Origin of the sequence: Streptomyces sp. AK010 (genome assembly GCF_014207295.1) — a bacterium.
GTDB classification, from domain to species: Bacteria; Actinomycetota; Actinomycetes; order Streptomycetales; family Streptomycetaceae; genus Streptomyces; species Streptomyces massasporeus.
Genome location: NZ_JACHCX010000021.1, coordinates 1 through 57,671, shown reverse-complemented (window position 1 = coordinate 57,671; position 57,671 = coordinate 1). Strand labels below are relative to the sequence as shown.

The 57,671-nt window shown below is 71.7% G+C and carries 47 protein-coding genes, 1 tRNA gene and 2 pseudogenes (1 of these 50 running past the window's edge); 27 read left to right on the top strand and 23 right to left on the bottom strand.

Annotation, left to right across the window (positions count from 1 at the left end):
- A protein-coding gene (gene pepN, locus HDC93_RS31245; protein ID WP_185014195.1) for an aminopeptidase N crosses the window boundary here: on the top strand, positions 1–1,898 show its 3' portion. It extends 685 nt beyond the left edge of the window; 1,898 of the gene's 2,583 nt are visible here — the last part of the coding sequence; its start codon lies off the left edge, out of view; the stop codon is at positions 1,896–1,898.
- Positions 1,899–1,988: 90 nt separating this feature from the next.
- On the opposite strand, the gene HDC93_RS31240 is transcribed toward pepN, so the two are convergent.
- Complete coding sequence (locus HDC93_RS31240) at positions 1,989–2,924, bottom strand: EamA family transporter (RefSeq protein ID WP_185014194.1); 936 nt, start codon at positions 2,922–2,924, stop codon at positions 1,989–1,991.
- Between the two features lie 106 nt (positions 2,925–3,030).
- On the opposite strand from HDC93_RS31240, the gene HDC93_RS31235 reads away from it, so the two are divergent.
- Positions 3,031–3,543, top strand: coding sequence for a MarR family winged helix-turn-helix transcriptional regulator (locus HDC93_RS31235; RefSeq protein ID WP_185014193.1), 513 nt, complete (start codon positions 3,031–3,033; stop codon positions 3,541–3,543).
- 145 nt (positions 3,544–3,688) lie between these two features.
- Here the strand turns inward: HDC93_RS31235 and HDC93_RS31230 are convergent, their stop codons facing one another.
- From HDC93_RS31230 to HDC93_RS31220, 3 genes are all read right to left on the bottom strand, one after another.
- Positions 3,689–3,976 (bottom strand): hypothetical protein, encoded by a 288-nt coding sequence (locus tag HDC93_RS31230; RefSeq protein WP_185014192.1) that lies wholly within the window; start codon positions 3,974–3,976, stop codon positions 3,689–3,691.
- A gap of 63 nt (positions 3,977–4,039) precedes the next feature.
- The gene (gene malQ / locus HDC93_RS31225; RefSeq protein ID WP_185014191.1) at positions 4,040–6,124 is read right to left on the bottom strand and encodes a 4-alpha-glucanotransferase; all 2,085 of its coding nucleotides are present in this window, start codon (positions 6,122–6,124) and stop codon (positions 4,040–4,042) included.
- Complete coding sequence (locus tag HDC93_RS31220) at positions 6,125–6,382, bottom strand: hypothetical protein (protein WP_185014190.1); 258 nt, start codon at positions 6,380–6,382, stop codon at positions 6,125–6,127.
- Between the two features lie 223 nt (positions 6,383–6,605).
- Here HDC93_RS31220 and HDC93_RS31215 point away from each other — a divergent pair, with 223 nt between their 5' ends.
- Positions 6,606–9,470: a beta-N-acetylglucosaminidase domain-containing protein gene (locus HDC93_RS31215; protein ID WP_185014189.1), complete on the top strand. Its 2,865-nt coding sequence runs from the start codon at positions 6,606–6,608 to the stop codon at positions 9,468–9,470.
- A gap of 539 nt (positions 9,471–10,009) precedes the next feature.
- Here the strand turns inward: HDC93_RS31215 and HDC93_RS31210 are convergent.
- Positions 10,010–10,546 carry an HNH endonuclease gene (locus HDC93_RS31210; protein ID WP_031110731.1) on the bottom strand — a complete coding sequence of 179 codons (537 nt, stop codon included), beginning with the start codon at positions 10,544–10,546 and terminating at the stop codon, positions 10,010–10,012.
- Positions 10,547–10,865: 319 nt separating this feature from the next.
- On the opposite strand from HDC93_RS31210, the gene HDC93_RS31205 reads away from it, so the two are divergent.
- The 14 genes from HDC93_RS31205 to HDC93_RS31140 all read left to right on the top strand — a co-directional run bounded on the left by HDC93_RS31205 (position 10,866) and on the right by HDC93_RS31140 (position 30,719).
- Entirely contained in the window at positions 10,866–11,969 is a 1,104-nt protein-coding gene (locus HDC93_RS31205) for a mechanosensitive ion channel family protein (RefSeq protein WP_260419861.1), read from the top strand.
- Positions 11,970–13,024: 1,055 nt separating this feature from the next.
- Positions 13,025–14,236 carry an ROK family transcriptional regulator gene (locus HDC93_RS31200; RefSeq protein ID WP_185014188.1) on the top strand — a complete coding sequence of 404 codons (1,212 nt, stop codon included), beginning with the start codon at positions 13,025–13,027 and terminating at the stop codon, positions 14,234–14,236.
- Positions 14,237–14,355: 119 nt separating this feature from the next.
- Positions 14,356–15,693 carry an ABC transporter substrate-binding protein gene (locus tag HDC93_RS31195; protein ID WP_185014187.1) on the top strand — a complete coding sequence of 446 codons (1,338 nt, stop codon included), beginning with the start codon at positions 14,356–14,358 and terminating at the stop codon, positions 15,691–15,693.
- 3 nt (positions 15,694–15,696) lie between these two features.
- Positions 15,697–16,641, top strand: coding sequence for a carbohydrate ABC transporter permease (locus tag HDC93_RS31190; RefSeq protein ID WP_185014186.1), 945 nt, complete (start codon positions 15,697–15,699; stop codon positions 16,639–16,641).
- Complete coding sequence (locus HDC93_RS31185; RefSeq protein WP_185014185.1) at positions 16,638–17,531, top strand: carbohydrate ABC transporter permease; 894 nt, start codon at positions 16,638–16,640, stop codon at positions 17,529–17,531. The genes HDC93_RS31190 and HDC93_RS31185 overlap by 4 nt, the downstream gene beginning before the upstream one ends.
- A gap of 6 nt (positions 17,532–17,537) precedes the next feature.
- Positions 17,538–18,803, top strand: a complete 1,266-nt coding sequence (locus HDC93_RS31180) for a 6-phospho-beta-glucosidase (protein ID WP_185014184.1) — start codon at positions 17,538–17,540, stop codon at positions 18,801–18,803.
- Entirely contained in the window at positions 18,794–19,765 is a 972-nt protein-coding gene (locus HDC93_RS31175; protein WP_185014183.1) for a BadF/BadG/BcrA/BcrD ATPase family protein, read from the top strand. Before HDC93_RS31180 ends, HDC93_RS31175 begins: the two co-directional genes overlap by 10 nt.
- Before the next feature lie 183 nt (positions 19,766–19,948).
- Positions 19,949–21,403, top strand: a complete 1,455-nt coding sequence (locus HDC93_RS31170; RefSeq protein ID WP_185014182.1) for a hypothetical protein — start codon at positions 19,949–19,951, stop codon at positions 21,401–21,403.
- The gene (locus HDC93_RS31165; protein ID WP_185014181.1) at positions 21,400–22,446 is read left to right on the top strand and encodes a glutamate ABC transporter substrate-binding protein; all 1,047 of its coding nucleotides are present in this window, start codon (positions 21,400–21,402) and stop codon (positions 22,444–22,446) included. The genes HDC93_RS31170 and HDC93_RS31165 overlap by 4 nt, the downstream gene beginning before the upstream one ends.
- Before the next feature lie 79 nt (positions 22,447–22,525).
- Positions 22,526–23,860, top strand: a complete 1,335-nt coding sequence (locus HDC93_RS31160; protein WP_185014180.1) for a hypothetical protein — start codon at positions 22,526–22,528, stop codon at positions 23,858–23,860.
- Positions 23,861–23,877: 17 nt separating this feature from the next.
- Positions 23,878–26,421 (top strand): serine/threonine-protein kinase, encoded by a 2,544-nt coding sequence (locus HDC93_RS31155; protein ID WP_185014179.1) that lies wholly within the window; start codon positions 23,878–23,880, stop codon positions 26,419–26,421.
- Positions 26,422–26,424: 3 nt separating this feature from the next.
- Complete coding sequence (locus tag HDC93_RS31150) at positions 26,425–27,834, top strand: PP2C family serine/threonine-protein phosphatase (RefSeq protein ID WP_185014178.1); 1,410 nt, start codon at positions 26,425–26,427, stop codon at positions 27,832–27,834.
- A gap of 99 nt (positions 27,835–27,933) precedes the next feature.
- Positions 27,934–29,280 (top strand): VWA domain-containing protein, encoded by a 1,347-nt coding sequence (locus tag HDC93_RS31145; protein ID WP_185014177.1) that lies wholly within the window; start codon positions 27,934–27,936, stop codon positions 29,278–29,280.
- Between the two features lie 32 nt (positions 29,281–29,312).
- Positions 29,313–30,719 (top strand): FHA domain-containing protein, encoded by a 1,407-nt coding sequence (locus HDC93_RS31140; protein ID WP_185014176.1) that lies wholly within the window; start codon positions 29,313–29,315, stop codon positions 30,717–30,719.
- 21 nt (positions 30,720–30,740) lie between these two features.
- Here HDC93_RS31140 and HDC93_RS31135 read toward each other — a convergent pair whose 3' ends face one another.
- Positions 30,741–31,724 carry a methyltransferase domain-containing protein gene (locus HDC93_RS31135; protein WP_185014175.1) on the bottom strand — a complete coding sequence of 328 codons (984 nt, stop codon included), beginning with the start codon at positions 31,722–31,724 and terminating at the stop codon, positions 30,741–30,743.
- A gap of 79 nt (positions 31,725–31,803) precedes the next feature.
- Between HDC93_RS31135 and HDC93_RS31130 the strand changes: the two genes are divergently transcribed.
- Positions 31,804–32,217: a globin gene (locus tag HDC93_RS31130; protein WP_031105282.1), complete on the top strand. Its 414-nt coding sequence runs from the start codon at positions 31,804–31,806 to the stop codon at positions 32,215–32,217.
- 18 nt (positions 32,218–32,235) lie between these two features.
- Here the strand turns inward: HDC93_RS31130 and HDC93_RS31125 are convergent, their stop codons facing one another.
- From HDC93_RS31125 to HDC93_RS31090, 8 genes are all read right to left on the bottom strand, one after another.
- On the bottom strand, positions 32,236–32,904 hold the full coding sequence (locus HDC93_RS31125) for a hypothetical protein (protein ID WP_185014174.1): 669 nt from the start codon (positions 32,902–32,904) through the stop codon (positions 32,236–32,238).
- On the bottom strand, positions 32,901–33,314 hold the full coding sequence (locus tag HDC93_RS31120) for a thioesterase family protein (RefSeq protein ID WP_185014173.1): 414 nt from the start codon (positions 33,312–33,314) through the stop codon (positions 32,901–32,903). The genes HDC93_RS31125 and HDC93_RS31120 overlap by 4 nt, the downstream gene beginning before the upstream one ends.
- Before the next feature lie 6 nt (positions 33,315–33,320).
- Positions 33,321–34,985 (bottom strand): energy-dependent translational throttle protein EttA, encoded by a 1,665-nt coding sequence (gene ettA / locus HDC93_RS31115; protein ID WP_185014172.1) that lies wholly within the window; start codon positions 34,983–34,985, stop codon positions 33,321–33,323.
- 173 nt (positions 34,986–35,158) lie between these two features.
- Positions 35,159–35,632, bottom strand: coding sequence for a hypothetical protein (locus tag HDC93_RS31110; RefSeq protein ID WP_185014171.1), 474 nt, complete (start codon positions 35,630–35,632; stop codon positions 35,159–35,161).
- 179 nt (positions 35,633–35,811) lie between these two features.
- The gene (locus tag HDC93_RS31105; protein WP_185014170.1) at positions 35,812–37,212 is read right to left on the bottom strand and encodes a Cys-Gln thioester bond-forming surface protein; all 1,401 of its coding nucleotides are present in this window, start codon (positions 37,210–37,212) and stop codon (positions 35,812–35,814) included.
- A 277-nt stretch (positions 37,213–37,489) separates the two neighbouring features.
- Positions 37,490–37,966 (bottom strand): single-stranded DNA-binding protein, encoded by a 477-nt coding sequence (locus tag HDC93_RS31100; protein ID WP_185014169.1) that lies wholly within the window; start codon positions 37,964–37,966, stop codon positions 37,490–37,492.
- Between the two features lie 265 nt (positions 37,967–38,231).
- Positions 38,232–40,013 (bottom strand): YfjP family GTPase, encoded by a 1,782-nt coding sequence (locus HDC93_RS31095; RefSeq protein ID WP_260419855.1) that lies wholly within the window; start codon positions 40,011–40,013, stop codon positions 38,232–38,234.
- Between the two features lie 228 nt (positions 40,014–40,241).
- On the bottom strand, positions 40,242–41,849 hold the full coding sequence (locus HDC93_RS31090; protein ID WP_185014167.1) for a dynamin family protein: 1,608 nt from the start codon (positions 41,847–41,849) through the stop codon (positions 40,242–40,244).
- 321 nt (positions 41,850–42,170) lie between these two features.
- On the opposite strand from HDC93_RS31090, the gene HDC93_RS31085 reads away from it, so the two are divergent.
- Together HDC93_RS31085 and HDC93_RS31080 are read left to right on the top strand one after the other, a co-directional pair.
- A tRNA-Arg gene (locus tag HDC93_RS31085) sits at positions 42,171–42,243 on the top strand.
- 293 nt (positions 42,244–42,536) lie between these two features.
- Positions 42,537–44,447: a TerD family protein gene (locus HDC93_RS31080; protein WP_185014166.1), complete on the top strand. Its 1,911-nt coding sequence runs from the start codon at positions 42,537–42,539 to the stop codon at positions 44,445–44,447.
- A 45-nt stretch (positions 44,448–44,492) separates the two neighbouring features.
- On the opposite strand, the gene HDC93_RS31075 is transcribed toward HDC93_RS31080, so the two are convergent.
- Together HDC93_RS31075 and HDC93_RS31070 are read right to left on the bottom strand one after the other, a co-directional pair.
- A complete protein-coding gene (locus tag HDC93_RS31075) occupies positions 44,493–45,929 on the bottom strand; it encodes a tyrosine-type recombinase/integrase (RefSeq protein WP_185014165.1) in 1,437 nt (478 codons plus the stop codon).
- Positions 45,926–46,126, bottom strand: a complete 201-nt coding sequence (locus HDC93_RS31070) for an AlpA family transcriptional regulator (protein ID WP_124442202.1) — start codon at positions 46,124–46,126, stop codon at positions 45,926–45,928. The genes HDC93_RS31075 and HDC93_RS31070 overlap by 4 nt, the downstream gene beginning before the upstream one ends.
- Positions 46,127–46,763: 637 nt before the next feature.
- On the opposite strand from HDC93_RS31070, the gene HDC93_RS31065 reads away from it, so the two are divergent.
- The 5 genes from HDC93_RS31065 to HDC93_RS31045 all read left to right on the top strand — a co-directional run bounded on the left by HDC93_RS31065 (position 46,764) and on the right by HDC93_RS31045 (position 52,194).
- Complete coding sequence (locus HDC93_RS31065; protein ID WP_185014164.1) at positions 46,764–47,681, top strand: hypothetical protein; 918 nt, start codon at positions 46,764–46,766, stop codon at positions 47,679–47,681.
- Positions 47,678–48,373: an ATP-binding protein gene (locus HDC93_RS31060; protein ID WP_185014247.1), complete on the top strand. Its 696-nt coding sequence runs from the start codon at positions 47,678–47,680 to the stop codon at positions 48,371–48,373. Before HDC93_RS31065 ends, HDC93_RS31060 begins: the two co-directional genes overlap by 4 nt.
- Before the next feature lie 94 nt (positions 48,374–48,467).
- Positions 48,468–49,799 (top strand): hypothetical protein, encoded by a 1,332-nt coding sequence (locus HDC93_RS31055; RefSeq protein WP_260419854.1) that lies wholly within the window; start codon positions 48,468–48,470, stop codon positions 49,797–49,799.
- 308 nt (positions 49,800–50,107) lie between these two features.
- On the top strand, positions 50,108–50,449 hold the full coding sequence (locus HDC93_RS31050) for a plasmid mobilization relaxosome protein MobC (RefSeq protein WP_185014163.1): 342 nt from the start codon (positions 50,108–50,110) through the stop codon (positions 50,447–50,449).
- Positions 50,446–52,194 carry a relaxase/mobilization nuclease domain-containing protein gene (locus tag HDC93_RS31045; protein WP_185014162.1) on the top strand — a complete coding sequence of 583 codons (1,749 nt, stop codon included), beginning with the start codon at positions 50,446–50,448 and terminating at the stop codon, positions 52,192–52,194. Before HDC93_RS31050 ends, HDC93_RS31045 begins: the two co-directional genes overlap by 4 nt.
- Positions 52,195–52,426: 232 nt before the next feature.
- Here the strand turns inward: HDC93_RS31045 and HDC93_RS31040 are convergent, their stop codons facing one another.
- From HDC93_RS31040 to HDC93_RS31010, 7 genes and pseudogenes are all read right to left on the bottom strand, one after another.
- Complete coding sequence (locus HDC93_RS31040; protein WP_185014161.1) at positions 52,427–52,867, bottom strand: hypothetical protein; 441 nt, start codon at positions 52,865–52,867, stop codon at positions 52,427–52,429.
- A gap of 101 nt (positions 52,868–52,968) precedes the next feature.
- Positions 52,969–53,238: pseudogene (locus HDC93_RS31035) on the bottom strand (group II intron maturase-specific domain-containing protein); the annotation flags it as partial.
- Positions 53,239–53,287: 49 nt separating this feature from the next.
- A pseudogene (locus tag HDC93_RS31030) lies at positions 53,288–53,973 on the bottom strand (DUF317 domain-containing protein).
- 323 nt (positions 53,974–54,296) lie between these two features.
- The gene (locus HDC93_RS31025; protein ID WP_185014159.1) at positions 54,297–54,479 is read right to left on the bottom strand and encodes a DUF397 domain-containing protein; all 183 of its coding nucleotides are present in this window, start codon (positions 54,477–54,479) and stop codon (positions 54,297–54,299) included.
- Positions 54,480–54,490: 11 nt separating this feature from the next.
- On the bottom strand, positions 54,491–55,345 hold the full coding sequence (locus HDC93_RS31020) for a helix-turn-helix transcriptional regulator (protein ID WP_185014158.1): 855 nt from the start codon (positions 55,343–55,345) through the stop codon (positions 54,491–54,493).
- A 7-nt stretch (positions 55,346–55,352) separates the two neighbouring features.
- On the bottom strand, positions 55,353–55,877 hold the full coding sequence (locus tag HDC93_RS31015; protein WP_185014157.1) for a DUF6879 family protein: 525 nt from the start codon (positions 55,875–55,877) through the stop codon (positions 55,353–55,355).
- Positions 55,837–56,256 carry a hypothetical protein gene (locus HDC93_RS31010; protein ID WP_185014156.1) on the bottom strand — a complete coding sequence of 140 codons (420 nt, stop codon included), beginning with the start codon at positions 56,254–56,256 and terminating at the stop codon, positions 55,837–55,839. The genes HDC93_RS31015 and HDC93_RS31010 overlap by 41 nt, the downstream gene beginning before the upstream one ends.
- 197 nt (positions 56,257–56,453) lie before the next feature.
- Here HDC93_RS31010 and HDC93_RS31005 point away from each other — a divergent pair, with 197 nt between their 5' ends.
- Together HDC93_RS31005 and HDC93_RS31000 are read left to right on the top strand one after the other, a co-directional pair.
- Positions 56,454–56,822, top strand: coding sequence for a hypothetical protein (locus HDC93_RS31005; protein ID WP_185014155.1), 369 nt, complete (start codon positions 56,454–56,456; stop codon positions 56,820–56,822).
- Positions 56,812–57,207, top strand: a complete 396-nt coding sequence (locus HDC93_RS31000) for a hypothetical protein (protein WP_185014154.1) — start codon at positions 56,812–56,814, stop codon at positions 57,205–57,207. Before HDC93_RS31005 ends, HDC93_RS31000 begins: the two co-directional genes overlap by 11 nt.
- The last annotated feature ends 464 nt before the right edge of the window (positions 57,208–57,671 follow it).

The window sequence follows — 57,671 nt, the reverse complement described above, 5'->3', positions numbered from 1 at the left end:
CCATCTTCGAGGTGACCCGGCAGGGCTTCGAGTGGTTCCAGGAGAAGTTCGACTACGCGTACCCGTTCGAGAAGTACGACCAGCTGTTCGTGCCGGAGTTCAACGCGGGCGCGATGGAGAACGCGGGCGCGGTGACCATCCGCGACCAGTACGTGTTCCGCTCGAAGGTGACGGACGCGGCGTACGAGGTGCGCGCGGAGACCATCCTGCACGAGCTGGCCCACATGTGGTTCGGCGACCTCGTGACCATGGAGTGGTGGAACGACCTGTGGCTGAACGAGTCGTTCGCCACGTACACGTCCATCGCCTGCCAGGCGCACGCGCCGGGGAGCCGGTGGCCGCACGCGTGGACCACCTTCGCCAACTCCATGAAGACCTGGGCGTACCGGCAGGACCAGCTGCCGTCCACCCACCCGATCATGGCCGAGATCCGGGACCTCGACGACGTCCTCGTCAACTTCGACGGCATCACGTACGCCAAGGGCGCCAGCGTCCTGAAGCAGCTCGTGGCGTACGTCGGCATGGACGAGTTCTTCCGGGGCGTGCAGGCGTACTTCAAGCGCCACGCCTTCGGCAACACGCGGCTGTCGGACCTGCTGGGCGCGCTGGAGGAGACCTCCGGCCGCGACCTGAAGACCTGGTCGCAGAAGTGGCTCCAGGCGGCCGGCATCAACGTGCTGCGCCCGGAGATCGAGACGGACTCCGACGGCGTCGTCACGTCCTTCGCCATCCGCCAGGAGGCCCCGGCCCTGCCGGCCGGCGCCAAGGGCGAGCCGACGCTGCGCCCGCACCGGGTCGCCGTCGGCCTGTACGACCTCGACGAGGCGAGCGGCAAGCTGGTCCGCCGGGAGCGCGTCGAGCTGGACGTGGACGGCGAGCTGACGGCCGTGCCGCAGCTCGTGGGGCAGCACCGCCCGGCCGTGATCCTGCTCAACGACGACGACCTGTCGTACGCGAAGGTGCGCCTGGACGAGCAGTCGCTGGCCTTCGTCACGGAGCACCTCGGCGACTTCGAGTCCTCCCTGCCGCGCGCCCTGTGCTGGGCGTCGGCCTGGGACATGACGCGCGACGCCGAGCTCGCGGCCCGCGACTACCTGTCGCTGGTGCTGTCCGGCATCGGCAGGGAGTCGGACATCGGTGTGGTGCAGTCGCTCCAGCGGCAGGTGAAGCTGGCGATCGACCTGTACGCCGACCCGGCCGCCCGCGAGGCGCTGCTGGCCCGCTGGACCGACGCGACGCTGGCGCACCTGCGGGCGGCGGCCCCGGGCAGCGACCACCAGCTGGCGTGGGCGCGCGCCTTCGCGGCGACGGCCCGCACGCCGGAGCAGCTCGATCTGCTGGACGCGCTGCTGGACGGCTCGCAGACGATCGAGGGCCTGGCCGTCGACACGGAGCTGCGGTGGGCGTTCGTGCAGCGGCTCGCCGCGGTCGGCCGGTTCGACGAGGCGGAGATCGCGGGCGAGTACGAGCGTGACCGCACGGCCGCGGGTGAGCGTCACGCGACCACGGCCCGGGCGGCCCGTCCGACGGCGGAGGCCAAGGCGGAGGCGTGGGAGTCGGTCGTCGAGTCCGACAAGCTGCCGAACGCCGTGCAGGAGGCGGTCATCGCCGGCTTCGTCCAGACCGACCAGCGCGAGGTGCTCGCCCCGTACGCGGAGCGGTACTTCGAGGTGGTCAAGGACATCTGGGAGTCCCGCTCCCACGAGATGGCCCAGCAGATCGCCGTCGGCCTCTACCCGACCGTGCAGGTCTCCCAGGAGACCCTGGACCGGACGGACGCCTGGCTGGCCTCCGCCGAGCCGACCGCGGCCCTGCGGCGCCTGGTCTCGGAGTCCCGCGCGGGCGTGGAGCGCGCCCTGCGGGCCCAGCGGGCGGACGCGGCGGCCGCCGGGGAGTAAGCCCGGCGCTCTGCACCACCCCGAAGGGGCGTCCGGTCCGTGCCGGACGCCCCTTCGTCTGCCCCCCGCCCGCCGCGGGCGCAGCCGCGCCTATCGCCGTAGCGCCGCGTCCCGCACGTCCGTCGCCTCGGTGTGGACGTTCCTCCCGGTGACGCCGGCGGTTCGCGACGGCCGGGTGACGAACTGCCCCGCCACCGTCGCCCCGAACGCCAGCCCCATGCCGACCAGTTGCTCCGGCGTCAGCGCCTGCCCGAGCGCCGCCCAGCCGACGACGGCGGCGGTCAGCGGGGAGAGCGGCCCGAGGAAGGTAACCTGGGTGGCGGTCATACGGCCGATGCCGCGGAACCACAGCCAGTACGCGACCGCCGTGTTCGCGACGGCGAGGTAGAGGTAGCCGCCGACCGCCCGGCCGTCCAGCACCGGCGGGGCGCCCTCGATCAGGAAGGCGAGCGGCGCGATGAGCAGGCCGCCCGCGGTGAGCTGCCAGCCGGTCAGCGCCAGCGGCCCGAGCCCCTCGGGGCGGCCCCAGCGCTGGGTGAGCACGGTGCCGGTCGACATCGACGCCGTGGAGGCCACGGCCGCCAGCAGGCCCAGCGTGTCCAGCGCCCCGGCCGCCCGCAGGACGACGAGGCTGACGCCGAACGCGGCCACGGCCCCGGTCACCAGCGTGCGCGCCGACGGCCGCTGCCCGAGCAGCGGCGCCGAGAGTCCGGCCACGAACAGCGGACCGGCGGAGCCGACGACCGCCGCCAGACCGCCGGGCAGCCGGTACGCGGAGAGGAACAGCAGCGGGAAGAAGGCGCCGATGTTCAGCGCGCCGAGCACCGCCGCCTTCCACCACCAGGCGCCGCGCGGCAGCACCCGGGCGAGGGCGAGCAGCAGCAGACCGGCGGGCAGGGCGCGCACCAGGGCGGTGAACAGGGGGCGGTCGGGCGGGAGGAACTCGGTGGTGACCGCGTAGGTCGTGCCCCAGGAGACGGGCGCGAGGGCGGTGAGGGTGATGAGGGCCGGGCGGGAGAGGGCCATGGGAGACACCCTTCGAAATAGGTCAGCAGAAAGTAGCTTACGGCTAAGCAACTTTCAGTCAAGCCACTTTCTTGCGGGTGACCGAGCCTCGGCCGATACTCGTGCCATGAGCGAACGCCCGCAGCAGCGCACGGACCCCGTCGACGCGATCATCGACCAGTGGGCGACGGTCCGGCCCGACCTCGACACCGCCGCCATGGAGGTCTTCGGCCGGATCAACCGGCTCTCCCACGCGATCGGCGAACGGGTGGGGCAGGCGTACGCGAAGTTCGGGATCTCCCGCGGGGAGTTCGACGTCCTGGCGACCCTGCGCCGCTCCGGCGAGCCCTACACGCTCTCCCCCCGGCAGCTCTCCGCGACGCTGATGCTCACCACCGGCGGCATGACGGGGCGCCTGGACAAGCTGGAGCGGGCGGGCCTGCTGCGCCGCTCCCCCGATCCGCACGACCGGCGCGGGCTGCACGTCACGCTCACCGACGAGGGCCGCGCACTGGTCGACGAGGCCGTCGGTGCGGGGCTGGCGGTGCAGACCGAGGCGCTCTCCGCCCTGGGCGCGCAGCGGGCCGGACAGCTCGCCGAGCTGCTACGGGACCTGCTGGCGGGGACGGACAGGCCCTGACACGACCGGCGGGGACGGACAGGCCCTGACACGACCGGCGGGGACAGGACGGGTCCTGACACGACCGGCGGGGACAGGACGGGTCCTGACACGTCGAGGGCGCCGCCGCGGTCATCGCGACGGCGCCCTCGACGAGGAACGCTGGTCAGGCCTTGACTTCGCTCTGCGCCTCGGCCTCGGTGGTGATGTTGGAGCTGGTCGGGTCCTTCTTCTTGTGCGTCTTGTCCGCGATCGTCACCAGACCGTGGATGACCAGGTAGAGCACGAGGGGGGCCGCGACGAAGAGGCCCAGCGTCTCGATGACGCTCAGGCCCTGACCGGGGTCGTCACCGTCGTCGCGGGTGAGCGCGCTCGCGGGGGACGACATGAGCAGCATCATCAGCGTCGTACCGGCTGCCAGGGCGCCGGCGCGCAGGGCGTTCTTCTTGTCCACGGTGTCAAAATATCCAACGCCGACCGGGGGCGCGCGCCCGGGGTGCCGTAAGGGACGCCCGCCTCACGCGCCGCCCTCCCTGAGCACCTCCATCAGGGCGTGCAGTCGCGGTGAGGCCGCGAGGTCCTCCAGGGTCACCGGCCGACCCTGCGCGTCCGCGATCGGCAGGCGCCAGTTCGGGTACTGGTCCCACGTCCCCGGGAGGTTCTGCGGGCGGCGGTCGCCGACGCCGTCCGGCAGCCAGACACCGACCATGCGGGCCGGGGTGCGCAGCAGGAAGCGGTGGACGGCCTGGATCTGGGCCTCCTCCGACGACAGGTCACCGCCGCCGCCCGTGCCGTGCAGCAGACCCAGCCGGGAGAGCAGGGACAGCCACTCCCCCGCGTCGGCGGCGGCCTCGGCGCGCTCCTCCTCCAGGGGCCGGGTCAGCAGGCCCAGGCTGTCGCGGAGCTCGACGTGCTCGCCGGTGAGGCGGGCGGCGGTGGAGGGCAGGTCGTGGGTGGTGGCGGTGGCCAGGCAGTCGGCGCGCCAGCCGTCGGGGGGCAGGGGGCGGCCGTCGCCCTCCCAGTCGCGTTCGAACCACAGCACGGACGTGCCCAGCACCCCGCGCTCGCGCAGCGCCTCGCGCACGCCGGGCTCCACGGTGCCGAGGTCCTCGCCGATGACCAGCGCCCCGGCCCGGGAGGCCTCCAGGACGAGGACGGCGAGCATGGCCTCGGCGTCGTAGCGGACGTAGGTGCCCTCGGTGGGCGGGTGGCCCTGCGGAACCCACCAGAGGCGGAACAGGCCCATGACGTGGTCGATGCGCAGGGCTCCCGCGTAGCGGAACAGGGCGCGCAGCAGGTCGCGGAAGGGGGCGTAGCCGGACTCGGCGAGGCGGTCGGGGCGCCAGGGCGGCAGGCCCCAGTCCTGGCCGCGGGCGTTGAAGGCGTCCGGCGGGGCGCCGACCGACATGCCGGCGGCGAAGTGCTCCTGCTGCGCCCAGGCGTCGGCGCCGCCGGGGTGCACGCCGACCGCGAGGTCGTGCACGATCCCGACGGACATCCCGGCCTCGAGCCCGGCGCGCTGCGCGGCGGTCAGCTGGGTGTCGGTGAGCCAGGCGAGCCGGGACCAGAAGTCGACCCGGTCCATGAGGCCGTTGCGGGCCCGGGTCGTCTCGGCCGACCGCGGGTCGCGCAGGCCGGTCGGCCAGCGGTGCCAGTCCGAGCCGTGCACCTCGGCGAGGGCGCACCAGGTGGCGTGGTCCTCCAGGGCCCGGCCCTGCTCGGCGAGGAAGTCGCAGTAGGCGGCGCGCCGGCCGGGGCCGAGGGGGGCCTCACCGAGCAGCTCCAGCGCCTCCCGCTTGAGCTCCCACACGGCGTCCCGGTCGATCAACGCGCCCTTGTGCAGCACCGCTTCGCGCAGTCGGCCCGCTCTCTCCAGCAGGGCGCGCAGGCGTTCGGGGTCGTCGAGGTACGCGGCCTCGGGGATGTCCTCGACGCGCAGGTGCACGGGGTCGGGGAAGCGGCGCGAGGAGGGGCGGTACGGGGAAGGGTCGGTAGGGGCTCCGGGCACGGCGGCGTGCAGCGGGTTGACCTGGACGAACCCGGCGCCGAGCGACCGCCCGGCCCAGCCGGCCAGCTCGGCGAGGTCACCGAGGTCGCCCATGCCCCAGGAGCGGCGGGACAGCAGGGAGTAGAGCTGGACGAGGAGCCCGTGGGAGCGTCCCGCGGGGGTGGGCAGGCGGGGCGGGGCGACGATCAGGTGGGCGGTGGCGGTGCGGCCGTCGGAGGTGGTGGCGGTCAGCCGGTGCACGCCGGGCGGGAGGCCGTCGGCCTCGGTGCGGCTCTCGCCCTGCTCGGTGTCGATCCGCAGCCGGGTCCCCTCGGGGAGCGCGGCCACGGCGGCCGGGGGGCTGCCGCCCCAGCCGACGACGGTCGGGGGCAGCAGCCGTTCGCCCAGTTCCCGCTCGCGGGCCGCGAGCGCGGCGCGGACTGCGCCGGGCGTGCTCGCGTCCACGCCGAGGGCGGCCAGGGTCAGGGTGACCGCGGTGGCCGAGGCCGTGACCGAGCGGTCCGGGGACGGACTGTAGGACGTGGCGACGCCGTGCAGGACGGCGAGGCGGGACAGGTCCTCGGAGGGCGGGTCGGCCGGCCGGGGTGCGGTCATCTACATCCTCGAGTAGTCCGGGACGAAGGCCGGGGGCTCGCTGGTCAGGGGAGCGGCTTCGGCGAGCGGCGGCTCACTGGTGAGGGGCTCGGCGTCGGGCAGCGGGGGCTCGCTGGTCAGCGGCAGTTCGGTGTGGGTGCTCTCGGAGCTGAAGACGCAGTAGCGGGGGTCGGCATGGTGCGGGTCGTCGAGGTCGGCGGACTGGTCCGCCACGGGTTTGGACGGGGCCGGGAGCGGAAGGAAAGTCATCGCAGCCACGGGGGCCTCCTTGTCGGGTACGGCTTTCAACGGGTCATGGCAGCCCTACCCAGTCGACGCGAAGGCAGACGCCCCGGGCCCAACATCGTGCTTCTGCTCACATTCCACTCCCCTCCACAAACTCCAGATTCCGGCATTTCGCCTACAACGACCACTCTCGTTGACACGTCCACCGGGCGGGTGGTGGGCTCGTCGTGCCGGTCGGACGCATCTGGAGGGGCCTGTGGGACTGCGGCGTGGGAAGCGGGCCGCGGCCCTCGCGGTCGCCGTCGTCGCCGGGAGCCTCGCGGCCCCGCCCGCCGCGATGGCGGCTCCGTCTCCACCCGGCACGACCGCGACGACCCCGACCCCCGACAGCGCCGGAACGGACTTCTCCGTCTGGCCACGCCCCCAGTCGCTGCGCGCGAACGGCGCCCCGGTCGCCGTGCCCGACGAGGTCGCCCTGATCACCGACGAGCAGGCGGACCCCCACTCCGTCGACGCCCTGCGCGAGCTGCTGCGGCAGGCCGGGGCCCGCCGGATCACGGAAACGGCCGGACCGGGCGCCCTGGTCGTGCGTGCGCGGACGGAGCCGGTCCGCCGGGACGACCGTCGCGCCCTGCCCGCCGGGGGATACGAGCTGTCCGTGGGCGCGGGCGGCGTCTTGCTCACCGGCACCGGCGAGGACGGCCTCTTCCACGCCGTGCAGACGCTGCGGCAGCTCCTGCGCCCCGACGGCACGATCGCGTCGGCCGTCGTCCGCGACTGGCCCGGCACCGCCGTACGCGGCATCACCGAGGGCTTCTACGGCACCGCCTGGACGCACCGGCAGCGGCTGGCGCAGCTGGACTTCATGGGGCGCACCAAGCAGAACCGCTACCTGTACGCCCCCGGCGACGACCTCTACCGGCAGGCCCGCTGGCGTGAGCCCTACCCGGCGCAGGCCCGGGCCCGGTTCCGGGAGCTGGCCGAGCGGGCGCGGAGCAACCACGTCTCGCTCGGCTGGGCGGTGGCCCCGGGCCAGGCGATGTGCTTCGCGTCGGACGACGACATGCGGGCGCTGACGCGCAAGCTGGACGCGATGTGGGCGCTGGGTTTCCGGGCGTTCCAGCTCCAGTTCCAGGACGTCAGCTACAGCGAGTGGCACTGCGGGGCGGACGCCGACCGGTTCGGCTCCGGCCCCGAGGCGGCGGCGCGGGCCCAGGCCCGGGTCGCGAACGCGGTGGCCCGGCACCTGGCGGCGCGGCACCCCGGCGCCGCCGGTCTGTCCCTGATGCCGACCGAGTACTACGAGGACGGCACGACCGACTACCGGCGGGCGCTGGCGAGCGAGCTGGCCGAGGGTGTCGAGGTGGCCTGGACGGGCGTCGGGGTGGTGCCGCGCACCATCACGGGCGGCGAACTGGCCGACGCGCGCGAGGCGTTCGGACATCCGCTGGTCACGATGGACAACTACCCGGTCAACGACTACGACCCCGGCCGCATCTTCCTCGGCCCGTACCAGGGCCGTGATCCGGCCGTCGCGACCGGCTCGGCCGCCCTGCTGGCCAACGCGATGCAACAGCCGGAGGCGTCCCGCATCCCCCTGTTCACCACCGCCGACTACGCCTGGAACCCGCGCGCCTACCGGCCCGGGGAGTCCTGGCGGGCCGCGATCGCCGACCTTGCGGGCGGGGACCGGAGCCGCGAGCAGGCCCTGGCCGCACTGGCCGGCAACGACGCCTCCTCGGTCCTGGACGACGAGGAGTCGGCGTATCTGCGTCCGCTGACCGAGGCGTACTGGGCATCCCGCACGGCGGGCACCGACGGGGACGCCGAGCGGCGGCTGCGCGAGGCCTTCACCGTGCTGCGCGAGCTGCCCCGGCGCCTGTCCGGAACGGGACTCGGCTCCGAGGTCGCCCCCTGGTCGCAACAGCTGGCGGCCTACGGCGAGGCGGGCACGGCCGCACTCGGCATGCTGGACGCGCAGCGCGCCGGGGACGCGGCGGCGGCGGCCTGGACGGCGTACCGCAGGCTCGGCGCGCTGCGGGCCCGGCTGGAGTCGGCACCCGTGGAGGTCGGGACGGACGTGCTGGACCCCTTCCTGCAGCGGGCGCAGAAGTCGTACGCCGCCTGGTCGGGCATCCACCACGAGCCGCTCCGCAACCCCGGCGACGGCCGCACCCTGCGCCTCCCGCGGCCCCGGACGCTCACCGCCGTGACCGCCCTGACCGAGCCGGGCACCGGGGGCGGCGTCGAGGTGCACGTGCCCGGGCAGGGCTGGCGCGAGGCGGGCCGGCTGGACCGGTCCGGGGCGACCGAGGTCCGGCTCGGCACCCGCGCCGACGCCCTGAGGGTCACCGGCCCGGCACCCTCCCGCGTCCACCACCTCATCCCCTGGTTCACCGACTCGCCCGCCGTCTCCCTCGGCCTGCCCCGCGACCGGGCGGACGTCGAGACCGGCCGCACCGAGCGGCTGACCGCCCGCCTCGGATCGCTGCGCCCCGCCGACGCCCGCGGCAGGCTGACCGTCGAGGCGCCCGAGGGCGTCCGCGTCCGGGTGCCTGAGGGCGAGCTGACCGTACGGCGCGGCACGACGGTGGAGGTCCCGGTCGAGGTGACCGTGGAGCGCGGCGCCCCGATGCGGTCGCACGACGTCCGGCTGGGGTTCGCGGGATCGGACCGCACGCTCACCGTCCGGGCCGTCCCGCCCACCGGCGGCCCCGACCTGGCCCGCACCGGCACCGCCCGCTCCTCGGGCGACGAGACGCCCGAGTTCCCCGCGTCGGCGGCGAACGACGGGGACCCGGAGACCCGCTGGTCGTCCCCGGTCGACGACGGCGCCTGGTGGCAGGTGGAGCTGGCCCGGCCGGCGCGGCTCGGCCGGGTCGCGCTGCACTGGCAGGACGCGCACCCCTCGTCCTACCGCGTCCAGGTCTCCCCGGACGGCCGCCGCTGGCGCACCGCCGCCGCCGTCCGGGACAGCCGGGGCGGCCGGGAGAACGTCCCCATGGACGAACGGGACGTGCGGTTCGTGCGCGTCCAGGGCGACAAGCGGGCGACGACGTACGGCTATTCGCTGTGGTCGGCCCAGGCGTACGCCGTCTCGGAGTCAACGACCCGTCGCTAAAGCGCGTGCTTGCACAGCGGGCGCCACTGGCTGTGGTGCTGCGCTTGCGTCCGGTCCCACCCTCGGGTGTCGGGTGTCGGGTTGCGGGCGGGCGGGCACAGGGGCCTCCCGGGGTCGGTGGTCCGTGGCCCGTGGCCCGTGGCCCCCGTGGCCCGTGGCCTGTGCGGGCAGGCGCAGGGGGTTTCCCGGGCCGGAGGCCCGTGCGGGCAGGCGCAGGGGTTTCCCGAGCCGGAGGCCCGTGCGAGCAGGCGCAGGGGGATCCCCGGGCCGGAGGCCCATGCGAGCAGGCGCAGGGGGATTCCCGGGCCGGTGGCCTGTGCGGGCAGGCGCAGGGGGATCCCCGAGCCGGAGGCCCATGCGAGCAGGCGCAGGGGGATTCCCGAGCCGGAGGCCCATGCGAGCAGGCGCAGGGGGATTCCCGGGCCGGTGGCCTGTGCGGGCAGGCGCAGGGGGATCCCCGAGCCGGAGGCCTGTGCGGGCGCAGGGCGATACCGCCGCCGGGCGGCGGTATCGCGGCAATACGAAGGCCCGGATCGTCGTCAGGCGGAAATGCCGTCGATCCGGGCCATGGCGTCCTCCGCGCCGAACGGCTGCAAGTACGGCAGCCAGCGCGGATCCCTATGGCCGGTCCCGATGATGCGCCAGGCCAGGCCGGACGGCGGGGCGGGTTTGTGGCGCAGCCGCCAGCCGATCTCGAAGAGGTGCCGATCCGCCTTCACGTGGTTGCAGCGGCGGCAGGACGCCACCACGTTGTCCCAGACGTGCTTGCCCCCGCGGCTGCGCGGGATGACGTGGTCGACGCTGGTTGCGACGCCACCGCAGTACATGCACCGGCCCCCGTCGCGGGCGAACAGCGCCCGGCGGGTCAGTGGAACGGGCCCCCGATAGGGAACCCGGACGAATCGCTTGAGCCGGACCACGCTGGGTGCGGGGACTGTGACGGTCGCGCTGTGCAGATAGGCGCCGGACTCCTCTAGGCAGACTGCCTTGTTCTCAAGGACGAGGACGAGCGCGCGGCGGAGCGGTACGACGCCTAGCGGCTCGTACGACGCGTTGAGGACCAGGACATGCGGCACGGATGCCTCCTTGGACGCCGGCGGCGCGTGGCTCGCGCCGGGACGATTCGTAGCCAGTCTCCCCTCATGCCTGGTGGAAGCGCCACCATGTCCCCGTAACGGGCTGGGAGTGTTTTCGACCACATCCCATTCATCCCCCAGATCATGGCCCGTTCAAGCCCAGGTGAGCACGGTCTCTCCTTCACACATCCGGCAAGCGCACACACAATGCCCCGTTAGTGTGGTGGTTCTGCCCCTTCGGTGACCCAGCCGTGACCTTGACCCCCCAGAACCACCGCGCCGGGGCAGACCGCTGCACCTGGAGGTACCTGCCGTGTTCCTGTCCCTCGCGGACTCCGTCCTGTCGGCCGCCGACCCGTCATCGTCGCCGACCCCGTCGGAGACCCAGTCCCCGAGAGTGCCGTCGCTCCAGGACGCTCAGGAGAGCGCGACGAACGCCGCCGGCTGGGTCGAGCAGAACTGGTCGACGTGGCTCGCGATCGGGCTCAGGGTACTGCTCATCGTGGTGATAGCCGCGGTGCTGAGGGTCTTCGTACGGCGGGCGATCACCAAGCTGATAGACCGCATGAACCGGAGCGTCCAGTCCGTGGACGGCAGCGCGCTGGGCGGACTCCTCGTCAACGTCGAGCGCCGTCGGCAGCGCTCGCAGGCCATCGGTTCGGTGCTGCGGTCGGTGGCGTCGTTCCTGATCATCGGCACCGCCGCGCTGATGATCCTGGGCACGTTCCAGATCAACCTCGCCCCGCTGCTGGCTTCGGCCGGTGTCGCCGGTGTGGCGATCGGCTTCGGTGCCCGCAACCTCGTCACGGACTTCCTGTCCGGCGTCTTCATGATCCTGGAGGACCAGTACGGCGTCGGCGACACGATCGATGCGGGCGTCGCCTCCGGCGAGGTGATCGAGGTGGGCCTGCGCGTGACCAAGCTGCGCGGCGACGGCGGTGAGATCTGGTACGTCCGCAACGGCGAGGTCAAGCGCATCGGCAACCTCTCCCAGGGCTGGGCCACGGCCAACGTCGACGTCACCGTCCACGCCGGCGAGGACCTGGACAAGGTGAAGGCCACCCTGGACGAGGTCGCCGAGAAGATGAGCGCCGAGGAGCCCTGGAACGAGCTGCTGTGGGGCCCGATCGAGGTCCTCGGCCTGGACAGCGTGCTGCTGGACTCGATGGTCGTGCGCGTCACGGCCAAGACCATGCCCGGCAAGTCCCTGACGGTGGAACGCGAACTGCGCTGGCGTGTGAAGCGGGCCTTCGACGCGGCGGACATCCGGATCGTCGGCGGCGCCACGGCCACGCCGGAGGAGCAGCCCGCGGACCCGACGGCGGGGATGGCGGCCCCGTCGGTGTACGCGAACGCCGCGTCCCCGCAATCGGCGGCGGCGTCCCCGCTCGCTCCGCCCGCACCGACGAGCACCACGAAGTAGCCCCGCACCTCGCAAAGAGGGCGGCCACCCGGTCCTGCCGGGCAGCCGCCCTCTTTGCGTGTCCACCAGCACGGGTTCGGCGAACGCCGGGCGCGTGTACAACGGGCGGCCCGGCCGGGCGTCAGACCGCGAGGTCCGCCACCGGCCGGGCTGCGCGCCGGGCGCGTGTCCGGCTGCGCGGTTCGACTGGGAGCCAGGCCGCGCGGCCCGGTGTGCGGTTCCGTTGCGCGGGTTCCGCCTCCCGCCCAGCTGCGCGCCGGGCGCGTGTCCGGCCGCGCGGTACGACTGCCGGCCGGGGGCTGTCCGACTGACGGCCCGGCCTCGTGTCCGGCTGCTCGCCGCGCTGTGCGCCAGGCGCGTGTCCGACCGGTGGCCAGTCCACACGCTGCTCGCCGCGCTGTGCGCCTGGCGCGTGTCCGACCGGTGGCCAGTCCACACGCTGCCCGCCGCGCTGTGCGCCAGGCGCGTGTCCGACCGGTGGCCAGTCCACACGCTGCTCGCCGCGCTGTGCGCCAGGCGCGTGTCCGACCGGTGGCCAGTCCACACTCCGGCTGCACGTCAGCCGCGACCCCACCCGAAACGCCCGCCGCATGCCCGACTGGCGACCAAGCCACGTCTCCGGTGCGCGGATCCGCCGCCGGTGCCGTTGCCCGCCCGGCTGGGCACCCGGAGCCTGTTTGGCTGAGAGCCAGGAGCTTGTCGCGGCACGCGGCTCCGCTGACCGCCCGGCAGCGGCACCGGCCGCGTGGCCGCCCACGGCCGTTCAACCGCCGCCCGCTCGGCTGCCCTCCTCCAAGCTCCTGGCCCGTCCGGAGGCCAGCCCCGCGGCCGGTCGTGCGCACGCCCACACCGGTCCACCGCCCTCCGCGCCCCCCGCATGTCCGGATAACGGCAGGCCGTCCCTATTGACGCCCACCCCGCACCGGGCCTACCTTCCTCCCATCGATAGGAAACCTTCCTAACAGTGACCGGGAGCCCCGGGGAACGGTCGCCCGATGGACTTCCCCGCCTGATCACTGAGAAGCTGAGCAGCCGAAGGGCAGGTGTGGACACGCATGGCAGGAACCGCCGGCACGCCGGGCACCCCGCGCGTCCTGCGCGCCATGAACGACCGGGCCGCCCTGGACCTGCTGCTGGAGCACGGACCGCTGTCCCGCACCCGGATCGGCAAGCTCACCGGCCTGTCCAAGCCGACCGCCTCGCAGCTCCTGGCCCGTCTGGAGGCGGCGGGACTCGTGCTGGCCACCGGCACCACCGAAGGCCGCCCCGGTCCCAGCGCCCAGCTCTACGAGGTCAACCCGGGGGCCGGTCACGCCGCCGGACTCGACGTCACCCCCCAGCGGATCCTCGCCGCGGTCGCCGACATCACCGGCCGCACGGTCGGCCGCCACGAGCTGCCCACGCCCGGCAGGCGCACCGGCACCCCGGTCGTCCAGCAGGTCACCGACGCCCTGGACGGCGCGGTGAAGGCGGCCGGTCTCGCCCGGGACGACATCCACCGCCTCGTCATCGGCACCCCCGGCGCCTTCGACCCCACCACCGGCCGGCTGCGCTACGCCTCCCACCTCCCGGGCTGGCACTCCCCCACCCTGCTGGACGAGCTCGCCGCGGCCCTGCCGATGCCGTTCGAGTACGAGAACGACGTCAACCTGGTCGCGCTCGCCGAGCAGCGTCTCGGCGCGGCCCGGGGCCACGCGGACTTCGTGCTGCTGTGGAACCAGGAGGGCCTGGGCGCCGCCCTGGTGCTCGGCGGCCGGCTGCACCGCGGCTGGACCGGCGGCGCCGGCGAGGTCGGCTTCCTGCCGGTGCCGGGCACGCCCCTGGTCCGCCAGGTCACCAAGGCCAACAGCGGCGGCTACCAGGAGCTGGCCGGCTCCCAGGCCGTCCCGCGCCTGGCCCGTGAGCTCGGCATCGAGGACGTCCCACCGGGCCCGTACGCCGAGTCCGCCGCCCAACTCGTGGCCAGGGCCGCCGAGGCCGGCGACAGGGCTCACGGGGAGCTGCTGCGGACCTACGCGACCCGGCTGGCCACCGGTCTGGCCTCCCTGGTGTCGGTCCTCGACCCCGAGCTCGTCGTGCTGAGCGGCACGGCCCTCACCTCGGGCGGCGAGTCGCTGCGCGCCCTCGTCCAGGCCGAACTGGAAGAGCTGGCCGCGTCCCGCCCACGCCTGGTCATGGGCGACGTACGTGAACACCCCGTGCTGCGCGGCGCGTTGGAGAGCGCGATCGCGACCACCCGCGACGAGGTCTTCGACACCTCCCGCTGAACCGAATCGAACCGAATCGGACCGGACCGACCCAGGGCCGAACCACTCACGCCACCCCCACCCCCCACCCCCCTCCCCGGAAATTCCCTTCTTCCCCCCGTGCCTCAGGGAGCCCTGCCATGCCCGGAACATCCAGAAAAGCGACGTTCGCGCTCGCCGCCTCCGCCACCCTCGCCCTCCTCGCCACGGCCTGCACCGGCCGGTCGGATGCGGGCGCGAGCGACGACGCGTCCAAGGAGACGACCCTCAACTTCTGGCACGCCTGGAGCGCGCCGTCGGAGGTGAAGGCCGTCAAGGATCTGGTCGCCGGATTCGAGAAGGCGCACCCCAACATCCACGTCGACGTCGTCGGCAACATGACGGACGACAAGATGAACCAGGCCCTGCGCACCGGCGGCGCCAAGGCCCCGGACGTGATCTCGTCGTTCACCACGAACAGCGTCGGAAAGTTCTGTTCCTCGGGCGCCCTGGTGGACCTCGACCCGTTCTTCGAGAAGTCCGGCGTCGACCCGGAGAAGACCTTCCCGAAGGCGATGAACGAGTACACCCGGTTCGACGGAAACCGTTGCGCGGTCCCGCTGCTGGGCGACGCCTACGGCCTCTACTACAACAAGACGGCGTTCAAGAAGGCCGGCATCACCGCCCCGCCGAAGACCTGGTCGGAGTTCGAGCGCGTCGCGAAGAAGCTGACGATCCCCCAGGGCGACTCGTACAAGCAGCTCGGCTTCATGCCGAACTACCACGGCTGGGAGACCACCACCGAGCACTACCTCGGCCAGTTCTCCCCCACGTACTTCGACAAGGACGGCAAGTCGAACGTCGGCAAGGACCCGGCGTTCGCCCAGGCCTTCACGGTGCAGAAGAAGCTCGTCGACACGCTCGGCGGCTACCGCAGGCTGGAGACCTACCGCTCCAAGCTCGGCGACGAATGGGGCCCCAAGCACCCCTTCCACACCGGCCAGGTCGCCATGCAGCTCGACGGCGAGTGGCGGCTGGGCATGGCCCTGGACACCAAGCCGAAGTTCGACATCGGCGTCGCCCCGCTGCCCGTCCCCGACGACCAGTCCGACCAGTACGGCAAGGGCTACATCACCGGCACCATCGCCGGCATCGCCGCGACGAGCAGGAAGCAGAACGCGGCCTGGGAGCTGGTGAAGTACATGACCACGGACACGGACGCGGTGGTGAACTTCTCCAACGCCATCCACAACGTGCCCTCGACGCTCGCGGCCCTGAAGTCCCCGAAGCTGACGTACGACCCGCGCTTCAAGACGTTCCTGGAGATCGCCGCGAACCCTGACTCCACCACCGCCCCCGCCTCGATCAACGGCGGCGTCTACCTCACCACCGTCCAGGAGTTCGGCTACGCCTACGAAAGCGGCAAGGCGACCGACCTCGAGGCCGGACTGAAGAAGGCGGCCGCGCAGATCGACACGGACATCGCGCAGGCGAAGTAGGCCATGAGTACCTCTACGTTGCGGGCGAAGCACCGCCGCTCGACCCTGCGCACCCTCGCCTTCCTCTCCCCCTGGCTGATCGGCTTCACGGTCTTCTTCGCCTACCCCCTGATCTCCACCGTCTACTTCTCCTTCATGCGCTACGACGGCTTCAAGCCGCCCACATGGAGCGGCACGAAGAACTGGGTGTACGTCTTCGAGCACTACCCCCTCTTCTGGCCCGCCCTGCGCAACACCCTGTGGCTGGTCGTCATCATGGTCACGCTCCGGGTCGCCTTCGGCCTGGGCGTGGGCCTGCTGATCACCAAGGTCAAGACGGCCACGGGTGTCTTCCGCACCCTCTTCTACCTGCCCTACCTGGCCCCGCCCGTGGCGGCCACGATGGCCTTCGCGTTCCTCCTCAACCCCGGCACCGGCCCGGTCAACTCCCTGCTGGAGAAGATCGGGCTGCCCGCTCCCGGCTGGTTCAACGACCCCGCCTGGTCCAAGCCGGCCCTCACCCTGCTGGCCCTGTGGGGCATCGGCGACCTGATGGTCATCTTCATGGCCGCCCTGCTCGACGTGCCGAAGGAGCAGTACGAGGCGGCCGAACTGGACGGCGCGACGCCCTGGCAGCGCTTCCGCTACGTGACGCTGCCGAACATCTCGCCGATCGTCATGTTCGCGGTCGTCACGGGCGTGATCCAGACGATGCAGTACTACACACAGCCGCTGATCGCCGGGAAGGTCGCGTCGGGCGTGATCCAGGGCGCGGGAACGCAGTTCGAGCCCGGCTACCCCGACAAGTCGACCCTCACCCTGCCCCAACTCGTCTACAACCTGGGCTTCCAGCGCTTCGACTACGGCTCGGCCTGTGTGGTCGCCCTGGTCCTCTTCGCCCTCTCCATGGCCTTCACGGCCCTCCTGATGCGCCGCCGGGGCGGCCTGATCCAGGCAGGTGAACGATGACGCAGGTGCTCGACAAGCCCCTGGAGCTGAAGACGCCCCCGTCGCCGGCGGAACGCACGGCCCACCGCAGGGCCCTGCTGGAGTGGATCGCGATCCACTCCCTCGGCATCGCGGCGGCCCTCTTCTTCACGCTCCCGTTCGTCTTCGTCTTCCTCACCTCCCTCATGAGTGACAGCCAGGCGCTCAGCCGCGACCTGATCCCGCACACCTGGGAGTGGGGCAACTACGCCAAGGTGTTCGGCACCCCCGGCTTCCTCACCTGGTGGAAGAACACCCTGATCTACGCGGGCCTGGGCACCGTCCTCACGGTCGTCTCCTCGATCCCCGTGGCCTACGCCCTGGCCAAGTTCCGCTTCCGCGGCCGCAACCTGGCCCTGATGCTGGTCATCTCGATGATGATGCTGCCGCCGCAGGTGATCATCATCCCGATGTACCTGTTCTGGGCGAAGCAGCTGGACCTGTCCGGCTCGCTCTGGCCGCTGATCATCCCCATGGCGTTCGGCGACGCGTTCTCGATCTTCCTGCTGCGCCAGTTCCTGACGACCATCCCCGACGAGTACGTGGACGCGGCCAAGGTGGACGGCTGCGGCGACCTGCGCACGCTGCTGAAGGTCGTTCTGCCCATGGCCAGACCGGGCATAGCCGCAGTGGCCCTCTTCCAGTTCTTCTACGCGTGGAACGACTACTTCGGCCCCCAGATCTACGCCTCGGAGAACCCGGGCGCCTGGACGCTCTCCTACGGCCTGGAGTCGTTCAAGGGCGCCCACCACACCGACTGGAACCTCACCATGGCCGCCACCGTGCTGGTCATGGCCCCCGTGATCCTCGTGTTCTTCTTCGCGCAGAAGGCGTTCGTTGAGGGTGTCACGCTCACCGGAGTAAAGGGTTAAGCAGACATGAAACTCACCGTGGTCGGCGGAGGCTCGACCTACACCCCCGAACTCGTGGACGGCTTCGCCCGCCTGAGGGACACCCTGCCCATCGAGGAACTGGTCCTCATGGACCCCGCGCAGGACCGTCTCGACCTCGTCGGCGGCCTGGCCCGCCGCATCCTCACCCGCCAGGACCACGCGGGCCGCATCACCACGACGACCGACCTCGACGAGGCGGTGGACGGCGCGGACGCGGTCCTCCTCCAACTCCGCGTCGGCGGCCAGGCGGCCCGTCAGCAGGACGAGACGTGGCCCCTGGAATGCGGCTGCGTGGGCCAGGAGACCACCGGCGCCGGCGGCCTTGCGAAGGCCCTGCGCACGGTCCCGGTCGTCCTGGACATCGCGGACCGAGTCCGCCGCACCAGCCCCCGGGCCTGGATCATCGACTTCACCAACCCGGTCGGCATCGTGACCCGCGCCCTGCTCCAGGCGGGCCACAAGGCGGTGGGCCTGTGCAACGTGGCGATCGGCCTGCAGCGCAGATTCGCCGCCCTGCTGGCCGTGGAGGCCTCCGCGATCCACCTGGACCACGTCGGCCTCAACCACCTCACCTGGGAGACGGCCGTACGCCTCGGCGGCCCGGAGGGCGAGGACGTCCTGCCGAAACTGCTGGGCGAACACGGCGACACGATCGCGGCCGACCTCCGCCTGCCCCGCCCCCTGCTCGACACGCTGGGCGTGATCCCCTCCTACTACCTGCGCTACTACTACGCGCACGACGAGGTCGTACGGGAGCTGGGGACGAAGCCGTCCCGGGCGGCCGAAGTCGCGGAGATGGAACGCCGGTTGCTGGCCATGTACGCCGACCCGGCACTTAACGAGAAGCCGGAGCTGCTCGCAAAGCGCGGCGGTGCCTTCTACTCGGAGGCGGCGGTGGACCTGGCGGCGGCCCTGCTGGGCGGCGGCGGTTCGCCGTACCAGGTGGTGAACACGTACAACCGGGGCACCCTGCCGTTCCTCCCCGACGACGCGGTGATCGAGGTCCAGGCGGCCATGGGGGCCAAGGGCGCGTCCCCGCTCCCCGTCCCGCCCGTGGACCCGCTCTACGCGGGCCTGATGGCCGGCGTCACGGCCTACGAGGACCTGGCCCTCCAGGCCGCCCTGCACGGCGGCAGGGACCGCGTCTTCCGCGCTCTCCTCTCCCACCCCCTCGTCGGCCAGTACGCGTACGCCGAGACGCTCACCGACCGGCTGATCGCACACAACCGGGAGCACCTCGCGTGGGCGTGACCGCACGTGTCCTCGCCATCGACGCGGGCAACAGCAAGACGGACGTCGCGATCGTGACGGCGGACGGGGACGTCCTCGCCGCGGCACGCGGGGGCGGCTTCCGTCCCCCGGCCGTGGGCGTGGACACGGCGATGAACGGCCTCGCCGCAACCGTGGCACAGGCTCTCACCGCCGCCGGGCTCACCTCGGTCACCCACGTCTCGGCATGCCTCGCCAACGCCGACTTCCCCGTCGAGGAGGAGCAACTGGCCGCGGCCCTGCGGGAACGCGCCTGGGGGGCGACGGTGACGGTCCGCAACGACACCTTCGCGATCCTGCGGGCCGGTGCCCGCGAACCCCGGGGGGTGGCGGTCGTCTGCGGCGCGGGCATCAACTGCGTGGGCATGCGCCCCGACGGCCGCACGGCCCGCTTCCCGGCCCTCGGCCGGGTCTCGGGCGACTGGGGCGGCGGCTGGGGCCTGTCCGAGGAGGCCCTGTGGCACGCGTCCCGGGCGGAGGACGGCCGCGGCGCCCCCACCGCCCTGTCCCGCACCCTGCCCGCCCACTTCGGCCTGCCCTCCATGTACGCCCTCGTCGAGGCGCTGCACCTGGAGCACGTCCCGACGCCCCGGCGCCACGAACTGACCCCGGTCCTCTTCGCCACGGCCGCCGACGGCGACCCGATCGCCCGGGCGATCGTGGAACGCCAGGCCGAGGAGGTGGTCTGCATGGCGGTCGTCGCCCTGACCCGCCTGGACCTCCTCGCCGAGGAGACCCCCGTGCTCCTGGGCGGCGGCGTCCTGGCCGCCCGGCACCCCCAACTGAACGACCACATCGCGCACTTGCTGACAGACCGCGCACCGAAGGCGGTACCGCAGGTGGTGACGTCCCGCCCGGTGCTGGGCGCGGCGCTGCTGGGACTGGACCACGTCGGTGCGGCGGAGGGGGCGCAGGAGAAGCTGCGGACGTCCTACGACGGCTAGGGCGACCGTGGCGCACCCCTCGTCCGGGAACCGAACCAACTCCCCGTACGTGTTCCTGGACGAGGGGTGGTGCGAGGGGGCGCGCTCCACGCTGCGATCCGATCAAGATCGGGGCAAGGCCGGTGCGGATGTCGGTCCCGGCAGCGATACTTGCGGCGACGGATGACCACGGGGGAGGTCACAGTGACGTACACGCCGAAGAGCAGCCCGCCACCACCGGGCCCCGGCCTGCCCATCCTGCCCGCCGTACCGGCCCAGCCGGCGCCCCCCTCCGGTCCCCCCGGCACCGCCCCGGCCCCCGCCGCACCCCCCTCCACGACCCCCCGCCGCACCGCCTTCGCCGAGGGCCTCGACCAGCTGCGCTCCGCGGCCACGACGGAACCCGGCCGCCTCCGCATCATCGGCGCCCTGCTGGCCCTCATCGTCGTCGCCTTCGGCGCCGTCACCGCCTGGCAGATGACCGGCCGCGCGGCCGCCGCCGACGACGTCCTCACCCGCAGCCAGCCCCTCAGCTCGGACGCCGCCGACATCTACCGCTCCCTCGCGGACGCCAACACCGCCGCCTCCAGCGGCTTCCTGGCCGGCGGCCAGGAGTCGGCCACCACCCGCGACCGCTACGAGCGGGACATCCGCACGGCCGCCGGGAAGCTCGTCAACGCCGCCGCCAACGCCGAACCGGACTCCCCGTCCACGGCGACGATCGCCAAGCTCAACAAGCTCCTGCCGGAGTACAAGGGCCTGGTGGAGCGCGCCCGTACGTACAACCGCCAGGGCTTCCCCGTCGGCGGCGCGTACCTCCGCTACGCCAACGAGAAGATGCAGCACCAGATGCTCCCGGCGGCGGAGGACCTCTACACCAAGGAGAACCAGCGCCTCAGCGCGGACTACGCGGACGCCACGCCCTACCCCTGGGCGGCCATCGCCCTCGGCGTCGCCGCCCTGGCGGCCCTCGCCTGGGCCCAGCACCGCAACTACCGGCGGACGAACAGGGTCCTGAACCACGGCCTGGTGGCCGCCACGGCCACGGCCACGGTCGTCCTCCTCTGGCTGGTCGTCGGCCACACCCTCGCCCGCGCGGGCCTGACCGACTCCTACGACCACGGCGTCCGCTCCCTGAACGTCCTGCACGACGCGCGCATCGCCTCCCTCAAGGCCAGGGGCAACGAGAACCTCACCCTGGTGGCCCGCGGCTCCGAGACGAAGAAGGTCGGCGACAGGACCTACGACGCCTACGACTACGACTTCGGCAGGGACATCAAGGCCCTCGCCGTGAAGCTGGCGGCAGCGGAGAAGCTCGCCGACGACACCTTGGGCGAACGCCCCGTCACCGCCGCCGTGGGCAACATGACGGAGTGGAAGAAGCGCCACACCGCGGCCCGCGAGCAGGACGAGAACGGCAACTACCAGCAGGCGCTGGACAGGGTCATCGGCGCGAAGGGCGCGACCGGCGAGTGCTTCGACAGCGTCGACGAGAACCTGCGCACGGCACTCGCGCACGAGGAGACGGAGTTCAAGCGCGCGGCGGGCGACGGCCGCGACGCGCTGACGGGCATGGCGGCGGGCGTGGCCGTACTCGCGGTGCTGGGCGCCGCGGGCGCGGTCGTGGGCATCGGCCGCAGGCTGTCGGAGTACCGATGAACGGGGCAGGGGCGAAGGGAGGAACGACCGTGCGAGACGCGCTCAGGGGCTGGGGCGGAGTGACCGCGATGGCAGTCGTCTGCGCCCTGGTGGCGCTGGTGGCCCTCTGCCTGCCGCCGCTCACCACGACCGCCCAGAACACCACCGCGACCACCCACACCGCCGGGACCGAGGCGGAAGAGGACTGCGAGGCCCCCGAGAAGCAGACGCTGTCCCCTTCCTCGGCCGACGGCGACACCATCCGCGCGATCAAGAACCGGACGGGCGAGAAGCGCAAGCTGGTCGTCGGCGTCGACCAGAACAGCTACCGCTGGGGCTACCGCAACCCCAACAGCGGCAAGACCGCGGAGCTCGAGGGCTTCGACATCGACCTGGTCCACCGCATCGCGAAGGACATTCTCGGCGACCCGGACGCCGTCCAGTTCAAGGCGATCCCCACCGACCAGCGCATCCCGGCGATCGAGGACGGCCGCGTCGACATGGTCGTCCGCACGATGACGATCAACTGCGACCGCATCGACGACGTCGCCTTCTCCGCGCCCTACTTCAAGACGGGCCAGCAGGTCCTGGCCCCGAAGTCCTCCCCCGTCGAGGGCTACGACGACACGCTCGCGGACCGCAGGATCTGCACGGCTGCCGGTTCCACGGCGTTCGCCGCGCTGGAGGCGGACCGGAAGGACGGCAGGCTCCCCGCGAGCACGGACATCTCCACCACCGTCCCGAACCAACTCGACTGCCTGGTGAGGCTCCAGCTCGGCGAGGTCGACGCCGTGGTCACCGACGGCGCCCTCGCGGCGAGCCAGGCGGCACAGGACCCGACGGTCCAGCTCAAGGGCGACGCCTTCACTGCCGAGTACTACGGCGTGGCGATGAAGAAGGACGCGGACGATCTGGTGCGCCGGGTCAACCGGATCCTGGTGGACTACCGCAAGGACACCGCGAACGGCTGGCAGGCGTCGTACGAGAAATGGCTGTCGGCAACCCTGGGCAAGGATGCGAAGAAGTCGGAACCACCGGCACCGCAGTACCTCCGCACCACCTGACACCCTGCCGAACCCGCGAACCCCCGCATCAGAAGACGACAGACGACACACGACACACGACCGCAGCGAGAGGTGATCGATGGGCGTCACGGGATCCACCGGGCCGGTGATGGACCGGGACGAGGTGGACCGTGCGCTGGCGCGGCTCGGCGCGGAGCACGAGGCGATCGAGACCTCGCTCCTCGCCCTGCAGGACCACGCGGGCCGCAGACTCCTGGAGGGCGCCGAGCTCACCGGCGTCACCCGGGAGCGCTGGACGTCCACGGAGGCGTCGATCACGCTGCTGTGGACGTACTTCGACGCGTACACCGACGCGCTGCGCTCCGCCCGCGACATCCGCTCGCGCCGCCGCTGGTCCAGCCGCGAGGACCTGGTGGAGCTGACGGAGCTGCTGAACGGCGACTCGGTGACCGTCGCGGGCAGCGCCTCGGCGACGGCCAACGCCCCCACCCTGCACGGCAGTCCGACGAAGCTCAGCGAGCGCTACTCGCTCCGTACGCTCGTCGACCGGATGAACGAGCTGTACGCGACGAGCCTGGACATGGTGGTCGCCGCGGACGCGGTCTGGTCGGCCCTGCCGGCCCGGATCGACCTGCTCGCGGCGGAACTCCAGCGCACCCGGCGGCTCGCGCACTCGGTGGGCGTGCGCCCCGGCGAGCACCCGGCGGGCGACGACCTGGAGCGCATCACGCGGATACTGACGAAGCTGCGCGAGCAGGTGATCTCGGACCCGCTGGCGTTCTGGCAGGCCCATGAGGGCAGTTCGGCGCCGGGCGGCGGCCGGCCGGACACGACGGTGTACGACCGCGAGGCGCGCGCCCTGGAGGAGGTCCGCCGGGAGATCGACGCCGTCCTGACCGTGCGGCAGGACGCCGAGAAGCGGATCGTGAAGCTGCGGGACATCCTCAGCCGCGCGGACCGCACGCTCGCCGAGGCACGCACGGCACGCGGCGAGGTCCTCGCGAAGATCGCGGCGACGGAGGTGCCGGTCGTCGGCGGGCCGCCGACCGTGCTCCAGGAGCAGCTGGCGGCGGCGGCCGAGTACCGCAGGCAGGCGCAGTGGCACCGGCTGTCCCCGCTGCTGGAGTCGCTGGAGCAGAAGGCCGAGGACGAACTGCTGCGCGCCCGTGAGTCGTTGACGGCGGTCACCGCCCCGCTGGCGGTCCGCGCCGAGCTGCGCGGCCGTCTCGACGCGTACAAGGCGAAGGTCGCCCGGCACGGCTTCGCCGAGGACGCGCTGCTGGTGGAGCGGTACGAGAAGGCGCGCCGCATGCTGTGGAGCGCGCCCTGCGACCTGCGCGCCGCCGAGCAGGCGGTGCTGCGCTACCAGCACGCGGCGGCGGAGCTGTTCGGCGGCCCCCGGGTGCCGGGGCAGGGTGTGCCCGAGGACGACCGGAGGGGGCCGGGCGCGTGAGCGACGAGGGGAAGTCCATGAGTCAGGCACCGCACGAGCCGGCGGGCGGGGCTCCGCGCAGCTGCCAGCGCCCGACGTGCGAGGGCACGTACGAGGACGTGGGCGGCGGCGAACTGTACTGCGACACCTGCGGTCTGGCCCCGGTCGTCGCCGCGGACGGCGAGGTCGGTTCGCCTCCCACCGGCATCACCGCCGGGGGCAGGGGCGGCTCCCGCGGGTCCGCCGGCAGCGGCAGTTCCCGCTCCAGCGGCCGCAGTTCACGGACGTCGTCCCAGTCGTCGAAGTCCCGGCGGTCGGTGTCGGGGCGCCTGTCGCGGTCGCTGTCGGGCAAGTCGACGGGCCGCTCGGTGTCGGTGCGCAGCTCCGGCTCGACCGCCGGTTCCGGGTCCCGGGGCCGGCTGGGCGCCGGTCTGGTGCAGGTGCCGCCGATCCCGCGGCCCGACCCGCGCGAGATGGTCCTGGACCACCCCGAGGTGCCCGAGCGGAAGCGGTTCTGCTCGCGTTCCGACTGCGGCGCCCAGGTGGGCCGGGCGCGCGGTGACCGGCCGGGCCGTACGGAGGGCTTCTGCACCAAGTGCGGCCATCCGTACTCCTTCGTGCCGAAGCTGCAGGCCGGGGACGTGGTGCACGGCCAGTACGAGGTGGTCGGCTGTCTGGCGCACGGCGGGCTGGGCTGGATCTACCTCGCCGTCGACCGGGCGGTCTCGGACCGCTGGGTGGTCCTCAAGGGCCTGCTGGACACGGGCGACCAGGACGCGATGGCGGCGGCGATCTCCGAGCGGCGCTTCCTCGCGGAGATCGAGCACGCCAACATCGTGCGGATCTACAACTTCGTGGAGCACCTGGACCAGCGCACGGGTTCGCTCGACGGCTACATCGTCATGGAGTACGTCGGCGGCAAGTCCCTCAAGGAGATCGCCAACGCCCGCCGCACCGCCCAGGGCAGGCGCGACCCGCTGCCGGTGGAGCAGGCCTGCGCGTACGGCATCGAGGCGCTGGAGGCGCTCGGGCACCTGCACAGCCGGAACCTGCTGTACTGCGACTTCAAGGTCGACAACGCGATCCAGACCGAGGACCAGCTCAAGCTGATCGACATGGGCGCGGTGCGCAGGATGGACGACGAGGAGTCGGCCATCTACGGCACGGTCGGCTACCAGGCCCCCGAGGTGGCCGAGGTGGGCCCGTCGGTGGCGAGCGACCTCTACACCGTCGCCCGCACCCTCGCCGTCATGACCTTCGACTTCCAGGGCTACACGAACGTCTACGTGGACTCCCTGCCCGACCCGGACCACATCGAGGTGTTCCGGCAGTACGAGTCGTTCTACCGGCTCCTGGTCCGGGCCACGGATCCCGACCCGGCGCGCCGGTTCGCCTCCGCGCAGGAGATGACGGAGCAGCTGACGGGCGTCCTGCGGGAGGTCGTCTCCCTGCAGACGGGCCGCGCCCGTCCCGCCCTGTCCACACTGTTCGGACCGGAACTGCGGGTCACGGACACGGAGTTGTTCCCCAGACTGGACGGCGAAGTGTCCCGCCTGGGAGCGCGGGTGGTGCGTGCCCGGGCCGGCGCGGGCGCTCCCGCCGCCCTGCCGCAGCAGCGGCCCGAGACCCCGCGGAGCCTCGTCAAGCCCGTCGACACCCCCGCCGCCGCCTTCGCCCTGCCCGTCCCGCGCGTCGACCCGACCGACCCCAACGCCGGTTTCCTGGCGGGCCTGATGACCTCCGCCCCCGTGGAACTGCTCGGGGCCCTGGCAGCCGCCCCCGCCCCGTCGATCGAGACGCGGCTGCGGCAGATCCGGGCCTGGCTGGAGACCGGTGAACCGGCCGCCGCGCTGCAGGCGCTGGTCGCGCTGGAGGGTGAGCGGCCCGATGACTGGCGGGTGGTCTGGTACCGGGGCGTGGCCGCACTGGTGACCGGCGACGACGAGGGCGCCGCGCTCGCCTTCGACGCGATCTACGACGCCTTCCCGGGCGAGATCGCGCCCAAGCTGGCGCTCGGCCTGTGCGCGGAGGTGCTGGGGCAGCTGGACAACGCCGCCGAGTACTACCGGCTGGTGTGGTCGACCGACCCGAGCTATGTGAGCGCCGCGTTCGGCCTGGCCCGCGTCCAGCTGGCGACCGGGGACCGGCGCGGTGCCGTACGGACGCTGGAGTCGGTCCCGGAGTCCTCGATCCACTACACGGCCGCGCGGGTGGCGGCGGTCCGGGCGCGGCTGCGGCAGCGCACGGCGAGCGCCTCCGACGCGCCGTTCCTGGAGGATCTGACGGCCGCCGCGGCGCAGGTCGAGGCGCTGGAGGCGTACGGTCTGGATCCGGCGCGACGGGAGCAGTTGTCGGCCGAAGTCCTCGGTTGCGCGCTCGACTGGGTACTCTCCGGGGGCCAGGGTTGCGCCCCTCCCGCCGCCGGGGGACGGACACTGCTCGGCAGTGGCCTGGACGAGCGGGGCCTGCGTTTCGGTCTGGAACGCTCGTACCGCATGCTGGCCCGGCTGGCGCGGGGCGGCGAGGAGAGGATCGACCTGGTGGAACGTGCCAATCGTTACCGCCCCCGGACGTGGGTGTAGTTGATGTCGCAGATGCCCCAGTTGTCCGCCTGCCCGAGCTGCGAGGAACCCCTCGAGTCGGGTGACCGTTTCTGCGGCGCGTGCGGATACGACCTGTCCGCCGTGCCGGCACGGCCTCAGGACAACCCGACCATCGCCATGAACGGCTCGGTGCCCGCCCAGGGCGCTCCGGCCGGTGCGTACCCCGAGCCCCCGCCGGCGCCACCCGCCGGAGCGGCCTGGCCCGCCCCCGGGCCCGACGGCTCGGGTGCCCCGGAGGCGGTGCACCTGCCGGCGGACCTGCCGGGCACCGACTCGGGCGGCTCCGCGCTGCCGCCTCGGACACCCCCGCCGCCGAGCGCCCCGCCGGCCGCGGGCGTGCGGTTCGACCGGCCGCCGCAGCCCGACGGGCCCGCCGCGTCGCCGGAGATCTACCAGACACAGCCCGACGAGTACCTCCTCCAGGCACCGGACCCACGGGTGTCCGCCGAGCCGGCGGCGCAGGCCGCGGGCGCCGGCGGCAAGGTTTGCGTCGCCTGCCGGGCCGGCCGCGTGGACGACGACGGCTACTGCGAGAACTGCGGCCACGCCCAGCCGCGCGAACGGGACCACATGGAGCAGGAGTCCGGCCCGGTGGCCGCGGTCAGCGACCGCGGTCTGCGCCACCACCGCAACGAGGACGCGTTCGCCATCGGCACCACCGCGCTGCCCGACGGCTCCCCCGCCTCCGTCGCGATCGTCTGCGACGGCGTCTCCTCGGCGACCCGCCCCGACGACGCCTCCGCCGCGGCGTCCAAGGCGGCCGGCGAGACGCTGCTGGCGGCCCTGCCGCGCGGCACGCACCCGCAGCAGGCGATGCACGACGCGATCCTCGCCGCCTCACGCGCCGTCAACTCGCTCGCCGCGGAACCCGAAACGGCCCGCGAGCAGGCCCCCCACCAGAACGCCCCCGCGTGCACCATCGTCGGCGCCGTGGTGACGTCGGGCCTGCTGATCGTCGGCTGGGTCGGCGACAGCCGCGCCTACTGGATCCCGGTCGACCGCGGCGCTCCCCCCGCCCGGCTCACCGAGGACGACTCCTGGGCCGCGCAGATGGTCGCCGCGGGCCTGATGAACGAGGCCGAGGCCTACGCCGACGAGCGCGCCCACGCGATCACCGGCTGGCTCGGCGCGGACGCCTACGAACTGGAACCGCACACCGCCGCGTTCAAGCCGGACCGGCCCGGCGTGGTGGTCGTCTGCACCGACGGCCTGTGGAACTACGCGGAGGCGGCGGAGGAGATGGCGCGGGTCGTCCCCCTCGACGCCGCCGTGCACCCCCTGCACAGCGCCCGGGTGCTCCTCGGCCACGCGCTGGACGGCGGGGGCCACGACAACGTAACAGTGGCGCTCGTGCCGTTCCCGGCCGTGCCCCAGGGGGCAGGATCGGCCTGAGGCCACGTACGGGGACGCCTCGGCGGACCGGAGGGGACCGGTCCGCCTACCGTCATCACCCCGCCGCGGCGGGGGCTTTGGAGGGGGATCGAAGCAGGCATGGCCAATTTCTCGAAGTCGAACGTGCCCCAGTTCTCGGTGGACGTCTACCAGAACGAGTACCTGCCGGAGGGCGTCGGCGAGGTCAACGCCATCGTCACGGTGACGGCGACCGGCGGCGGCACGATCGGCAGCGCGGTCGCGGCGCCCCACCTCTACTCGCCCGGCCAGGGCCCGTCGGCGGCCGTGGCGATCATGGTCGACTGCTCGGGGTCGATGGACTACCCGCCGACCAAGATGCGCAACGCCCGCGATGCGACGGCCGCGGCGATCGACACCCTGCGCGACGGCGTGCACTTCGCGGTGATCGGCGGGACGCACGTGGCGAAGGAGGTCTACCCGGGCGGCGGGCGCGTCGCGGTCGCCGACGCCACCACCCGCGAGCAGGCCAAGCAGGCGCTGCGCTCGCTGAGCGCCGGCGGCGGCACGGCCATCGGCACCTGGCTGAGACTCGCCGACCGCCTGCTCTCCTCCGCGGACGTCGCGATCCGGCACGGCATCCTGCTCACCGACGGCCGCAACGAGCACGAGTCGCCCCAGGACCTGAAGGCCGCGCTCGACGCGTGTGCCGGGCGTTTCACGTGTGACGCGCGCGGCGTGGGCACCGACTGGGAAGTGAAAGAAGTCACAGGGGTCGCCTCGGCCCTGCTCGGCACCGCCGACATCGTCGCCGATCCGGCCGCGCTCGCCGCCGACTTCACGCAGATGATGGAGACGGCGATGGGCAAGGAGGTCGCTGACGTCTCCCTGCGGCTGTGGACCCCGGTCGACACCACCGTGAAGTTCGTCAAGCAGGTCGCGCCGACGGTCGAGGAGCTGACCGGCCGGCGCACCGAGGCGGGCCCGCGCGCGGGCGACTATCCCCTTGGTTCCTGGGGAGACGAGTCCCGTGACTACCACGTCTGCGTCGAGGTCCCGGTGGCGCACATCGGGCAGGAGATGCTGGCGGCCCGGATCTCCCTGGTCATTCCGCAGCCTGACGGCAGCGCCCAGAACCTCGGCGCGCAGGGCCTGGTGCGGGCCGTGTGGACGGACGACATGGTCGCCTCGACGTCGATCAACCCTCAGGTCGCCCACTACACCGGGCAGGCCGAACTGGCACAAGTCATCCAACAGGGGCTGGATCTTCGCAAGTCGGGCGATATGGATGGAGCAACGGCCAAACTGGGCCGGGCCGTTCAGCTCGCGAGTGCCTCCGGGAACGCCGATACTGCGAAACTGCTTGCGAAGGTGGTGGACGTGGTCGACGCCGCGACCGGTACTGTGCGACTGAAGGCGAAGGTCGCGGAGGCTGACGAGATGACGCTCGAAACCCGCTCCACCAAGACCGTTCGCGTCAAGAAGTGACCTGGAAGAGATCGAAGGAGGGACGCGCCGACATGCCGACCTGCCCGAACGGACACCAGTCGGGTTCCGACGACTGGTGCGAGGTCTGCGGTCACCGCATGGCGGGTGCCGTGCCTCCGCCTCCTCCCCCGCCGCCCGGCGGCTACGGCTTCCCGCCCCCCGCCGGCCAGGGCGGCCCGCAGGGCCCCGGTGGCCAGCCCGGCGGACGCCCGCCGCATCTGTCCGCCGTGCCGAACGCCGAGCCGGAGCTCTGCCCGCAGTGCCGTACGCCGCGTGAGGGCGGCGCGCCGTTCTGCGAGGAGTGCCGGTGGAACTTCCTGACGAACACGGCGACGTCGTACACCCCCGCGGCCCCGCCGCCCGGCCCGGGCGTGCGTTTCCAGCCACCGGGCCAGCAGGGCGGCCCGCCCCCCGGCCCGTCGTACGGCGGCGGTGACTCCTACGAGTACCAGGGGTCCCGTCCGTCACAGATGAACCGCCCGGCCGAGCCGATCCCGCCGTTCGGCGGCGACCCGTCGGGCCGCCCCGGCCCGGGTGGCCCCGGTGGCCCCGGCCCCGGTGGCCCGCAGGGCGGCGGCTACGGCTATCCGCAGCCCGGCCCTGCCCCGACCTCGCCCGGCCCCGGTGGTCCCGGTGGCCCGGGCGGCTTCGGCGGCCCTCCCGGCCCCGGTGGTCCCGGCGGCCCTGGCAACTTCGGTGCCGACCCTTCCCGGCCGGTCCCGCCCCCGCCCGGACCCGGCGGCCCCGGTGGTCCCGGTGCTCCGCAGGCCTTCCACCAGTCCGGCCCGCCGGCCCCGCCCGGCTTCCCGCAGGAGACCCAGCGGCCCCCGCAGCAGGGCGGTCCGTCCTTCGGCGGCGGTGACGACGACTGGATGATCTCCCCGCCGACGTCGGGCCCTGGCGGCCACGGTGGCCCCGGCGGCCCCGGTCCCGCCTCCGGTCAGGGCGGCTACGGCTACCCGCCGCCCGGCGCGACCCAGGCCCCGCCCGGCCCCGGTGGCTTCCCCCAGCAGCCCCAGGCGCCGCAGGGACCCGCCACGTGGACCGCGACCATCGGCCCGGACCGCGACTACTTCATGGCGATGATGCACCGCTCCGGCCCCGAGGCCGCGGGTCTGAACCTGCCCGCGTACTCGCCCGAGCAGCAGCGCACGCTCACCGGCAACCAGCTGACCATCGGCCGCCGTCGGCACTCCACCGGCGACACCCCCGACATCGACCTGTCGACGCCGCCGGAGGACCCGGGCGTCTCGCACCAGCACGCGGTGCTGGTCCAGCAGCCGGACGGCAGCTGGGCGGTCGTCGACCAGAACTCGACGAACGGCACGACGGTCAACGGCTCGGAGGAACCGATCCAGCCGTTCGTCCCCGTACCGCTGCAGGACGGCGACCGGGTGCACGTGGGCGCCTGGACGACGATCACGATCCGCCGCGGCTGAGCCGCCGCGCCGGCAGGCCGTTCACGACGGGAGGGGCCAGGCGTACGGCCCCTCCGGGTCGTCGAGCCAGGCCCATTCCCTCTCCTCGCTGACGGTGATGCCGTAGCGCTCGCGCTGCGGCCTGCCCTCCTGCTCCCAGAGCGCGTGCGCCTCCTGCGGGTCGAGGCTGCCGCGGGTCAGGGCCAGCAGGAAGCGGAACAGGTCGTCCTCCCGGGCCCGGTGCGGCACCCCGCCCAGCTGGACCGGCTCGCCGCCGGGCCGGCCCGCGCCGCGCAGCGGCACGAAGTAGGCGGGCGTGTGCAGGAACCGCCCCTCGGCCTGTCCGGCGCCGGTCACCGTGAGCACGATCAGGCCGGTGGCGAGCGGCATGAGGATCCGGCCGCCCGGGCGGGTCTGGGCGACCCAGGCGCGCGGGACGCCGCCCAGCGCGCAGGTGGCGATGATCCGGTCGAACGGCGCGCGCCCCGGCACGCCCCGGGCACCGTCGCCCGTCACGACCACCGGGTGGTAACCGGCCGCGGCCAGGTGCCGCCGGGCCGCCTCGGTGATCTCCGGGTCGAGATCGACGGTGGTGACCTTGTCGTCGCCCAATCGGTGGGCCAGCAGCGCCGCGTTGTAGCCGGTGCCGGCGCCGATCTCCAGGACCGTGTGGCCGTCGGCGACGCCCAGCGCGGTCAGCATGTCCGCCATCAGGGACGGCTGGCTGCTGGAGGACAGCAGCTCGCCGTCGCGCAGCCGGGTGGCCAGCGGGGTGTCCTCGTAGGCGCCCCGCATCCACCGCTCCCGCGCCTCGGGGGCGGCGCTCTCGCCCCAGCGGCGTTCGTAGCCGCCGGCGACACCGACGTAGTAGTACGGCACGAAGAGGTGCCGCGGGACCGTCGCGAAGGCCTCCCGCCAGCCCGGATCGGCGTCCAGGGCTCCGCTCGCCTCGATCCGCCGCACCAGCGCCGCCCGCGCGGCGGCGGCGAGACCGTCGAGCTCCCTGCCGGGTGCGTAACCGCCCATGTCTCCACAGTAGGGGGAGGGACCTCACAGGAGGGGCAGGGTCCTAGGGCTTGAGTCCTATGCCGGGGCGTCTGAGACCATGGATCGCGTGAATGAGATTCGGCGCGGCACGCTTCAGGAGCAGACCTTCTACGAGCAGGTCGGCGGGGAGGAGACCTTCCGTCGGCTCGTCCACCGTTTCTACGAGGGAGTCGCCGAGGACCCGCTGCTGCGGCCCATGTACCCCGAGGAGGACCTGGGCCCGGCCGAGGAGCGCTTCACGCTGTTCCTCATCCAGTACTGGGGCGGCCCCACGACGTACAGCGACAACCGCGGCCACCCGCGGCTGCGGATGCGGCACGCGCCCTTCGCGGTCGACCGCGCGGCGCACGACGCGTGGCTGAAGCACATGCGGGTCGCCGTCGACGAACTCGGCCTGTCCGAGGAGCACGAGCACACGCTGTGGAAGTACCTGACGTACGCGGCGGCCTCGATGGTCAACACCGAGGGCTGACGGCCGTCGAGGGCCAGGTCAGCGGACGCTGACGTCCAGCGCCCCGAGCCCGGCACGTCGTACGGCGATGGACCCGTACGGCGTGCGCAGCCTCAGCCACGCGCCAGACGAGAGCAGCCCCAGCGGCACCCCGGGCCGCAGGAAGCCCAGGGACTGCGCCGCGTGCACGGCCCGGACGGGCAGCCGGGTGTCCCCGACCGTGCGGGACCAGATGTCCGCGCCGATCCGGTCCAGCTCGGCGCGGGTCCGCAGCTCGGCGGGCAACTCCTGTGTACGGGACCGGAACTCGGCGACGACGGCCGCGACCAGGGACCGCAGGGCATCCGGCGCGGGAAGCCCCGGCTCGGAGCGCCAGTTCCCGCGGGGCGGCAGCACCCCCGCCCACGGCGGCCCGGTCACCGCGCTCGGCACGAGCGCCGTGCCGGCCTTCTCGTCCACCGTCTCCAGGAACTCACCGGCGGACACGGTCACGTCCAGCGTGACCTCCAGCCCCTTCTCGTACGGCTTCGCCAGCCGCACCGCCCGCACGGCGAGCACCTCGAAGGACGGAGGCCGGCCGAAGACGGCCAGTGCGGTGCCCGCCGCCTGCAGACGCACCGCGGCGCCACGGTCGTAGTGGAGCAGCCGGGAGAGGAAGGCCGCGAGATCCGCCGCCTCCCCCTCGTCGGCGAGGTGGAGCACCGTCATGCGGCGACGGCCTCCTCCTCGGCGTCATCCATGTACGCGCGGAGGAACTCCCGCTCCTCCGCGGTGATCCGGCGCGGGCGCTGCGCCTCGAAGTCGAACGGCACGATCACCGTCGAGGCCCGCACGTAGACCTGGTCGTCGTCCTTCACCTCGTAGGTGAGGGTGAAGGACGCGGCCCTGATCTCGGTGACCCACAGCTCGATGTCCACCGGGTGGTGCCGGTGGACGAGCTGCCGCTTGTAGTCGATCTCATGGCGTGCCACCACGGACCCCTGCTTGAAGTCCCTCTCCGGGCGGAACAGGAAGTCGATACGGGCTTCCTCCAGGTAGCGGAGGAACACCACGTTGTTGACGTGGCCGTACGCGTCCATGTCCGCCCAGCGCAGCGGGCAGCGGTAGATGTGCCGCAAGATCGATCAGCCCCGGGTCAGCTTCTTGTAGGTGGCGCGGTGCGGACGAGCGGCGTCCGGACCGAGCCGCTCGATCTTGTTCTTCTCGTACGACTCGAAGTTGCCCTCGAACCAGAACCACTTGGACTCGCCCTCGTAGGCGAGGATGTGCGTGGCCACTCGGTCCAGGAACCACCGGTCGTGGGAGACGACCACGGCCGCACCCGGGAACTCCAGCAGCGCGTTCTCCAGGCTGGAGAGGGTCTCGACGTCGAGGTCGTTGGTCGGCTCGTCGAGGAGCAGCAGGTTGCCGCCCTGCTTGAGGGTGAGCGCGAGGTTCAGACGGTTGCGCTCACCGCCGGAGAGCACGCCCGCCGGCTTCTGCTGGTCCGGACCCTTGAACCCGAAGGCCGACACGTAGGCCCGGGACGGCATCTCGACCTGGCCGACGTTGATGTAGTCGAGCTCATCGCTGACCACGGCCCACAGGGACTTCTTGGGGTCGATGTTCTCGCGGCTCTGGTCGACGTAGGAGATCTTGACCGTGTCGCCGACCTTGATGGCGCCGGAGTCCGGCTCCTCGATGCCCTGGATCATCTTGAACAGGGTGGTCTTGCCGGCGCCGTTCGGGCCGATGATGCCGACGATGCCGTTGCGCGGCAGCGTGAAGCTGAGGTCGTCGATGAGCAGCTTGTCGCCGAAGCCCTTGCTGAGGTTGTTGACCTCGACGACGACGTTGCCCAGGCGCGGGCCCGGCGGGATCTGGATCTCCTCGAAGTCCAGCTTCCGCATCTTGTCGGCCTCGGCGGCCATCTCCTCGTAGCGGGCCAGACGCGCCTTGGACTTGGCCTGCCGCCCCTTGGCGTTGGACCGCACCCACTCCAGCTCTTCCTTGAGCCGCTTCTGCCGCTTGGCGTCCTTCTGGCCCTCGACCTTGAGGCGGGCGGCCTTGGTCTCGAGGTACTTGGAGTAGTTGCCCTCGTAGGGGTAGAGGCGACCGCGGTCGACCTCGCAGATCCACTGGGCGACGTTGTCGAGGAAGTACCGGTCGTGGGTGACCGCTACGACGGTGCCGGGGTACTTGGCGAGGTGCTGCTCCAGCCAGTTCACCGACTCGGCGTCGAGGTGGTTGGTGGGCTCGTCGAGCAGCAGCAGGTCGGGCTGCTCCAGCAGCAGCTTGCACAGCGCGACGCGGCGGCGCTCACCACCGGACAGGTTGGTGACGGGCCAGTCGCCGGGCGGGCAGCCCAGGGCGTCCATGGCCTGCTCCAGCTGGGCGTCCAGGTCCCACGCGTTGGCGTGGTCGAGGTCCTCCTGGAGCTTGCCCATCTCCTCCATGAGCTCGTCGGTGTAGTCGGTCGCCATCTGCTCGGCGATCTCGTTGAACCGGTCGAGCTTGCCCTTGATCCCGGAGACACCCTCCTGGACGTTCTCCAGGACGGTCTTGTCCTCGGTCAGCGGGGGCTCCTGCAGCAGGATGCCGACCGTGTAACCGGGCGTGAGGAAGGCGTCACCGTTGGACGGCTGCTCGATGCCGGCCATGATCTTCAGGATCGTCGACTTGCCGGCGCCGTTCGGGCCGACGACGCCGATCTTCGCCCCCGGCAGGAAGCTGGTCGTCACGTCGTCGAGGATCACCTTGTCGCCGTGCGCTTTGCGCGCCTTGCGCATGGTGTAAATGAACTCAGCCAAGAGAAACCGTCCGGCAGCTTGAAACTGGCAGTGGGCAGATACACCCCATCTTGCCGTACCGCCACCCCTGGGCGGAAACGCGTATGGGCGGGGGCGGCTGACCTGGGGGTTCTTGGTGGTGGCTGGGACCCGGCAGTCACAGTCGGTTGCCTGAGCCGCTGTACGGCGACCGGTCAGGCCTCCAGGGCGGCCAGGTCCGCGCGGAGGACCACGCGCGCTGCCCGGGTCGCGTCTCCGTGGATCTGCCTGGCGGCCTGGTACTCCTCGGACGCGATCGTGCACCCCGACGCGAGCGCCTCGCGAATGTCGCGCAGCGAGTGGTACGAGCCGTCCATGGCTTGCGTTAGGTCGGCGGTCGGCGTCAGCACCAGCCGCTCTCGCGCCTCATCGCACGCGGAGGCGGCCTGTAACGCCTGCCGGATCTTGGCCGCCCTCGTCTGGGGATCCATGTGGTTCTCGTCGGCGACCAGCCGCATCGCCTCGTGCGCTCCGCGAAGAGCGACCAGGCAGTCCGCATACATGGTCCGGCGGTCCTGCAGCCTGCTGTCCCTGACAGTACGTCGCCAACGCAGATGCTCACCGGCCAGCGTCGCCCCGACACCGAGCACCACCCCCAGAGCCGTACCCACGAGAGTCACCCACTCCACGCGGCGGATCGTGCCACACGGAGACCTTTGGCGTCGCCGCTTTTGATCTCCGCCACCGAGACCGGCCGGGGGGCTCGGAGCCTGCACTGTGAACCCGGCCCCTGGTCGAATGGGCCGACGGCAGAGCGGCGGCCGCTGTCAGCTGACGTGATTGACCAGCGCCCGGCCGTGCGCCGCCGTCACTCCCCCGCCGTCGCCTCCCTGCGCCGCAGCACGACCAGAGTCGTCCCGCCGATCAGGACCAGGCCGATGGCGACGCCCGCGATCAGGGGGGTGATGCCGGAGCCGCCCGTTTCGGCGAGGTTGGTGTCCGGGGCCGTGCCGCCCACCGTCGCCGGGCTCGGTTCGCTGAGGGTCTGGGTGGTGGTGCCGGTGTCGCTGCCGCGGGTCTGGCAGTCCAGCACGCCGGTGAAGCGCTTCTCCAGGCCGCCCGGGCCGTGAATTGTGAAGTCGTAGGCCTGGTCCTCCTGGATCGGGACCGTCACCGTGCGGGACTCGCCCGCGGCGATGGTGTGCTCCAGGCCGGCCAGTTCGAAGGTGAACGGCTGGTCGCCCTTGTTGGAGGCGATGATGTCGACGCCGCCCTCGGCGCAGTTCTTCGCCGCCGACAGCGCCGGGATCGGGCCCTGCTTCGCCCAGGTCGCCCCGGCCGTCGCGGACACCGTCGACTCGCTCGAACCGGCCAGGATCTGCGTCTGGCTGCGGCTCTCGGAGGCGAAGGCCCGGCCGACCGGCACGGTGGTCGAGGCCTGCACGGTCAGTTCCGCCGTACCGGCTGCCGCGTCCGCGGGAACGTCGAAGAACACCTGCCCGCCGTCGGGCGTGGGGGTGATGGCCTTGCCCTGCTTGTCGACGACCCGCACTCCGCTCGTCGCGGCGTCCGCGGGCGGGGTGACCGTCGCGCTGCCCGCGTTGGTGCGCACCGTCACCGGTCCGATCCGCTCCCCCGGCCGCCCGGAGACCGCGGAGGGTTCCAAGGTGAGGGAGGCACGGGGCTCGGGCAGATTGCCGGCGTGCCTCTCCAGGTAGTCGGCGAGCTGCTCGGCCTGCGGGTCGAGGGCGTCGACGGCGATGTCGTCCGAGTAGCGCCAGATCGCCACCTGCGTGCCGGCCGCGGCGTCCTGCTCGGTCAGCGCTCCGCGCACGCCCGCCTTGCGCGCGAGCGTCGCGAGGTCGTTGACCTGCGGGTAGGAGTTCTGCAGGATCCAGCGGATCTTGCCGGCGTCCTTGTTGGCGCCCAGGGACGTGCCGCTCCAGGACGTCTCGTGGTACCTGGCGTCCCGTTGCGTGGGGTTGTGGAGGTCGACGCAGTACGTCTGGAGCATGCCGCCGCCGTCGACGGACATCTCGAACAGGCCCGCCGAGATCTCCTGGTCGCCGGTGCCGGCGTGTATGACGGCCGCGCCGTACGTCTTGAGGCCGCCTATCGTCGCGGCCGCGCCGCCCTGACTCTGCGTCGTCCCGTCGGCGGCGGCCGGGCCGGCACCGGCCGCGGCGACGAGGCCGGTGAGGACGGTCGCGGTAGCGAGGCGGGTCGCCCCTCGCCTGCGTACGAACAGCTCAGAGAACGAAGCAAACACCAAATTCCCCTTCGAGCGGGACCGTTGACGTGGGGGGACGGTCCCACCAGCAGAATCAGAGGACTCACAGGACACAAGAGTCCCGAGAACCATGTCCGGCATCCTAGGGACGTGGGGGAGCCCGCCCGCCGGTCGGACGGTCGGACGAGTGATCCGAATCGGAATCGTTATCGCCAAGATCCCTGGTGAGCAGGGCGTATCGACAAATCAACCCCTGGTGGTTCGGCGCGCACTCGTCGATAAGCCGCAGTTCGGGCAGACGGTCCGGTGAGTGACGTCACGTCAGCATCGCTGCCTCCGGCGGGTGTTGCACGCGGGTGTCCCCCTGCTCTGCGGAACTCTCCGGCGGTGTCTCCCAGTTGGGCTCCGGTTGCGTCGGCGAGGGCGCCGTCTCCGCCCTGCCCGCCCGCCTGAAGGCCGAGGTGCCCCATGCCATGTCGTGGCCGATCGCCACCGCGTCGATGTCCGCCGACGTCCAGCTCTGCCCCTCGCGCACATCGGTCCGCACCTTCAGCCTGCCCTGCACGATCACGGGCTCGCCGACCGTCAGCGACGCCGCCGTGTTCGTGGCCAGCTGACGGTTGGCCCACACCGTGAAGAAGTTGGTGTGCCCGTCCGTCCACGTGTTCTTCTCGCGGTCCCAGTAGCGCGCGGTCACCGCCATCCTGAACCTCGCCGACGGGCCGGACGCCACCTCCCGGTACACCGGCTGCGTCGCCACCCTGCCGACCGCGCAGACCATCGTCTCGTTCATCGCGAACCCTCCCTCGCCCGGACCACGGCACCCGCGCCGGACCGACACGCGTACGGGCCCGTCCCGTACGGCTGTGTCTGCCAGACTGCCGCCGCCGGGCCGGGCCCGCTGAGCGCTGTGGATCACCGAACGCCTGTGGACAACGCCGCCACCCGCAGGGGTGATGCCCCCGGGTGGGCGTAGCGTCAGCGCCGCGCCTCGCCCCGGGATGGCCGTACCGTCAACGCACCAGCCCGCCCCGCCCCACCCCCGGCCAGCACGCCCGTCAGCGCCCCGTCCCCACCACCCTCCCGTACTGCTCCCGGACCTCCCGGTACCGCAGCAGCTCCGCCGCCACCGGGTCCAGGACCCGGGCCCTGCCGCATCCGGCCGCCGCCTCCCGCAATCGGCGTTCCGCCTCCAGGCCGTAGCGCCGGGCCGGGCCGCGGGCGGCCATCCGGCAGCTCCACTCGATGAGCGGGCCGCCGACGATGCCGATCACCATCAGCAGCACCGGCACCCCCAGGTTCGGTGCCACGACCCCGATGATCTGCCCCAGCAGCCACAGCCCGCCCAGGAACTGCAGGATCGTCATGGACGCCTGGACGAGGACGGCGACCGGCCACCATCCCGGGCGCGGCGGCCGCCCCGTCGGCACGCCCGCGCCCGCGGTCAGCTCGTCCAGCGCCTCCGGCAGCCCCTGAGAGCCGCGGGCGGCCGCCTCGCGCACCGCCTGCGCCCAGGGCGCCGGCAGCCCGGTGGACGCCCGGTCGGCCACGGTCCGTACCGCCTGTTCGACCCGCTGACGGGCCGTCGCCTCCTCATCGGACTGCGTACGTCCGGGGAGCCGGCCCGTGGTGGGCTCGCCGCGGTCCTGGTACCAGCGCCACAGTCGCAGCCAGGGCGTACCGCAGGCGCGGTTGGCGTTGCGCAGCCACGCGTGTTCGGCCGCCTCACCCGCCGCCGTGGCGCCCACCGCGTCCGCGAGGCGGTCGGAGAACTCCTCCCGGGCCTGTTCGCTGAGGCCGGTCCGGCGCTGGGTGGCGTAGACGGGCCAGAGGCGGGCCGCGGCGATGTCCACGTCGGCCGAGATGCGGCGGTTCGGCGCCCCGCGTTCGGAGACGAACTGGCCGAGCGCCTCGCGCAGTTCGCCGACGCCGTCGCCGCTGAGCGCGGACAGCGCGAGCACGGTCGTGCCCGGTTCGCCGTACTCGCCTAGGGCGATGCCGTCCTCGTCGAGGAGTCGCCGCAGATCGTCGAGGACCTGCTCGGCGGCCTCGCCGGGCAGCCGGTCGATCTGGTTGAGGACGACGAACATGACCTCGGCGTGTGCCGCCATCGGCCGCAGATAGCGCTCGTGGAGGACGGCGTCGGCGTACTTCTCCGGGTCGACGACCCAGATGACGGCGTCGACGAGCGCCAGGATGCGGTCCACGTGCCGGCGGTGCTGTACGGCCGCGGAGTCGTGGTCGGGCAGGTCGATGAGGACGAGTCCGCGCAGCGGCGATTCGCCGTCCCCGGTCGGCAGCGGCCGGCGGCGCAGCCGGGGCGGGATGCCGAGCCGCTCGATGAGGCCGGCGGCCCCGTCGCTCCAGCTGCACGCGATGGGCGCGGCGGTGGTGGGACGGCGTACGCCCGTCTCCGAGATGGTCACCCCGGCGAGCGCGTTGAACAGCTGTGACTTGCCACTGCCGGTGGCGCCCGCGATGGCGACGACGGTGTGTTGCCCGGAGAGCCTGCGCCGCGCCGACGCCTCGTCGAGCACCCGGCCGGCCTCCGACAGCGTCCGGCTGTCGAGCCGGGTGCGGGAGAGTCCGACGAGTTCGCGCAGGGCCTCGAGCCGGGAGCGCAGCGCCCCGTCGTACACCAGGGGGGTGATCGTCTGCGGGGCGGCGGAGCGGTTGTCCGTCATGGGGAACCGGTCTCCCCCGGCGGTCTCGTTGGCCCGGCGTGCGATGAGTCCGTCGTCCCAGGCCGTCTCGGCCGGATCGGTGCGCGGCGTGCGCTCGCCGTCCGAGGCGCCGCGGGAGGTGCCGACGCCGGTGCCGGCGGTGGTCCCCGTGCCCATGTCGCGGACGTCCGGCTTCTGCGCGTCCGCCTCGCGGGCGCCCGTGGTGCGCGCGAATGCCCGACGCGCCTTGCGGAGGGCTGACTGAGGGGCGTCTGACGCACGGGTGTCCGGCTGACGAGCGTCTGACTTACGGGCGTCCGTTCTACGGGCGTCTGGCTTACGGGCGTCGTCGTCCGGCTGATCGGTGTGCTCGGTGGGGTCCTGGTCAGTGACGGCGGTCACCGGTCACCTCTCCTTCTGCAGTACGGACAGCGCGGCGATGAGTTCGGCCTGGGGTTCGGGGTGGACGTCGAGGGCGTCGAGCGGGGCGAGCCGGCGCTCGCGCTCGGCGTGCAGGACGCGGGCCACGTGCTCGGTGAGCAGCCGCCCGGCCCGGTCGCGCAGCCGCAGGGCGCCATGGGCGCCGATCCGCTCGGCGAGCCCCTCTCCGGCCATCCGGCCCCGGCGGCCGCCCAGCAGGGAGGTGGCGACCAGGGCGGCGACCACTTCGGGGTCGGGTGCGAGGTTGCGGTCGAGTTCGCGGACCTCGTCCTCGGCGTGCTCCTCGAGCTCCCGCCGCCACCGCCGTACGGCGAGTCCGATGCGGTGCTCGGCGCTGTCCGCGCCGGTCTCGCGTGCGGCGAGTTCCGGGGCGGCGGACGCCGGTTCGCGCCGCCAGGCGTCGTCGACACGCTCGTCGGCGGCGGTGACGGCGCACAGCAGCAGCGCGCTGAGGCTCTCCACGAGGGCGTCGAGGAGTCCGGCGGCGGTGCAGTCCAAGGGGAAGGCGCGCCACCGCTTGAGCGCGTCGCCGGCGAGGACGGCCCCGCTCTGCAACCGGCCCCGCACGCGCGCGTGCTCGCTGTCGTACGCCCCTTCGACGGCGGAGGTGAGCCGTAGAGCGGCGGCGTACTGCGCGGCGGCGGCACCGGCCAGCGCGGGCATGCGGGACTTGAGGGAGTCGAGGACGCCGTACGCCGTACGGGCGAGGACGTGCTGCCGGGCCGCGGGGTCCTGGGCCTGGTGGATCAGCCAGGTGCGCAACTGGGCGACGGCGGAGGCCGGCAGGAGGCCGCCGCCCCAGGCGGACTCGGGCAGTTCGGGCACGGTGAAGCGCGGTACCTCGCCGAGCCCGGCCTTGGTGAGCAGGGCCCCGTACTGCCGTGACACCTCGTTGACGACCTGGTGGGGCACGCGGTCGAGGACCGTCACGAGGGTGACGTCGTACTCCTTGGCGGTGCGCAGCATGTGCCAGGGGACGGCGTCGGCGTAGCGGGCTGCGGTGGTGACCATCACCCAGATGTCGGCCGCGCAGATGAGTTCAGCGGCCAGGACGCGGTTGTCGGCGACCAGGGAGTCGATGTCGGGCGCGTCGAGGAGGGCGAGGCCGGGCGGGATGGTCTCGGCGGTCTCGACGCGCAGCACGCGCGCGGGGTTCTCGCCGGGGAGCAGCAGGTCGTCGGTGGAGTCCTGCTGGGGCACCCACACACGGGTGAGATCGGGCAGCACCCGCATCCCGCTGAACCAGTGGTGGTCCTCCGGATGGCAGACCAGCACGGGGGTGCGTGTCGTCGGCCGCAGCACGCCCGCCTCGCTGACCCGCCGTCCCACGAGTGAGTTCACGAGCGTCGATTTACCGGCTCCGGTCGACCCGCCCACGACGGCCAGAAGCGGCGCTTCGGGCTCCCGCAACCGGGGCACCAAGTAGTCGTCGAGCTGCGCGAGGAGTTCGTCGCGGTTGGCACGCGCGCGTGGGGCCCCCGCCAGGGGCAGCGGGAAGCGTGCGGCGGCGACACGGTCGCGCAGGGCGGAGAGTGCGTCGAGCAGCTGAGGCCGTACGTCCAAGGTCACCACATGTGAAGAATGCCCAATTTTAGGGGAATTCTGAAGCATATGAGCATGTCTGCGCGCCGACAGAACACAAGGGATGGAAGGGGCGACTGGGACAAGGGCACACTCCAGGCATAACGAGTGCACAACACCCGATGCCTGTGACGCCAAAAGCGGTGCACGATTCGTACCTGCCTGCGATTATCAGGACCGCTTCACTGAACCTCCACATCGAGCCACGGAGGCGAAGCAATAGGGACACGGACGCGGGAGCCCTATCCTTGTCCCCGGCGACGTCACGGATCGGCCCACACCAGGGCACCAGGACAGAGGCCACCACACCCGGCCCCCGTAGCTCAGTGGATAGAGCAGGCGCCTTCTAAGCGCTTGGCCGCAGGTTCGAGTCCTGCCGGGGGCGCACAGTCTCCGCCCTCCCATCGGGAGGGCGTTTTTGCTGGTCAGAGGCCATTTATCGGGCTCGGCGGAGCCGCTTCGCGGGTACGGGTGCACCCTCGGGCGGAGTCGGCGGGTGTCCGGCTGGAGACGATTTCGTCCGGTCCTTGGCGGGTGTTCTTCCCGAAAACTCCCCGAAGTTTCGGCGCGGTCTCTCTGCAGTCGCCGCGGGACGACCACGTCGCCACAACTGAATAGATGGGGGTAAATCTGCATACAGGTTGAAGGAGCGCTGGATGTCAGATCATCCTTGCCGCCATGAGTCTCGTCTCCACCTCCTTCGATGTGCCCGACATGGGCGACTACGCACACGACTGGGCCCTGGTCGATGTGGAGACGTCGGGCCTCATAGCCCGGCGAGATCGCGTGCTGTCCGTCGCGGTGATCACGATCGGTCCGGACGGCGAGCAGACCGGGGAGTTCTCGACGCTGCTCAATCCGGGCTGCGATCCGGGACCGGTGGAGGTGCACGGGCTGACCGGCGAGCGGTTACAGGGTGCACCGAGCTTCGATCAGGTCGCCGGGCGGATCGGAGCGATGCTTCAGGACCGGGTCCTGGTCGCCCACAACGCCCAGTTCGACTACGACTTCCTGGCCTACGAGTTCGCCCGTGCGCGGATGTGGCTGCCGGTGTCCCAGCGGTTGTGCACCCTGGCTCTGAATCGCCAGGTGGATCCGCCGACGGACGACATGAAGCTCGGCACCCTCGCCGCCCATTACGGCATCCCCCAGCAGCGGGCGCACGATGCGCTGGACGACACCCGTGTGCTGGCCGGGATCCTGCGGGCGTCGCTGCACGAGGCGGCGCGGCTCGATCTGCCCTTGCCGCTGGTGACCTGCCCGCCCCGGGCAGAGTCGCAGTTCACGCCGAAGCCGCCGAAGACTCCCTGCGCCTACCGCAATCCGGGACGGCTGACTCCCGGCGGGCCTCTCCGGCAGGGGATGAAGGTCGCGATCACGGGTGAGACCGCCCATGCCCGCGCGGAGCTGGTCGGGCGGGCGGTCGCCGCGGGGCTGAACATGATGACTTCCGTCAGCCGGCACACCAGCGTGCTGGTCACCAATGAACCGGCGTCCGGTTCGGCGAAGGCCCGACGCGCAGTCGCCGAAGGCGTGCCGGTCATCGATGAGCACACCTTCCTGCGGTTGCTGGCCGACGTACGGCCGGGGACAGCACATGAGGCGACGGCCGTCGCTGTCGCATCGGTGGCCGAGCCGGAAGCAGAACCCGTCGTCGGACCCGTGGAGTTGGCGCCCACCACGACCTCTGCCGTACCTGTCCGGGAAGCCGCAGCCCTCCCCACGGCCGCACCCGGTGCGGGGGTACCCGCTCCGCGTCGGCCGGTGCCCTGCGTCGGCACGTTGGACAAGCCTCTGGCAGGGCGTCGCGTGCTGGTGCTCGGTGGTGTCCATGCCGATGCAGCGGCGGCCCGTACCCGCGTCGTCGAGCTGGGCGGGTCCGCGGCGGTCAACCTGTCCGCCAGTGTCACCGACGTCGTACTCCTGGAGGGGGGACAGGGCGACCGGCGCATGAGCCGCATCACCGCCCTCGAACTCCCCGTGCACGACCTCCACTGGCTCACCACTCCGACCGCCACCGCACCGGCCGCAGCGGCGCTCCGGACCCAGGAGCCGTATGTGATGCCGAGAGGGGGCGTCATCGACCTGCCGATGCCGCACGGCAGACCCGCGCCGGAGTGGTACGTCACCGCCGGCTGGGCCCCGCAGTCCGGCTACGAGATCGACGTCGTCGCCTTCCTCCTCGACGAGGACGAACAGGTCACCTTCGACGAGGACTTCATCTTCTACGGCGCTCCCGAGAGCCCCGCCGGAAGCGTGCGACTGCTCACCGGCGGCCCTGCCGAACAGACCATCGCCCTCAGCCTGGCCTCCCTGTCGCCCGCCACGCGCAAGGTCGTCGTCGCTGCCGCCATCGACGGCGCCGCCACCTTCGGGACGGTCGGTGCGATCCAGATCGGTGCCGCCCCTGGCAGCAGCGGGGCACCGCTCGCCCGGGCCACCCTGGACGCCGCCACCACCGAACGCACCATGCTGCTCGCGGAGATCTACCGCAGGGGCCCGGTGTGGCGCCTTCGAGCCGTCGGGCAGGGCTACGACCACGGCCTCGACGCCCTCGCACGCGGATACGGCGTCGATATCGCCGACTGAACGCCAGTGCCGGAAGCATAGGTCCGCGCGCCCCCTCGGTCTGGGTCAGGCCCGGCGACGCGATGTGGGCGTAGACCGAGGCGTGGGAACCGGCATGCTCGGGGACGGCCCGGCGGGCAGCCGCTGGGGGCCTTCGATGCGCTGCTGGAGCTCGGCGAGCTGGCCCGTGATGCAGCGGGCGTAGGTGGCGAGCAGGACAGGGACGCTGTTGCCGGCCCACTCGGCGACCTGGGCGGGTGGGATGCCGTGGTTGAGCCAGGTGGTCAGGCAGGTGTGGCGCAGGTCGTAGACACGCTTGCCCACAGGTGACTCGTACTCGTGCTCCGGCAGGACTGCCTTGCGGGCCTTGCTCCAGGCGCGGCGGAAGACCGATCCGGCCAGCAGCCCGCCCTTCTCGCCGGGGAAGAGGAGGTCGCCCGGCTGGAGGCCGTCCCTTTTGATCAGGTCGCGGAGGATAGCGACGAGTGCCGGGTGGGCGGGGACGGGGCGGGTGTCGCCCTCGGCGCGGCCCTTGAGGTCGCGAGTTTCGTGGACGCGGCCGTCGTCGGTCCACTGGCTGCCGACCTCGGGCTCGGCGGTGTGGACGAGCAGCTCGCCCCAGCTCTCGGCGGGCAGTGTGGTGGCGCTGACGCGGAGGGCTACGGCCTCCTCCGGCCGCAGACCGGCGTAGTAGAGGGTGGCGAAGAAGGCGTGGAGGCGGTGGCCGGTGCGGGGGCGGTCGGCGATCCAGGCCAGGAGGCGGGCGACCTGACCCGGGTTGAGCAGCGACCGCTTGTCGACGGCCTCGGCCACCTTGGGGGCGGCGCCTTCCTCCTTGCCCTTCGGGAGCGGGTTGGCGGTGAGGATCTTCTGCCGGACGGCGTACTTCATCGCCACGTTGAGGATCCGCTGCTCGCGTTTGACGGAGCTGGCGGCGGCCGGGCTGCCGTCCAGAAGTGTGTCGAGCGCGTGCAGGACGGCGTCGACGCGTTTGGTGTCCTCCCAGGCCGTCATGGGCAGGGAGTTGCGGGCTATCCACGACAGGACGGTGCGGACTTCGGGCGGCGCTTCGTCGCGTCGGAGCTTGTTGAAGGCGTACTCGCGCAGGGCCCGGCGTACGTCGATCGGGTCGAAGCGGTCGGGGAGTTCGGTGCGGAGCAATGCGAGGGTGACCTTGGTGAGGGCCTTGGCGGTGTTCTTGCGGTTGTTGGCCGAGATGCGCGGCCACTTCATGTCGACGTACTGGAGGGCGAATTCGTAGCAGGTGACCTCGGCAGCCGACGTGGCGTGTGAGACCGGCAGGCCGGTGTCCATGTCGAACGGTTCGCCGTTGTTCGCGGCTACGCGCAGGGTTGCGCGGAAGGATTCGGCGAGCGCGCTCGTGGCATAACTCTGGCCGTGGCGCCTTCCGTTGACGGACCACCGGACGGTGTAACTGGTCTTGCGCTTTCCCCTGTAGATCTCCGTGTCGTAGAAGCGGACTTTGTAGGACCGGTTGCTCAAGCGTGGTCCTCGCAGTCGGTCAGCCAGTTCTCGTAGTCACTGCGTCGGATGCGCAAAGCGCCGTTGGGGATGCGTATGCAGCGCGGGGCTGTGCCCTTCTTGCGCCAGTCGTAGAAGGTGGAGCGGGAGATGCGGAGGTCGTCGCAGAACTCGTCGACCGTGAGTTTGTCGGTGGGGCGGCGGGGCGGAGACGTCAAGCGGTGTTCCTTGGGCAGGGGGCTGGGCTGTCCTGCGTTTGCGCCGGATCGGTGCGAAAGGCAGGCGGACTGGGGAGCTGCCAGTCGATAGCGGCGTAAATCCGTGGGCGGGATCAGCCTCGATTGACACCACAACTATCCATAGAATCGCCGGTTTGGATAACCGGCGATCGTGGTCTATGTTGCGCTCGCGTGGTTCGCTGCGGAGCGGTTTCCCGGGGCCGGAAGAGTCGAGGACCCACATGCCGATCGACACTCTCGCGGCTGCTCTGACATGGAGTTTTATGTTGTAGATTCCCGGCCGGTGACACGTCGATGGCTTCCCAATGTGATGCTTCTGGCTTCATCTGACGGGGCATTATTTCGGCAACCGGCGATCGTGCCCTACAGTTTTGGGACCGCCTTCTACCGCCTGCTTTTCGGCAGCCTTTCTGCCGTGAGAGATGTCGCGGGATTGGGCTGGACTTGCGCGGCCCGGGTGTGGCTATGTTGACGACACCCCCGGAAAGCGCGAGCGGCCATCAGCGCGCCCCACGCCGCCGGCCGGCCAACTCCCCCCCCCCTGACGCCTGTACCGCCCATCGACGGTGAGCCGTGGGCTCCTGCCCACCTGCAACCGAGTGAGGAACCGCCCCTCTTGGCACGAATCCGCACCATCAAGCCCGAAGCCTTCGTCTCCGAGTCCCTGGCCGCCGTCTCCCTGACCGCCGAGCGCACCTTCCTCGGCCTGCTCACCCAGGCCGACGACCAGGGCCGCCACCGCGACCACGCCGCGATCATCGCCGGACAGCTGTGGGTCCTGCGCCCCGAGCACGGGCCCTCGGACGTCGAGACGGACCTCGCCCAGCTCGCCGACGCCGGGCTGATCTGCCGCTACACGGGGCCGGACGACAAGCGGTACCTGCACATCGTCACCTGGCATCAGCACCAGAAGATCAACCGGCCCAGCAAGAGCCGCCTCCCCGCCTGCCCCCACCACAACGCCCCGACAGGAGCCACGCCAAGCCCCACGGGGGTCGGCTTCACGGAGCCCTCACTGCCACCTCACGCAGCCCTCCGTGCAAACGCACGCGAGATGCGCGAGCCCGCACCGAATCCTGGCACCGATAACGAATCCGCAGGTCAGGACGGGTTCACGGAGCCCTCCATGCGGGCTCACGGAGGCCGCCCGGAGCCCTCGGTGAAGCCTCACGGTACGGATCTAGGACCTAGGATCATGGACCTAGGAAGTACCCCTTCGGGGGGCGCGAGCGCCCACACACCCGACACCGTCTCGGCCCAGCAGCTGATCGCCGAGTACGTCGCCGCCTGCGCCCACCGTCCACCAGTCGGCGTCCTGGACCATCTCGGCCGGGAAGTGCGCAAGATGCTCGCCGAAGGCATCGCCCCCGCCCACATCCGGGCCGGACTCGAACGCCACCGGGCCAAGGGCCTGCATCCCAGCACCTTGCCGAGTCTCGTCCACGAGGCCATGAACGCCGCGCCCGTGACGGTCGGCCACACGCCGTGGACGAACCCCAGCGACATCGACGCCGCCTACGGAGGTGACCTCTGACCGCCACCCTTGCCCGAGAGCCGCGCCAGGTCGGTCCGCTCGCCAACCGGCTCAACACGATCCTGGCCACCCGCGGTATCGACCCCAGCGTCACAGCCGAGGAACCGCCGCCCGAGCCCGTCACGGCACTGGAACTCGCGGACGCCCGGATCCCCGCCCGCTACCGCCGTGCCCTGGCCGACCAGCCGCAGATCACCGCCTGGGCCGACCACATCGCCGGAGCAGGTCGCCCCGGACCCGGCGGACCGGGCATCGCGGAGGGCCCGTCGCTGCTGATCGCCGGCCCCACCGGCACAGGCAAGACCCACCAGGGATACGGCGCCGTACGCGCTCTCCTCACCCGGGGCGTCCGCCTCCGCTGGGAAGCGACCACCAGCGCCGACCTCCACGCACGTCTCCGACCCCGTGCCGGTCACGACGGCGAACGGGAACTGCAGACGCTGGCCCGCTGCCCGCTGCTGCTCCTGGACGACCTCGGCGCGGCCAAGACCAGCGAGTGGACCGAGGAGATCACCTACCGGCTGATCAACCACCGGTACGAGCACATGCTCCCCACCCTCGTCACCACCAACCTCCCCACCGCCGAGTTGCGCACGGCGCTCGGCGACCGCGTCGCCTCCCGCCTAGCCGAGATGACCGAACGAGTCATCCTCACCGGCCCTGACCGACGCCGCACCGCGCCCGCCGCCTGACGGCAGCCCGCGTCTCCCCCTTCCCTTCCCCGCACCTCACCCCGCCCGCGCACAGGCATGCCCTCGCACGCGCGAGCCCTAGGAGAGCCCCTGCATGACACCTGGCAACATCATGCCCACAAGCGCCGGAGAGACTCCGGCAGCGTCCCTGGCGCACTGGATCACTTCACCCGCCGCCGCCGTACTGCTGCTCGTCGCCCTCGCCCTGACCGCTGGATGGCGGTGGCAGCGCGCCCGCAAGCCCGGCACCGGACAGCGACCTCGAACCGCCGCGATCCCGGTTGCCGCTGTCGCCGCGATCGGCTGCACCGCCTACAGCGCGGACACCAGCTGGCGCTTCGCCGCCGACTACCTCGACATGAGTGGCACCATCGAGCGCGCCGCGATGTTCGCCGTCGCCGAGCTCGCCTTGTTCTCCACCGCGCTGATGGCCCGGGCGAACCTCAACGGCCCGAAGCAGGCGCCCGGCCTGCCCGGCACCCTCACCTGGGTGATCACCGGCGTGCAGATCGTGCCCGCCTACGCCGAGTCCGGGCTGGTCGGCGGAACCGTGCGTGCCTTCGTCGGCCCGGTCCTGGCGGCCATGCTCTGGCACCTGGCCATGGGCATCGAACTGCGCAACCGCAGCCCGCACTCCGCCTCCCGCAGCCTGACCGCCGTCCTCGCCCGACAGGCACGCGAACGCCTACTCGCCCGCCTGAGTATTGCCGACCGGGACGCGGACGCCGCCCGGATCATCCGCGAGCGCGCCCTCGACCGCGCAGTCACCCTGATCCTCCGGGCCGAGGCCATGAAGCCCGAGAAACGCGTCAAGCGGCGAGGCCAGCGCCTCACCCGCCGCCTGCACCAAGCACTGGAGCAGGCCGACGTCGACCGCGACGAGCGGCAGGACGAGCTGCTGCTGCGCAAGCTCGCCACCCGCCAACAGGCCCTCGCCCTGGCCACCGTCCCGCTGCCCGCCCGCTGGCCCCACCCCGCCGCAGGGCTTGCGGGCGGATCCACGATCGCCAGCCTGCGGGCCACCACGGCAAATCGGGCAGAGATCCCGGGCAGCCCGCCTTCAAAGGTCGCGGGCGATAACGCCGCCCACCGGGCAGCCCGCGCTCAGCCCGAAAACCGCCCGCACCAGCCCGCCCGCACCCCCACCAGCTCAGAACCGAAACCGGGCGAGAACCCACCGGACGTCGATCCGGGCAAGGCCGCGCGGGCGGAGTCGAACCGCTCGGGCCACAAGCCGGGGGCGACACGGGACCTCCTCACCGAGTACGCCCATCGCCTCCACCGCGACACCGGACGTCTCTCCCGTGACCTGCTGGAGAGCGCCGTACGCGAGGCCGGCTACAGCGTTGCCAGCGACACCGCCGGAGAAGTCGTCCGCAGCATCAAGGCCGACCTACGAACCGGGCCCGCCAGCCACCCGCAGTGAGACCGCCCCTACACCCAAGCCCCAAGGAAGACCGCTCGATGCACGACTCGCACCACGAACTCCACGACACCCAAAAGGAGATCAACACCCCCACCTCAGCGCCAGCAAGTTGTACCGGAAGCAATGCTCCCGGGCTTCCCGCCCCAGAGGTGGCGGGAACGGACCGGTGCCAGGGGGCACCGGACCGTCAGGCTGCGACCGAGGGCGGACCGCAGCCAGGAGGGAAGCAGGGCGAATCCCTCGCGAAGAAACGTCAGCGTGCGCGTCAGCCAAAAGAGCGCAAGCGCTTGAAGCAGCCCAGCTGCCGCATGAACGAAGACGAGTTCAAGCGCCTGACCGACGCAGCCGCCCACTGCGACATGACCATCGCCGCCTTCCTCGCCTACGCCGCGGACAAGGCCGCTCGTGACCTGACTCGCACTGCCGCCGAGATCGCCACCGAACGGGAAGTCATCAACGAGCTGTTCGCCGCCCGCCGCCACCTGGGCCGCATCCACGGCCTCTTCAACCAGGTCGCCAAGGCCCTCAACTCAGGCGCCGACGCACCCCACCTGAACGCTGCGGCCGAGGCCGTCCAAAGCGCCGCCCTACGTATGGCGGACGCCGCCGATGCACTGCTCGCCCACCGCGACGGCGGTGCCGCTGAGTGATCCCCAGCATCCACGAACGCGGCAGCACGACGATCGGCCTCATCAACTACCTCTACGGGCCCGGCACCCACGAGGAGCACATCGACCCGCACCTCGTCGCCGCATTCGACCCCCTCACCCCCGACCCCGGCCGCGACCCGAAGGCCACCTACGAGCAGCTTCAGCGCCTGCTCGACCAGCCCGTCAACGCCCTGCCCACCAGCCGACGCCCCAAGAACCACGTCTGGCACCTGTCCGTGCGGGCTGCCCCCGAGGACCCGGTCCTGTCCGACGAGGACTGGGCCGCGATCGCCCGCCGAATGGTCGCCGCCACCGGCATCGCCCCCGACGGCGACGATCAGGCATGCCGTTGGGCCGCCGTCCGACACGCCGACGACCACATCCACATCATCGCCACCCTCGTCCGCGACGACGGCCGCCGGCCCCGCCTGCACAACGAGGCCCGCCGCGCCCAGGCCGAATGCCGCCGCATCGAAGCCGACTACAACCTGCGCCGCGTCCCGACCGGGGACGGCACCGCCGCCAAGCGCCCCACCAGCGCCGAACGCCACAAGGCGAAACGCCAGGGCCGCGAGCGCCCCGCGCGCGATGAGCTGCACGAGACCGTCCGCCAAGCGGTGGCCGGCGCCTCGAGCGAGGCGGAGTTCTTCGCCCGGCTTCAGGCCGCCGGGCTCCTGATCCACCAGCGCGTCGCGCCGTCCGGGGACCTGCTCGGCTACAAGGTAGCCCTGCCCGGCGACGTGAACGACGACGGCGAGCCCATCTACTACGCCGGCTCCACGCTCGCCCCCGACCTCTCCCTGCCCCGCATCCGCAGGCGCTTCCCCACCACCCACGACGTCCACCAGGACGAGCAGGAAGCGGCCACACGTCGGCCGACCGCCCACACGCGCACAGCTGTATCGGCGCCGGCCGCCGCCCGGCGCTCGGCCACCCGCGCCGCCTGGACTGCCCTGGTCACCTTCGACCAGGACGGCGACGGTGCCGCGGCGGCCCGCATCGCCGCCACCGGCGAGATCTTGGACACCCTCGCCCAGACCAGCGCAGCACACACTCGCCAACAACTCCGTGACGCGGCCTGGGCGTTCGAGCGGGCCACCCGCTCCCACACCCGTGCCGAGTACCGGCATGCCCAGGCCATGCGCCGAGCCGCCCGCGACCTCCGCTACAGCGGCCCGGCGCTGGGTCGAGGGGAGGACGGCGCGACCACGGCGATGCTGATCGACACCCTGTTCTTCCTCGCCACCGCCGCCGCTCACTGGCACGCCCAGCGTCACCACGCCCAGCAGGCCGAGGCCGCCCGCCAGGCCGCCGCCCACCTGCGCGCCGCCTACGCTGCCGCCGCCGAGGAGCCCATGGCCCGCCTGCACGCCCAGGGCCTGCGCCTGCTCCAGCCCGTACGCGACTGGGCCGCCGCCCTCCTCCACGCCACCGTGCCCGAGATCGCCGAGGCGGCAGTCAGCGAACCGGGATGGCCCGCTCTGGCCGCCACACTCACCCACGCCTACCAAGCTGGCCACAACCCACAGGAGCTGCTGACCGAAGCCGTCGCCCACCGCGAACTGGACACCGCCGGGTCCGTCAGCGATGTCCTCGTCTGGCGCCTGCGCCGCATCGCCGACCTGCCCACCAACGCGGTCGAACCACCTCCTACTCGGCCCGCGCGCCACAGCACAACGGCCCCGTCTCCGGGCGCCACTCGGCTTCCCGGTCAAGGCGGCGCACCGCAGGGACACCGCAGGTAACCCCGCTGCACGGAGGCGTTTCGGTCAATGTTCGACCCAGGCGCCTCCGTGCACGTCTTGCGTGGGTTTGCGGTATGGCGATGCTTCCTGTGTCCGAGGACGATGCCGCTCTGTGTCCGCCGCTGATCGTCGTGGCCGGCCGCCAGGAATCACGGGGGTGGGAACTTGTCATACGCGGAGCACCAGTCAGTGTTCTCGGCGCCCGCGGTGCCTATAGGGCAAGGCCGTGAAGTTATGGGCTGTTGGGTCCTGTCAAGAGGATGTCGATGCTGATGGTGGCCTTGTAGGTGCGTCGGTCGACGCGCAGGCTCTTGTAGGCGTAGCGGGACAGTGGCCGTTTCACGGCGCGGGGGCTGACGCGTAGTCGGCGGGCGGGCATGAGGTTGTCCAGGACTGCCCGGCCGATGGCGCCCGCGAGGTCGATGGTGGTGTCGGCGATCACGCCTGCGGCCTGGATGACCTGGTCGCGGGCAGCCTGCAAGGCGATGCTGAAGCTGGCCCGGTCCGGGTCGGTTTCCGGGACGGTGCCGGTGGCGTCGGCGATGGCGATCCTGATCACCTGGTAGACGGTCAGGAGTGCGTATATTTCCTGCGCGATGCCGGGCAGGGTGCGGGCCCGTAGCACGCGGCGGCCGAGCATGGATTTCTTGAGCGCGAAGTAGGCGGACTCCACCTCCCAGCGCTCGTGATACAGCCTAGCGAGTAGCCGGGAGGGATTTCACCTCCCGGCTCTCTCAGAACCGTGCGTGAACCTCTCGATTCACACGGCTCCCATCATCCGGTCGATCGAGGTCGGAGCAGTTTCCAGTGGGCGAAGAGCCCCGGGTAGAGCCTGGCTGTCTTCTCCAGGCCCTGCCATGCCCGGCTTCGGCGTCGCCGGAGCCGCTTGTACTTCTGCATGGCCCATCGCATCAGATAGTGATCGATGCCCTTCAGGCTCGGGACCAACGCGGACGGATAGAACCGGCCGTAGTAGTTGATCCATCCCCGCACGACGGGGTTGATCTCCCGTGCGAGGTCTGCCAGGGACGATCCACTGCGCAGGTGCAGCCGCCACAGAGCAGGACCACAGCCCTCCGGGGGCATGGGGTCGTCAGCTGCGGCGGACCACGGTGAGCCGGCCCTCCACGCTCTCGGGGAGAGTGCGGCGGGCACTGGGACCGGCGAGGCCAGCGAGGAGGCGAACGCGGCGACCAGGTCATGCGGAACGCTGGCGCTGAAGCTGGCGCACCACAAATACGGGGCGCCGAGAACTGGTTCGGCCCACGCCTGCCAGCCCATCAGATCAGGGCGCGGATCGGCGTCCTGGATGAACGGCGGCAGCATCTCCAGGGAGACGCAGGAGGCACACCCGGGGTCCATGGCAGTGGTGCGTGGACGGTCCACGTCACGAATCCAGCCCTGGTCGCTGAGCGCGCGGAGCACTGTGTCCGGTCTTTCGAAGCCAGCCTCTGGCGCCTCACGGGCGTCGAGCGCGACAAGAAGGTCGACGAGCGCCTCGTACGGAACGCCAGCGGTGAAGTACGCGTTCCACTCCGCCATCGCGGAAGCCCCGTGCGGGCGTGCGCTCAGCTGCCAAGCGACGGGCAGGCCACCGAGCTCGAACGGGTAGCTGGCGAGGATCCATTCGGCGCCGCGCAGCCCATCCGGGCTCACATGCAGCAGGGTGTGGCGCGCTGTGGGCCACATGCTCCAGCCGAGGCTGGCGAGGGTGTCGCCGATCCGCTCGGCGAGTACGCCGTCGTCACCGGCCAGGTGCCGCGGAGTGACCCAGTACACCGGGGCTGGAGAGTCGGGATGAGGTAGGTCGCTGGGATGGTCCGGGTGCAGAGGCGCCTCCGTGGGCTCGGGGATGGGCTTTCCAGCAGGGTGTTTTACGTTGACATGCCCTGCCCCCAGCCCACCAGCCCCTTCGGGATCTTTCCTGTCTGCCCCCGGCGAACTTGGCCGCCGTCGTCCCATCAAGACCGTTCCGATTCGGAACACCAAGGCTGTTCCGTGACGGAACATAGAGGCCGTTCCGAAACGGAACAGACAACGCCGCGAAGTTGGGTGGGGGCTCTGCACTGAGAAGCTGTGGCCGGGCCCCACCCGATCCGGCGCTACGCCTTCGTGGCGTACTCGACAAATGCCGCCCAGCTGCTTCGCTGGACGGTCAGCATTCCCCAACCGCGCGCCTTCGTGTCCCGAACAAGCACGTGCTCACGGTCGTTGTCGGCCACTTCGACGCAGTTCTGCGTCTCTGTGTAGGAGCTGGTACGCCAGTTCGGGGTCGTGGGCTGCATGGTGCGCTCTCCTAGTCGTTCGGCATCTGATCGAAGTGTTGGATCGCTGTGGAGATGAGGTCTCGGACGGCGGTGCCGTAGACCGCTGACTGTTTCAAGAGGGCGAACGCCTTGGTGTACAGCTCGATCTCTCGCGGCTGCGTGACGGAGAGCTCCGCTGAGTAGGTCTCGACTAGGACGAGCCGGTCATCGAACATCGAGAACGCGTTGCCCGGCCATATGGAGGTTGGCGCCGACCTGGGGACGATGCCCAGGCTGAGGCGGGGGAGCCTCATCACGGCCAGGAGGCGGTCAAGCTGCCCTCTCATCACTTCCGGGCCGCCGAAGTTGGTGTACAGGGCCTGTTCGCCGAGCAGGACGTTGAAGATGCGATCCCCTTGGTACAGGTACTGCTGCCGCTCCAGTCGCTTCGCCACGGCCGCCTCGGCGTCGTTGGGGATCTCGTAGTAGCTGACGCCCTGTTGGAAGACCTCGGCGGCGTACTCGGAGGTCTGGAGGGTTCCCCAGACGACCGTGGGGTGCCAGATGCGGAAGACCTTGGTTCTGGCGTACACCGGAATGGCTTGGCGCTGCCGCTTCTCGACGCCGGTCTGGAGTTGTCGGCGCCACTCGAGCCACAGCTCGTCGACGTGGCGGACGATCGCGACCAGGTCCCCCAGTTGGTCGCCCTGGCCGGTCATCTCGCACCAAACGCGGATGTCGTCCTCGCTGGGGCGCTGTCTGCCGTTCTCGATGCGGGAGACCTTCGACTCCTGCCACGAGGTGGCACGCGCGAATGCCCGGCCGCTGGTGAAGCCGGCGTCCTTGCGGAAGCCGCGCAGCCGGGCACCGAGCGCTTGCAGTGCCTCTTCTACTTGCGTGGTCACGGGTCGGTCAGGGCTTGTACTCGGGGTGGGGAGTGGCGGCGGCCCACAGCAGGTCCCGCAAGCGCACGCACTCGGCTACGGTTGCCGGATCCTGGACGATCTCCGATCCGAGCACTCTGCCGTCGGTGTCGAAGTGGCCTACGGCGAGAAGGCGGTCGTCGTACAGCCACCAGTCGTTGCCTCCCAACGGGAAGGTGACGCCGTCAGGCAAGCGGTGTCGGGGCAGCCAGCGGATCTCTTCGCCGGCCTCTTCGTTGAGGGCGGTGGTGGCGTGCTCCCACTGGATGTAGGGAGTGTGCGGCTCCGTGACCACGCGGACGCGTCGGACGGTTTTCCCTTCCCCGGTGACGCGCCGCATGAGCTGCGTCCACGGTTCCATGTAGGAGTAGTCGACGGTCTCACCGCGCAGCCAGTTCGTGAACGGGCTGTCCTCGTCGGGGACGGAGTAGTCGTCCCGCAGCTCCAGATGGAATGCGTCCTGCGCAAAGCTCTCAAAGAGCTGGTTGCGCTCGGCGCTGGAGATCAGCTTCACGCGGTTCCTCCAGTAGGGCGATGATCGCGGCCTTGGGGACCTCGACCACGGTCTCGTAGTCCGGAATCTCCATCTGGGCCAGGGCCTCGGGGTCGGTCACCTCGCGGCCCTGGACGACGAACGTACCCCCCGGTGTCAGGATCATGATCGGGTCTTCGAGGCGCCTGATCTCCCCGGCCGACAGGCCGTCTTTCGTGAGGTGCTCGAACAGCTCCGTGGGCACCTCCACCACCGTCTCCCCCTCGGAGATTTCGAGTTGCATCAACAGGTCGTTCGCGAAGATCTTCCAGCCCTGGACGAGGTAGGTGTCCCGGTCTGTGGCGTACAGGGTCGGGCAGTCGCCGACCGTGGAGTTCTTACCAAGGAACCGTAGCTTCATGGTCGTTCTCCTGTCTGCTGCCTTGCTCGGGTTTGCACGACACGACGATGGTCGAGGAGGCGTTCGAGGCCGTCAATCGGCTTGCTGCAAACTCACGCAATTTTCTTGGGACTTGAGTGACGGCCGCTCTACGTTCGTCTGCGAACCCGAGCAACCGGGGCAGCCGCCCAGGTTGCGGCACCGAGGGGAGATACGTGGTGGCCACCGTGACCGACAAGCACAAGGCTCCAGCCGTCGACAGCCTCCCCATCAACACGGAGCTGATCGCGGCCAGCACCGACGCCGCCCTGAGGATGGAGCTGAGTACCTCCACCCGCGAGGACATCAACACCAGGACGGCGGCCATCGTCGGTCAGCTGAACCTGCTTCTCGGTGAGGAGCTGGGCGCCGACGAGGACCCCGAAGTCAGGGACCTGTTCAGACAGGCGTACAGCCTGCTGAAGCTGTCCGAGCGGCCCACGAAGGAGTCACCGGCCTTCAGCGCGTTCTTCTTTATGCGTGACGTGGCCAGCCTGACCCGCCGTCTGCTGTGGGTGTACGCGGAGGAGAACGGCCATGCGGCCTGATCACCCCATGCTGCTGCGCCGTTCGCCCGCGCGTGCGCGTGCCGACTGTGCGCCCAAACCAGGCTTCTGGTGCGAGTGGCGTCACGCCGACGGCCGGCGCATCAGCTCCGCCGCACAGCAGACCCCCGCCTCAGCCGTCCGATGGGCCCGAATCCAGATCCGCATCATCGCCTCGGCCGTCGAACCGGCGTTCATCGACCCTCTCGTGGACCGGCGCGACCTGGGATGGCGTGATGCCGCCTCCGCCCTGGAGCAGGGAGCGGACTTCACGCTGCCGCTCACGGCAGAACCGCACTTCTTCGTGTGGCACGCCCGTCCCGTCACCTTTCTGCCCATCGTCGGCGGTCACCCTAGGCCGCACCTCCCAGAAGGCGGGCCGCCATGAGTTTGACGCCGGACGAATTGTGGGGCCGTTTCGACTGGCAGAACGGGAGCTGCTTCAGGTGCGAACAGACCGGCGTTCCGGTAGCAGAGATCGGCGACATCGCTGTGGCAGACAGGGCCTTTCCCCTCTTCGCCTGCCAACGGTGTGTCTTCAGGCTCGAACAGCTCCACTGGACGATGAGCGAGCGAGCCATCCGCCGGCAGCGCGCCCCCAACTCCGCGCTCGCGCAGCCTTACCCCGTCGGCCAGTGGCCCACCAGCGCGCCACTCGACAGACCGCCCGCTCGCATCGCGTAGGAAGTCGGCCGCGTTCTGGGCGAGCCTTCAAACCCCGCTCCCGCTGTCCGAACTGGAGGCTCCCCCTGGCCTCAGACGCCATCCGCTTTCCGAACGTGATCGTTTAGTTCGGGCTGGGTGGGCATGAACTCCGGTTGGCGGCGGGAGAGATGGGCGTGGTTCGTCCGT

What these genes read in the sequence shown, in the direction of transcription:
- HDC93_RS31055 (WP_260419854.1), top strand. Translation starts at nt 48,468, where the DNA reads ATGACACCTGGCAACATCATGCCCACAAGCGCCGGAGAGACTCCGGCA.
- HDC93_RS31135 (WP_185014175.1), bottom strand. Translation starts at nt 31,724, where the DNA reads ATGGGCGGTTACGCACCCGGCAGGGAGCTCGACGGTCTCGCCGCCGCC.
- HDC93_RS31190 (WP_185014186.1), top strand. Translation starts at nt 15,697, where the DNA reads ATGAGTACCTCTACGTTGCGGGCGAAGCACCGCCGCTCGACCCTGCGC.
- HDC93_RS31010 (WP_185014156.1), bottom strand. Translation starts at nt 56,256, where the DNA reads ATGAAGCTACGGTTCCTTGGTAAGAACTCCACGGTCGGCGACTGCCCG.
- HDC93_RS31080 (WP_185014166.1), top strand. Translation starts at nt 42,537, where the DNA reads ATGAGTCTCGTCTCCACCTCCTTCGATGTGCCCGACATGGGCGACTAC.
- HDC93_RS31100 (WP_185014169.1), bottom strand. Translation starts at nt 37,966, where the DNA reads ATGAACGAGACGATGGTCTGCGCGGTCGGCAGGGTGGCGACGCAGCCG.
- HDC93_RS31180 (WP_185014184.1), top strand. Translation starts at nt 17,538, where the DNA reads ATGAAACTCACCGTGGTCGGCGGAGGCTCGACCTACACCCCCGAACTC.
- HDC93_RS31145 (WP_185014177.1), top strand. Translation starts at nt 27,934, where the DNA reads ATGGCCAATTTCTCGAAGTCGAACGTGCCCCAGTTCTCGGTGGACGTC.
- HDC93_RS31140 (WP_185014176.1), top strand. Translation starts at nt 29,313, where the DNA reads ATGCCGACCTGCCCGAACGGACACCAGTCGGGTTCCGACGACTGGTGC.
- HDC93_RS31200 (WP_185014188.1), top strand. Translation starts at nt 13,025, where the DNA reads ATGGCAGGAACCGCCGGCACGCCGGGCACCCCGCGCGTCCTGCGCGCC.
- HDC93_RS31000 (WP_185014154.1), top strand. Translation starts at nt 56,812, where the DNA reads ATGCGGCCTGATCACCCCATGCTGCTGCGCCGTTCGCCCGCGCGTGCG.
- HDC93_RS31160 (WP_185014180.1), top strand. Translation starts at nt 22,526, where the DNA reads ATGGGCGTCACGGGATCCACCGGGCCGGTGATGGACCGGGACGAGGTG.
- HDC93_RS31195 (WP_185014187.1), top strand. Translation starts at nt 14,356, where the DNA reads ATGCCCGGAACATCCAGAAAAGCGACGTTCGCGCTCGCCGCCTCCGCC.
- HDC93_RS31240 (WP_185014194.1), bottom strand. Translation starts at nt 2,924, where the DNA reads ATGGCCCTCTCCCGCCCGGCCCTCATCACCCTCACCGCCCTCGCGCCC.
- HDC93_RS31025 (WP_185014159.1), bottom strand. Translation starts at nt 54,479, where the DNA reads ATGCAGCCCACGACCCCGAACTGGCGTACCAGCTCCTACACAGAGACG.
- HDC93_RS31095 (WP_260419855.1), bottom strand. Translation starts at nt 40,013, where the DNA reads ATGGGCACGGGGACCACCGCCGGCACCGGCGTCGGCACCTCCCGCGGC.
- HDC93_RS31165 (WP_185014181.1), top strand. Translation starts at nt 21,400, where the DNA reads ATGAACGGGGCAGGGGCGAAGGGAGGAACGACCGTGCGAGACGCGCTC.
- HDC93_RS31125 (WP_185014174.1), bottom strand. Translation starts at nt 32,904, where the DNA reads ATGACGGTGCTCCACCTCGCCGACGAGGGGGAGGCGGCGGATCTCGCG.
- HDC93_RS31235 (WP_185014193.1), top strand. Translation starts at nt 3,031, where the DNA reads ATGAGCGAACGCCCGCAGCAGCGCACGGACCCCGTCGACGCGATCATC.
- HDC93_RS31130 (WP_031105282.1), top strand. Translation starts at nt 31,804, where the DNA reads ATGGATCGCGTGAATGAGATTCGGCGCGGCACGCTTCAGGAGCAGACC.
- HDC93_RS31155 (WP_185014179.1), top strand. Translation starts at nt 23,878, where the DNA reads ATGAGTCAGGCACCGCACGAGCCGGCGGGCGGGGCTCCGCGCAGCTGC.
- malQ (WP_185014191.1), bottom strand. Translation starts at nt 6,124, where the DNA reads ATGACCGCACCCCGGCCGGCCGACCCGCCCTCCGAGGACCTGTCCCGC.
- HDC93_RS31185 (WP_185014185.1), top strand. Translation starts at nt 16,638, where the DNA reads ATGACGCAGGTGCTCGACAAGCCCCTGGAGCTGAAGACGCCCCCGTCG.
- HDC93_RS31150 (WP_185014178.1), top strand. Translation starts at nt 26,425, where the DNA reads ATGTCGCAGATGCCCCAGTTGTCCGCCTGCCCGAGCTGCGAGGAACCC.
- HDC93_RS31050 (WP_185014163.1), top strand. Translation starts at nt 50,108, where the DNA reads ATGAACGAAGACGAGTTCAAGCGCCTGACCGACGCAGCCGCCCACTGC.